General features: G+C 40.6%; 39 protein-coding genes and 1 pseudogene. 17 read left to right on the plus strand and 23 right to left on the minus strand.

What is annotated here, in order from left to right:
* Positions 1 to 367: 367 nt before the first annotated feature.
* Both D0T84_RS09620 and D0T84_RS09625 read right to left on the minus strand, forming a co-directional pair.
* Complete coding sequence (locus D0T84_RS09620) at positions 368 to 2,665, minus strand: alpha-amylase family glycosyl hydrolase (RefSeq protein WP_163307670.1); 2,298 nt, start codon at positions 2,663 to 2,665, stop codon at positions 368 to 370.
* 201 nt (positions 2,666 to 2,866) lie between these two features.
* Positions 2,867 to 3,997, minus strand: coding sequence for a hypothetical protein (locus tag D0T84_RS09625; protein ID WP_163307671.1), 1,131 nt, complete (start codon positions 3,995 to 3,997; stop codon positions 2,867 to 2,869).
* Positions 3,998 to 4,240: 243 nt separating this feature from the next.
* On the opposite strand from D0T84_RS09625, the gene D0T84_RS09630 reads away from it, so the two are divergent.
* Both D0T84_RS09630 and D0T84_RS09635 read left to right on the plus strand, forming a co-directional pair.
* Entirely contained in the window at positions 4,241 to 4,396 is a 156-nt protein-coding gene (locus D0T84_RS09630) for a hypothetical protein (RefSeq protein WP_163307672.1), read from the plus strand.
* Positions 4,397 to 4,586: 190 nt separating this feature from the next.
* On the plus strand, positions 4,587 to 5,675 hold the full coding sequence (locus D0T84_RS09635) for a hypothetical protein (protein ID WP_163307673.1): 1,089 nt from the start codon (positions 4,587 to 4,589) through the stop codon (positions 5,673 to 5,675).
* 374 nt (positions 5,676 to 6,049) lie between these two features.
* Here the strand turns inward: D0T84_RS09635 and D0T84_RS09640 are convergent, their stop codons facing one another.
* The gene (locus D0T84_RS09640) at positions 6,050 to 8,263 is read right to left on the minus strand and encodes a glycoside hydrolase family 3 C-terminal domain-containing protein (protein ID WP_163307674.1); all 2,214 of its coding nucleotides are present in this window, start codon (positions 8,261 to 8,263) and stop codon (positions 6,050 to 6,052) included.
* Positions 8,264 to 8,345: 82 nt separating this feature from the next.
* Complete coding sequence (locus D0T84_RS09645; protein WP_163307675.1) at positions 8,346 to 10,079, minus strand: phosphoenolpyruvate carboxykinase; 1,734 nt, start codon at positions 10,077 to 10,079, stop codon at positions 8,346 to 8,348.
* Between the two features lie 245 nt (positions 10,080 to 10,324).
* Between D0T84_RS09645 and D0T84_RS09650 the strand changes: the two genes are divergently transcribed.
* The 4 genes from D0T84_RS09650 (at position 10,325) to D0T84_RS09665 (ending at position 13,391) form a co-directional block, all read left to right on the plus strand.
* Positions 10,325 to 11,383 carry a class I fructose-bisphosphate aldolase gene (locus tag D0T84_RS09650; RefSeq protein ID WP_163307676.1) on the plus strand — a complete coding sequence of 353 codons (1,059 nt, stop codon included), beginning with the start codon at positions 10,325 to 10,327 and terminating at the stop codon, positions 11,381 to 11,383.
* 370 nt (positions 11,384 to 11,753) lie between these two features.
* Positions 11,754 to 12,038 carry a hypothetical protein gene (locus D0T84_RS09655; protein ID WP_163307677.1) on the plus strand — a complete coding sequence of 95 codons (285 nt, stop codon included), beginning with the start codon at positions 11,754 to 11,756 and terminating at the stop codon, positions 12,036 to 12,038.
* A gap of 27 nt (positions 12,039 to 12,065) precedes the next feature.
* On the plus strand, positions 12,066 to 12,344 hold the full coding sequence (locus D0T84_RS09660; protein WP_163307678.1) for a hypothetical protein: 279 nt from the start codon (positions 12,066 to 12,068) through the stop codon (positions 12,342 to 12,344).
* Between the two features lie 21 nt (positions 12,345 to 12,365).
* Positions 12,366 to 13,391 carry a radical SAM/SPASM domain-containing protein gene (locus D0T84_RS09665; RefSeq protein ID WP_163307679.1) on the plus strand — a complete coding sequence of 342 codons (1,026 nt, stop codon included), beginning with the start codon at positions 12,366 to 12,368 and terminating at the stop codon, positions 13,389 to 13,391.
* 431 nt (positions 13,392 to 13,822) lie between these two features.
* Here D0T84_RS09665 and D0T84_RS09670 read toward each other — a convergent pair whose 3' ends face one another.
* The 7 genes from D0T84_RS09670 to D0T84_RS09700 all read right to left on the minus strand — a co-directional run bounded on the left by D0T84_RS09670 (position 13,823) and on the right by D0T84_RS09700 (position 22,363).
* A complete protein-coding gene (locus D0T84_RS09670) occupies positions 13,823 to 15,454 on the minus strand; it encodes a flotillin family protein (protein WP_255495295.1) in 1,632 nt (543 codons plus the stop codon).
* Between the two features lie 42 nt (positions 15,455 to 15,496).
* A complete protein-coding gene (locus D0T84_RS09675) occupies positions 15,497 to 16,069 on the minus strand; it encodes an NfeD family protein (protein WP_163307680.1) in 573 nt (190 codons plus the stop codon).
* A gap of 444 nt (positions 16,070 to 16,513) precedes the next feature.
* Positions 16,514 to 17,842, minus strand: a complete 1,329-nt coding sequence (locus tag D0T84_RS09680) for a TolC family protein (protein ID WP_163307681.1) — start codon at positions 17,840 to 17,842, stop codon at positions 16,514 to 16,516.
* A gap of 20 nt (positions 17,843 to 17,862) precedes the next feature.
* Entirely contained in the window at positions 17,863 to 18,987 is a 1,125-nt protein-coding gene (locus tag D0T84_RS09685) for an efflux RND transporter periplasmic adaptor subunit (RefSeq protein WP_163307682.1), read from the minus strand.
* Between the two features lie 48 nt (positions 18,988 to 19,035).
* Positions 19,036 to 20,292, minus strand: coding sequence for an ABC transporter permease (locus D0T84_RS09690; protein ID WP_163307683.1), 1,257 nt, complete (start codon positions 20,290 to 20,292; stop codon positions 19,036 to 19,038).
* A 120-nt stretch (positions 20,293 to 20,412) separates the two neighbouring features.
* Positions 20,413 to 21,666 carry an ABC transporter permease gene (locus tag D0T84_RS09695; RefSeq protein WP_163307684.1) on the minus strand — a complete coding sequence of 418 codons (1,254 nt, stop codon included), beginning with the start codon at positions 21,664 to 21,666 and terminating at the stop codon, positions 20,413 to 20,415.
* A gap of 1 nt (position 21,667) precedes the next feature.
* Positions 21,668 to 22,363, minus strand: a complete 696-nt coding sequence (locus D0T84_RS09700; RefSeq protein WP_163307685.1) for an ABC transporter ATP-binding protein — start codon at positions 22,361 to 22,363, stop codon at positions 21,668 to 21,670.
* A gap of 486 nt (positions 22,364 to 22,849) precedes the next feature.
* Between D0T84_RS09700 and D0T84_RS09705 the strand changes: the two genes are divergently transcribed.
* The 5 genes from D0T84_RS09705 (at position 22,850) to D0T84_RS09725 (ending at position 27,404) form a co-directional block, all read left to right on the plus strand.
* A complete protein-coding gene (locus D0T84_RS09705; RefSeq protein WP_163307686.1) occupies positions 22,850 to 23,041 on the plus strand; it encodes a hypothetical protein in 192 nt (63 codons plus the stop codon).
* A gap of 194 nt (positions 23,042 to 23,235) precedes the next feature.
* Positions 23,236 to 24,165 carry a type IX secretion system membrane protein PorP/SprF gene (locus tag D0T84_RS09710; protein ID WP_163307687.1) on the plus strand — a complete coding sequence of 310 codons (930 nt, stop codon included), beginning with the start codon at positions 23,236 to 23,238 and terminating at the stop codon, positions 24,163 to 24,165.
* An 84-nt stretch (positions 24,166 to 24,249) separates the two neighbouring features.
* Positions 24,250 to 25,671 carry an SUMF1/EgtB/PvdO family nonheme iron enzyme gene (locus tag D0T84_RS09715; RefSeq protein WP_163307688.1) on the plus strand — a complete coding sequence of 474 codons (1,422 nt, stop codon included), beginning with the start codon at positions 24,250 to 24,252 and terminating at the stop codon, positions 25,669 to 25,671.
* A 7-nt stretch (positions 25,672 to 25,678) separates the two neighbouring features.
* The gene (gene gldN / locus D0T84_RS09720) at positions 25,679 to 26,731 is read left to right on the plus strand and encodes a gliding motility protein GldN (RefSeq protein ID WP_163307689.1); all 1,053 of its coding nucleotides are present in this window, start codon (positions 25,679 to 25,681) and stop codon (positions 26,729 to 26,731) included.
* 316 nt (positions 26,732 to 27,047) lie between these two features.
* Positions 27,048 to 27,404: a hypothetical protein gene (locus D0T84_RS09725; RefSeq protein WP_163307690.1), complete on the plus strand. Its 357-nt coding sequence runs from the start codon at positions 27,048 to 27,050 to the stop codon at positions 27,402 to 27,404.
* A 52-nt stretch (positions 27,405 to 27,456) separates the two neighbouring features.
* On the opposite strand, the gene D0T84_RS09730 is transcribed toward D0T84_RS09725, so the two are convergent.
* From D0T84_RS09730 to D0T84_RS09775, 10 genes and pseudogenes are all read right to left on the minus strand, one after another.
* The gene (locus D0T84_RS09730) at positions 27,457 to 28,539 is read right to left on the minus strand and encodes a hypothetical protein (RefSeq protein WP_163307691.1); all 1,083 of its coding nucleotides are present in this window, start codon (positions 28,537 to 28,539) and stop codon (positions 27,457 to 27,459) included.
* A gap of 15 nt (positions 28,540 to 28,554) precedes the next feature.
* Positions 28,555 to 29,448 carry a DUF4835 family protein gene (locus D0T84_RS09735; RefSeq protein WP_163307692.1) on the minus strand — a complete coding sequence of 298 codons (894 nt, stop codon included), beginning with the start codon at positions 29,446 to 29,448 and terminating at the stop codon, positions 28,555 to 28,557.
* A gap of 1 nt (position 29,449) precedes the next feature.
* Positions 29,450 to 31,432 carry an OmpA family protein gene (locus tag D0T84_RS09740; RefSeq protein ID WP_163307693.1) on the minus strand — a complete coding sequence of 661 codons (1,983 nt, stop codon included), beginning with the start codon at positions 31,430 to 31,432 and terminating at the stop codon, positions 29,450 to 29,452.
* A 963-nt stretch (positions 31,433 to 32,395) separates the two neighbouring features.
* Positions 32,396 to 33,424 carry a recombinase RecA gene (gene recA / locus D0T84_RS09745; RefSeq protein ID WP_163307694.1) on the minus strand — a complete coding sequence of 343 codons (1,029 nt, stop codon included), beginning with the start codon at positions 33,422 to 33,424 and terminating at the stop codon, positions 32,396 to 32,398.
* A 64-nt stretch (positions 33,425 to 33,488) separates the two neighbouring features.
* Positions 33,489 to 33,950, minus strand: coding sequence for a thioredoxin-dependent thiol peroxidase (gene bcp / locus D0T84_RS09750; protein WP_163307695.1), 462 nt, complete (start codon positions 33,948 to 33,950; stop codon positions 33,489 to 33,491).
* Positions 33,951 to 34,190: 240 nt separating this feature from the next.
* Positions 34,191 to 34,718, minus strand: a complete 528-nt coding sequence (locus D0T84_RS09755) for a hypothetical protein (protein WP_255495296.1) — start codon at positions 34,716 to 34,718, stop codon at positions 34,191 to 34,193.
* Positions 34,719 to 34,803: 85 nt separating this feature from the next.
* A complete protein-coding gene (locus D0T84_RS09760; protein WP_163307696.1) occupies positions 34,804 to 35,379 on the minus strand; it encodes a TIGR00730 family Rossman fold protein in 576 nt (191 codons plus the stop codon).
* Positions 35,380 to 36,511: 1,132 nt separating this feature from the next.
* On the minus strand, positions 36,512 to 36,976 hold the full coding sequence (locus D0T84_RS09765) for a hypothetical protein (RefSeq protein ID WP_163307697.1): 465 nt from the start codon (positions 36,974 to 36,976) through the stop codon (positions 36,512 to 36,514).
* Positions 36,977 to 37,312: 336 nt separating this feature from the next.
* On the minus strand, positions 37,313 to 38,542 hold the full coding sequence (gene mobV, locus D0T84_RS09770; protein WP_163307698.1) for a MobV family relaxase: 1,230 nt from the start codon (positions 38,540 to 38,542) through the stop codon (positions 37,313 to 37,315).
* Between the two features lie 324 nt (positions 38,543 to 38,866).
* Positions 38,867 to 39,067, minus strand: a pseudogene (locus tag D0T84_RS09775) (tyrosine-type recombinase/integrase); the annotation flags it as partial.
* 267 nt (positions 39,068 to 39,334) lie between these two features.
* On the opposite strand from D0T84_RS09775, the gene D0T84_RS09780 reads away from it, so the two are divergent.
* Both D0T84_RS09780 and D0T84_RS09785 read left to right on the plus strand, forming a co-directional pair.
* Positions 39,335 to 40,564: a site-specific integrase gene (locus D0T84_RS09780; protein ID WP_163307700.1), complete on the plus strand. Its 1,230-nt coding sequence runs from the start codon at positions 39,335 to 39,337 to the stop codon at positions 40,562 to 40,564.
* Between the two features lie 21 nt (positions 40,565 to 40,585).
* Positions 40,586 to 41,773, plus strand: coding sequence for a site-specific integrase (locus tag D0T84_RS09785; protein ID WP_163307701.1), 1,188 nt, complete (start codon positions 40,586 to 40,588; stop codon positions 41,771 to 41,773).
* Between the two features lie 75 nt (positions 41,774 to 41,848).
* Here the strand turns inward: D0T84_RS09785 and D0T84_RS09790 are convergent, their stop codons facing one another.
* A complete protein-coding gene (locus tag D0T84_RS09790; protein ID WP_008999475.1) occupies positions 41,849 to 42,145 on the minus strand; it encodes a helix-turn-helix domain-containing protein in 297 nt (98 codons plus the stop codon).
* A gap of 2 nt (positions 42,146 to 42,147) precedes the next feature.
* Positions 42,148 to 42,426: a helix-turn-helix domain-containing protein gene (locus D0T84_RS09795; RefSeq protein ID WP_163307702.1), complete on the minus strand. Its 279-nt coding sequence runs from the start codon at positions 42,424 to 42,426 to the stop codon at positions 42,148 to 42,150.
* 488 nt (positions 42,427 to 42,914) lie between these two features.
* Here D0T84_RS09795 and D0T84_RS09800 point away from each other — a divergent pair, with 488 nt between their 5' ends.
* From D0T84_RS09800 to D0T84_RS09815, 4 genes are read left to right on the plus strand one after another with little or no spacing between them, the layout of a single operon-like run.
* Complete coding sequence (locus D0T84_RS09800) at positions 42,915 to 43,154, plus strand: hypothetical protein (protein ID WP_163307703.1); 240 nt, start codon at positions 42,915 to 42,917, stop codon at positions 43,152 to 43,154.
* A 12-nt stretch (positions 43,155 to 43,166) separates the two neighbouring features.
* Positions 43,167 to 43,379 (plus strand): hypothetical protein, encoded by a 213-nt coding sequence (locus D0T84_RS09805; protein WP_163209459.1) that lies wholly within the window; start codon positions 43,167 to 43,169, stop codon positions 43,377 to 43,379.
* Position 43,380: 1 nt separating this feature from the next.
* Positions 43,381 to 43,599 carry a DUF3873 family protein gene (locus D0T84_RS09810; protein WP_163307704.1) on the plus strand — a complete coding sequence of 73 codons (219 nt, stop codon included), beginning with the start codon at positions 43,381 to 43,383 and terminating at the stop codon, positions 43,597 to 43,599.
* A gap of 20 nt (positions 43,600 to 43,619) precedes the next feature.
* Positions 43,620 to 45,419, plus strand: a complete 1,800-nt coding sequence (locus D0T84_RS09815) for a ParB/RepB/Spo0J family partition protein (RefSeq protein WP_163307705.1) — start codon at positions 43,620 to 43,622, stop codon at positions 45,417 to 45,419.
* Positions 45,420 to 45,473 lie beyond the last annotated feature (54 nt).

Consider the following 45,473-nt stretch of genomic DNA (forward strand, 5'->3'; position numbering starts at 1 on the left):
ATAAACTGATGGCTCCTTAATTTATCGTTAAATCTCTCCGTAAAGGTAAAAACTATATAAATCTTGTAAAAGATGAGGCAGACCGAAGGCTTACAATGTTTAAATTTTATACGAATATTTTATTATGCCTTTTTCTTCGTTCATTTTTAGTCTGTTTTAGTCTGTTTTTCCTTTCTCTCAACTCAACCAACGGTCACAGGAGCGAAGCGTATGTAAAAAAACATCTCTAAAAATTTGAACGAATAAAATTTAAACAGTTACTAAATCTCAAAATAAAAATAACCTTTGGCTGTATGCAGCCAAAGGTTATTCAGTAAAATAGCTATACTCAAAATTGTGTGTAGCCCGAAAGTTTGCTTTACGGTGTTTATTTACTCATGTATAGCCGGTATTCTCCCGGTTGTAGTTTTATGCTTTGTGTGGTAGCCGAAAGGCTAAGTTTATCTCCTGAGAAATAATCCTCCCAATTACCGGTTTTTCCGAAATTTACTGTCGCTGTAGCTTCCACTACATCAAGGTTGGCGATAGCACATACATATCCGCCCGCACCTTTCAGCAATATTTGCTTATATTGATTTTTTGTATCAATAGTGTAATCACTGGCAGAGAAAGCAGTATTTGAATTACGGAGCTTGTTCATCTTAGCAAATACATCATATAGATTCTTTCTGGCAGGTACATCATAATATTCCCAATGCGGAGGTTTCTTACCTAAACGGTCGTTGTTCAGTTCCTCATCATAGCCGAGTTCTCCAAACTGCCATATCATTTTAGGCCCCGGAAACGACATTAGTATGACTGCTGCCGCTTCGGTACGTTTAAGCCCGGTTGTCAAATCTTTTACGTCATAACCTCCGCTGGTTTTACCATAAGCCTTGTTTTTGAACATAATACGTTCTTCATCATGGCTTTCCATATAGGCTACCAGATTTGGTTTCTTCCAGCCTCTTTCAAGGTACGAACCCCACGATACATCTCCTTTTGGCCCGTATTCTCCGGCTTCGGCACCCCATCCCATTGTAGCCTCATTGAAGTTATAGTTCAGGTTTCCCCATAGTTTGATGCCTAGTTCAGCTAGTTTTGTTTCTTCATCGTTATCCGAAAGATGTTCGCAGATGAGTATGACATCCGATTTTCTTTTTTTCATTTCGTTATATATGCGCTCCAGGTTTTTAATACGGTCTGCATCGTATGGGCTTCCCCAGCTATTATTGCCTGTAGCAGGATATGGAGTATTTGAGAAGCCTTTGGTAAAGTCGAAACGGAAACCGTCAACCTTATATTCTTTCATCCAGTATGAACAAACGCTGTCTACAAACGCTTTTGTATATTCACTTTCGTGATTGAAGTCGCATCCCCACTGAGCATCGGGATTAGCGAAATTTGATCTTTGATTATACCACGGATTATCAGCTGTCGGGTTTCCGTTTGCATCCTTATACATTCTTACCATCGGGCTTTGTCCGTAGCTGTGGTTCAGCACCATATCCATTATTACGGCAATGCCATTAGAGTGGCATACGTCAATAAATGATTTGTAGTCGTTGGATGTCCCGTATGCTTTATCTGCTGCAAAATAGAAAGAAGGATTATATCCCCAGCTGTTATTGCCTTCAAATTCGTTGAATGGCATCAGTTCTATCGCATTTACTCCCAGGGTTTTCAGATAGTCTATTTTTTCTTCTACGGCTTTTATGCTTCCCTGCTTGGTAAAGTCACGGATAAGTATTTCATAGATAACCATATTATCAGGATTGTCTATAGAGAAGTTCGATACTTTCCATGAATATGAAGCTGGTGCCGTATTCACAACCATTGCTATCTCAGTTGTTTTTCCGGTAGGATATTTTATCAGGTTCGGATAAATGGCATCGGGAATAGCATTGTCATTTGAAGGATCGGATATCTTGCTGGCATAAGGGTCGGCAATTTTGATTGTATTGTCGATAAGATATTGGCATACATATTCTTTACCTTTTTCCAATCCCCCTATCTTTATCCAAAAACGGTCTCCGTCTTTTTTCATTTTATAAGTGTCAGAAACTGTCCACTCATTGAAATCCCCGATAAGGTGTACTCTTTCTTTCTTCGGAGCGAATAATACGAATGCCAGTGAATCGTCACTCAATATGGTAATACCGTCTCTCAGGTTGGCTGGTAATGTCGTTGATTCCGGTTGTTTTGTTGCAGTAGGTACAGTATCCGTGATAACATATATGTAGCTATCGCCCGCTTTGGACGGAGTAGTAGATGTCAGGGCTATGCCATTTACTAAAACCTGATTGTTGCTCTTAGTCACAAATAAAGCATCGTTGCCGATACTCTCCAGTTTTAAAGTATCAGTTGTAAATGCTGTTAAATCATAAGTACCTTTTATTATATGACGTTTCAATACCTGCGTGGTATAACCGTCTGTAGTAGCCTTTTTTCCGGAGGTGCTGTTCTTTGCCGCTAATACCGTCAGTTTTTCTTCCGAAATATTCAATGTAGGAGTTATACTCTTGAATGCGCTGGTAAAATCCTCGATACCGGATATATTTCCCAACTTATCAGTTATTTTCTCTATTTCCGTTTCTTCTGCTGGAGTATTCGGCTTATCATCATCACTACAAGCTATAAATACACAACATAGTAGCAACGGGAGAAATAGTCGTAAAAATTTCATGGTATAATTAAATATTAGATTGATTATAAACATATTTCAGTAACAAAGCTATGTTATTTGATCGAACCATTATTAATCTATCATAGGTTTACTTACGAAAAAAGATTGCAAACGTTTGCATGTTAATTTTTAAGCAATTATGGGCTTCTGTATAAAAAAAGCCTTCCATTTGCGGAAGGCTTTGAAAGGATAGTCCGTTTTTTATATGTTATACAGGCTGAAACAGCCATAGTCTGTCCTTACAGCTAATTGATTATCTATAAATTTGGCTTCCGCCGTTTTTACGCAATGTTCGATAGGGAAGCTATACAACATTTTTTTATTTACATAATCGAATACATAGGCGTTAGTTAAGTGGAATTGAACCAGAACCGATTCATCCTCATTGAAGCAGAAAGAGAATATCGTAGGTGAATATTCAGGTACGGATAGTCCCGGATACGCCAGTTCTGTACCTTTCTCCACCTCGAAGAAGTACAGACACCATTTTCCATACTGCTCTCTTATTACCAACGTACTGTCGTTATCTACAAATTGTATCTGGTCAACCATTCTGAATTCGCCTTTAATAGTCCTTATCAGCTTGCCTGTATTGACGTCTATCAGTTCTATTTCGCCTTCTTTGTTGTGGAATGCGAGTATCTTTCCGTTTTTTGACAGTCCGGCGCAAAAGGCGATCGAGCCTTTTATTATTTCCACATTGAAATCTTTTTCAAATACAACATCATTAGCGTTATTCCGGGCATACATTTTGGGATGTGAGCCATAAGCTATATTGTTGTCGCTTACCGAGATGAAACTGGCTGTATGCTTAAACGAAGAGATTAACTGGATAAATTCTTTATTACTAAGACTATATTTGTAGATATAATGGTCAACGTCCATTAATAGGGTGTTGTCATTCGGGCAATAACGGATATCCCACGGTAAAACCTTTGGCAGATCTATTGTTTCTTTCAGGTTGCCTTGTTTGTCTATGAGCAGGAGAAAATCTTTCTGGTCACTTGCCGTGTTGTACGCTCCATGCTTGTAAACGAATATGCCCTCCGGAGTATTCTCGAAAGAAAGACAACCAGTATACCCCAGTCCAGCCAAGCAGTGTAGGGTAGGGGTTCCCTGCTTTTCTGTCTCGTTTCTTTCTATGTAATTTTTCTTTAGCAGTTCCCATCTTTTTTTCTCATATTGCTTGTCTGCTTCATCTTGTGTAGGGTATTCTTTTTCTGTTGTTCTCGATTTCCCTTTATTTATATTTTCAGTTGTTATTTTTTTACCAGACAGTGTTATTATGCAGGATTTGTCACTCCCGATCTCGAATAAGTTAGCGGTTTTCATTGTATATGGATATTTAGTTTTTTAATAATGCAATGAATAATAGGTATGTGAGTTTGATATTATAAATATAGCTAGAATCTCTCAAAGATAGGCAAAATCAGGAAGAATAGAGTAAGTATTTGGTAATTAGAATTGTTTGGCGTTGTTTCTCCTATATTCTTCTGGTAGGCTAAATGGAAGAATATAGAGCGGTTAAGCGAAAGATTTGCTACCTAAGTACTGCCTTTTTAATAGACCAGATTAATGATAGGTTTCGGGCTGACGGATTATCCGTCATTCGGGATATATCTGCATTTGGACGAGAGCCTGCAGGATGAGATAGTGAATAAATACAATCTGAAACCGACCAATATGGGTATGGATTTTCCCTTTGGAGACAAGAGAAAATATTTGAATTGATACCGTATTGGAATGTATCTAGGTATTAAGATTATGCTAACTAATAGTTCTGTTCCTCAAATATTTGCTAAATTTACAGGCTAATATAATTATTTTTTACGTATTGTGATTTCAGATAATTATTGCGTGTATTTATGAGTTACTGGCAATCTTAAGAAACGGTATAACTAAAGTTTTAGAATTAGATAATATGAAAAATTTATTTTTAGGCCTATTATCCCTTTTGAGTGTGAACTTGTATTCTCAAGAATACAAAGTATTTCATACAGCTATATGTTATGATTTGTTATCAAGCATTGAAAACTTTGAAACACTTACTGAAAGTTCCATGTATAAAGATTATTTGGCAACAGATTCGATTTTTCTGTCGAATATCGAATTGATAAATAATGCTATTACGGCTTCCAATTTGTGTAACTTATATGCAAGTTTACCAACAAATAAAGATAATATAGATGATTGCATTTCATTCTTTATTTCTTTTACTCCAGACATGATACCGCAAGAATTTCAAGGAAGATATGTAGAAAAGATTTATGCTGTAAAATCAGAAATAATAGCTGTCGTTAATACTCTGAAAGATGCTGGATATGAGGAATATTGGAAACAAAACGTACGACAGAAATTAGAGAAGGCAATTAATAATTATATTTTTGATGAAGGGCTTTTAGAAAACATACATAAAGAAATTAATTCTCTTGCAGGTAGTATGCCATTAAGCAATGATTTTTCTAAAATTTACATATTAGATATAGGTAATGCATTTTCTCTAAACGATGAGACTTTTTGTTGTACCTATTTCTTACTTAATAAAGAGATTGCAAAACAGTATAGAATAGATTTTGTTCAGGTGTATATCCATGAAAATTTACACCGACTTTATTTGTCAAAAGAGTTAATGACTCAATTGGAGTTCTTATATACAACAGACGAATTTTATCGAGTTAACGAATCGAAAGCCACAGAACACAGAGAAGGTAGAAATGAGGCTTTTATTGTTGCTGCGGAAACGTATATCTCTCGAAAATTAGGATTAAAATCAGATGAAGATGTTTTAACGGAATTTACTGAATATTTAGAAGGGAGTTTAGTTCTTTCTCCTATTATATACAACAACTTGCAGGATAAAAAGAAAACAGAATCATATAATGACTTTTTATTGCGTCTCTTAAAAAAAGGAATAATTGAAAGTGGAGACATAGAAAAACAATACAATTCTGCAATGAAGATAATCAAGGATAAAGTGCAAAAAACAGCCACTAACAACGGTTTGCTCTAATGCGGGGTGTGTGACAGTAGAAAGTTCTGTCGGATTTTAAAGGTTCACGTCCGTGCGAACGCACATGAAGTCTCGTACTACAGCAGACCACTGGCCGTTACTCCTGTTCCGGCAATAGTTTACAAAGTATAGGGTTGTTCTTAATCCTTTCCAGTTCATTTTCAACGATCTTTGCAAACAGATAACAGAGTTATTTGAACGCATGAAAAACTAAGTGTATCTAAGCACTTTATACCTACTTATCTACTGCCCACTTCATGTGAGAATCTTCAAAAACTATTGATAGTCAATTTGATATCCTCATACTGCCATAAAAATATAGTGAAAGCCCCTTGTATTTTAAGAGGCTTTCGCTTAGATTAGCAGAATTTGCGTTAATCTACAATATATTCATTTCCTGTGATTTCAAAATCCTTTTCCACTATAGGGAGTTTTTCTGCACTAGTTGGTGTCGGCGAAGTACTTCCTATATATAGTTTCCTTTTACCCTCACTTACTTTTAATGCGCCCGAGTCGTCAGTCAGGGCTAAGTCTCTTGGGGACAGGTTGAATTCCACGGTTTTTGACTCGCTCGCTTTTAAAGAGATTCTTTCAAAGCCTTTCAGGGCATATAATGGTTTCAGGTCTTTTGTGTCTGGGTATGACATGTAAAGCTGAACTACTTCTTCCCCTTCTATTTTTCCCGTATTCGTCACTTTTACACTTACTTTTACAGTAGCATCGGCTTTTACAGCAGACGGCATCTCTACAGGGGCATATTCGAATTTAGTATAGCTTAGCCCGTATCCGAATGGATACAGAACCTGCCCGTCGAAGTAACGGTATGTTCTGTTTTTCATCTCATAAGAGTTGAAAGGCGGTAAGTCACTGTCTTTGGCATAGAACGTAACCGGTAACCTTCCGGCAGGGTTATAATCCCCGAAAAGTACATCTGCTATAGCTGTTCCCGCGTCTTGCCCGCCATACCATGCGTTAAGGATTGCTGGTATGTTCTGCGATTCCCATTCTGTCGCGATAGCGCTACCGGTCATCATTACAAAGACAGTCGGTATATTTTCCGCTACGAGCGCTTTCATCAGTTCAGTCTGTACTTTCGGTAGTTTGATAGACGTTCTGTCTCCTCCCGTAAAACCTTCTACATTTACAGGCATTTCCTCTCCTTCGAGTTCTGGAGATATACCTCCTACAAAGATTACAACATCTACACCTTTAAGCCGTTTAGCCAAAGCCGTGATATCACTTTGCCCGTTTTCCGGAGCCTTTACAAAGTCTATCCCTTTTTCAAATATGACTTCTGTTCCTTTCAGTTTATTTCTGATCGCTTTGTACGGAGTAACTATTTCGGTAGGAAAACCGTTATAGTTTCCAAGTACGGATACCTCATTGTCTGCATTAGGGCCTATGACTGCTACCTTCTTTAGTTTCTTGCTGAGAGGCAATGTGTTGTTTTCATTCTTTAATAATACAATAGATTCCCGTGTCATTTTCAGCGCCAGGTCTTTATGTTTTTGAGACTCAAGGACTGTTGTATTTATCTGAGAATACTTCACATCGTTCGCGGGGTCAAACATACCTAATCTGAACCTTATGGTAAACAGGCGTTTCAATGATACATCTATCTGGCTTTCCGTTATTATTCCGCTCTTGACAGCATCTACCAATGCTTTGTATGCATCATTCCCACAATCTATGTCGGTACCGTTATATACGGCATCGGCTGCGGCATATTTAGCTTCGGGATGTGTTTTATGATGACGGTAAAAATCGTCTATGGCTCCGCAATCGGATGTCACATAGCCTGTAAAATGCCATTTGTCGCGTAAGATCTCCTGCATCAGCAGGTTATTGGCACAACATGGCTGCCCGCTGTAGGCATTGTAGGCGCACATGACTCCGGCTACTTTCGCGTCTTCTACCAAGTCGCGGAAAGCAGGCAGGTATGTGTCCCATAAGTCGTATGTGGTAACAAATGTATTGAATGTATGGCGTGTGTTTTCGGGTCCGCTGTGTACGGCATAATGCTTGGCGCATGCCGCGGCTTTCAGGTATTTAGGATCATCCCCCTGCAATCCGGCCACAAAGGATTTACCTAAAGTTCCTGTCAGGTATGGGTCTTCGCCATAGGTTTCCTGTCCGCGTCCCCAGCGTGGATCCCTGAAAATGTTAATATTAGGTGTCCAATATGTTAATCCGTAATATATCTCACGGTTGCCTTTCGATGTGGCGTCATTATATATGGCCCGCCCTTCATCGGATATGGCTGTTGCCACATCTTTCATCAGGTGTTTATCCCAGGCAGCAGCCATTCCTATAGCCTGAGGAAAGACGGTAACTTTGTAGTCTGTCCGGCCTATTCCATGCAGGCATTCATTCCACCAGTTGTATGACGGTATATTCAATCTTTCTATCGCAGGTGTGTTATTTAACATCTGCGAAACCTTCTCTTCTAATGTTAATTTTGACACTAAGTCGCTGACGCGTTCTTCAATCGGAAGGTTCGTGTTTAGGAAAGGATGATTCTGTCCAAACAGTGAATAACAGGATAATGTGTAGATAAAAATTAGTTGGGCTAGTTTCAGTTTTTTCATGATTAGTATTGATTCTGAATATTATAAAATATACACAAAGCCCCTGGAAATCAATCGAGAGGCTTTGTAAATATATTAAATATTATTCATTAATCAAAGAAAAAAGTTCCTCCGCAGCTTCACGGGGACCATCTTTTGCTTTGCCATCGATAGCGAGGGATGTGTGCATCTCTCCGATTTTTACGCCTGAGTCTTTCATTTCCCTGAAATAGGTACGTACGAGTTTTTCTGTAGCTTCCCGTTCCTGCACCGGACCGAAAGGATTTGCAAAATATGATTTTACAAGGCCTTTCTCCGTTGTAGTCCCTTTGGCTTTACGGGCTCCATCTTCGAAGACGGTGATTGCTTTGTCCAGATCATCATAGATCAGGATTTTCTTGTCAGCTTCGTCGTAGTTATTCGCATACAGGAAATAGTCGATCGGATATCCCCTTGATATGATTTCGTAAGTAGAAATAGGTATTGTAACGCGGGCGTTTACCTTGTCCATGTTGGTATATACGCCCCTGTCGAGCTGCGCGAAGGCATAAGCCGGATCGAGGTCGTCAACGCGGACGAATGCTCCTATTTCTGTTCCGTATGCTTTGATCGTTCCGTCATCCTCCTTTTTTAGGTAGCCCATGTCATCGAAAATGACGCGCATGTGGCGGATGTAATTTTCATTCAGTGTACGGAATGCTTCAAGGCTTTCTGATTTTCCTGCACCACTGTCTCCAACTATGATAATGTTGGATTCTTTGCCATTGCGCAGTACGATGTTTACCATTGCTCCGTGTATAGGTAATCTTTCGTTTTCTATTTGCTTCACGTTGTGCAATGTGAGCAACATCTTTTTCATATAACCAAAATAGTCGATGTCGTCACAATAGTTGGCATACCCGATAAGGATGTCATTTTTCTTATCCTTGTAGTAGAATGTACGTTTTTCTTCGTGTCCGTCAGGATATCCGAATACATAAATCATATCCGGTTTTTTACCGATATATTCGGTTTCCGTAGCAATCTCAAAAAGATTGGATAATCCTACACCATGTACCATAAAGTCCTTATGAAAATAAACAAAGGTAAGCATGCTGCCCACTTTGGCAGGGAATACAAACCAGTCGTCTTCGTTGAGTACTATATTTTCAATTGGGTTTTGCTGGTGTTCCTGGAATATTCCGTCGCGCGTGTTCCTCTTTGTATACGATATATATGGCGGATGGAATACCACAGTGCTGATAAACGGAATTGACGTAAGCCCCTTGTATTCGATAGGGCAGTTCCAGTTGACGTCATTCAGCGTAAGTCCTGCATTGGCTCCGGCTGTAGACTGGCGGAAAATGCGCGACTCACGGCCATTTACTGTAGCCTGTATTCTCCGGCCTGTAGATAGTATCAGGTCGTTGAACATATCGTTAGCCTGAATGAAACGGACGTTTTGTAAGCCTTCGCCCAAACGGTTGTTCCTTACAACGGTATAACGTTCCAGTTTCTTCCAGTAGGCAAAAAGCAGTTCGGTCACTTCAATAAACAAATCTTTATCTTCGAAGAATATAGAATACTTATTATCTACTGCAATAACCTCATCAATATTAAATACAGTCAACAGTTTAAATACCTCAATTATAGCGTCAACAAGATCATCTTCGGAACCAAAATGTTCTACGTAATAATCAAAGATTACCACTTCATCCTTTTTTAGAACTTGTTTTATAAATGATTCGACAACACGTCGGAAACCATAGCTATTGAGGAGCTTTTGCTTTGTATCGCAATATTTAAGTGTGAAATTGATCATTGCTCTTCCCCTGGAAAGCGTAAATTCATGTAGCATAATGTTCTATATGTGGTTTAATTAATATAAAAAGAGAAATTTCCTTATTATGAGACGAGCAAAGATAAAGATTTTATTTAAAAATTTAGTTAATCTGATATGGCAGAATATAGGCTGTATGTTAAATTTTCTTTTAACAATGCTGAATAAAGCAGTGGTTAGATAAACTAAAATCACAGAGTTTTGTTCTATACATATAAGGCGATTCTGATGATTCTTAATCAATATAAAATATAAAAAAAATTATGGCTAGTTCAAAAATTATAAACATCTTAGGTGACCAAAGCGAATATCTTCTTGGCCATGTTAGTAAAACTATTGACAAATCACTTATCCATGCGCCCGAACCGAATGCGATAGATAATGTCTGGATCGATTCGGACCGTAATATCCCTACCCTAAACAGCCTGCAAAGATTGTTAGGTCATGGCCGATTGGCTAATACGGGTTATCTATCTATCCTTCCGGTAGATCAGGATATCGAACATACGGCAGGGGCTTCGTTTGCGCCTAACCCTATTTATTTCGATTCGGAGAATATCGTTAAACTCGCTATAGAATCAGGATGTAGCGCGGTAGCGTCCACATATGGCGTGTTAGGTTCTGTTGCCCGTAAATACGCGCATAAGATACCATTTGTAGTAAAAATCAATCATAATGAATTGCTGACATATCCCAATACTTACGATCAGGTACTTTTCGGTACTATAAAAGAAGCATGGAATATGGGTGCCGCGGCAGTGGGAGCTACTATTTATTTCGGCTCGGAAGAAAGCCGCCGCCAGATAGTCGATATAGCGAAAGCGTTCGAATATGCGCATGAGTTAGGTATGGCTACCATCCTTTGGTGCTATTTGAGGAACAGTTCCTTTAAGAAAGACGGGGTAGATTATCATAGTGCTGCCGACCTTACATCGCAGGCTAACCATATAGGCGTTACCATCAAGGCGGATATTGTAAAACAAAAGCTGCCTACGAATAATGGCGGGTTCAAAGCGATCAATTTTGCAAAATGGGACGAACGCATGTATAGTGAATTGTCGAGCGACCATCCTATTGATTTATGTCGTTATCAGGTTGCAAATGGTTATATGGGACGTGTAGGGCTTATCAATTCGGGTGGAGAGTCTCACGGAGCATCAGACCTAAAGGACGCCGTTTATACAGCTGTAGTAAACAAGCGTGCGGGAGGTATGGGCTTAATCTGTGGACGTAAAGCGTTTCAACGCTCGATGAAAGAAGGTGTGGAACTGATAAATACAATACAAGATGTATATCTTGACAAGGATATAACTTTAGCGTGAGCTACAGTCTAGTGTTTTTTATTATAGTTGCTGAAGCGGCCCTTGTGCATTTGCACGGGGCTTCTTTATTTTTAGTATCATGCAACTTTTGTAAGGCACCAATCATCTAATATTATAGAGAACTTACTAATAGCCTGTTTAAATTTTAGCGAAAATTTTTATTACAGGTTCTGGTCAATAGTTCTTAGCAATTTTTTTATGCTCTTTTTAGCGTATTTCACCCTTTTTACTCTTGGTTTAGCCCGCTAATTAGCTCCGCTGACCGTTGGTTCTGCTAGTAAAAATGATAAAATCCATCTAAAAACAGCTATAAAAAAGATTTGCTATAAAATTTAAACAGACTCTTATATTATTAAACCGAAACAAAGCTATGAAAGTAAAATCCTATCGTTTTTTATACCGTATTTTTTCTTTTTTGTCAGATAAGACAAACGGTGCGTCTCTCTTTGTGAAATATAAGCTTATTTTAGGAGCATTATTGGTTGGAATGGCCGTAGTGTCGTGTGGTACAGATGAGGATGAGCCGGAAGTGACCTGTTATCTTGTTTACAACCCGGAGGAAGAAGCTAAATTGAATTTGGGCGAAACGGAAAAAAGTAATATATTCGTTGTGGAAGAAGATACTTTTGACGAAAATATTATTGAAGAAGAATAAGAAACTGTTGCTTAACAAATAAATACGATGAAAATAAAATCCTACAACTTTTTATATCGTATATTTTCCTTTATGTCGGATAAGACGAATGGCACATCGTTCTTTGTGAAATATAAATTGATACTGGGTGCGTTGCTTGTCGGGCTTGGTACAGCCTCATGCGGCGATGGGGAAGACGAACCTGAAATTATGTGTTACGATCCGGCTTCTCTGGAAGTGCCTCAGGAGGGTTCTCAAAAAACGGATTGGAATCAGGATACTGGAAGTGTACAAACCGATAAGACCTTTCCGGTAGACGGGGAGTAATGATGATTTACATATAGATATATGAGCACGAAACTACAACTATCCCATATCGCTTTCGAATTGACCGATAAATGTAACTTGGGATGCCGTTATTGTTATAATATATGGAAAATACCGGGTGTGGAACGGAAAGGTTTCAACTCTTATAAAAAAGCGACCGAGGCTTTAACGCTTCTTTTTTCACAAGCGGATATACGGAATGTTACCCTCACTGGGGGAGAGCCTTTCATGGCCGAACGTTTCAGGGAAATAGCCCTTTTTTGCAGGATGGAGGGGAAGTCGGTAACGGTAATTAGTAACGGTTTTTTAGGAACAACGTCTGATTACAAGAGCATGATAGCAATGGGTATAACGCTTTTCGAATTTCCTGTTCATTCCGCCGACGCCGCTATCCATGATAATATTACTCAGGTAAAAGGGAGTTGGGAAAAATCTCAGGCATCGATACAGGCTGTCCGCAAACTGGGAGGGTATCCCGTACCTGTGATTGTCCTTACCAGGTTTAATGTAGATGTTCTCGAAGATACATTGGAATTTATTCATAAACTCGGATTGAAACGTATTATGCTCAACCGTTACAATATAGGCGGAGATGGCACTGCTAATCCGGCTGCCGTATCTGCAAATCATGTGCAGCTACGCAATGCTTTCCGTATTGCAAATGAAAAGTCTGGAGAATTGAATCTGGTTATTTCATCAAATGTATGTTCTCCCGATTGTTTGTTAGATCCTTCCGATTATCCTGCCATCATGTTTGGACATTGTTCCCCCGATGTATTGCGAAGACCTGTTACTCTGGATATAAATGGTAGTGTTCGCTTATGCAACCATTCGCCTGTGGTTGCCGGTAATATTTTTAAAGAAGATTTAAGGGATATATTATTTTCTCGGTATGCCGAATCGTGGAATTCAGAGATTCCCGAATTTTGTTCCGACTGTGAGAAATGGAATAGATGCCGGGGTGGGTGCCGTGCCGCATCGGAACAATGTGGTCTGGGACTGGGGCATGTTGACCCTGTATTGACCGAATCAACATTATTGGGCTAATCTGTTATTTGCGATTGACCTCGCTTTGCCATGCCGGTTTTTCGGTTGGTTAACAACGATGTATATTCTTCTCTTTACTGGTACTTATTTTGATGTTACTGATACTGCGTATGGGGCTTCCTATACGAATCAAGATATTGATAATAGAAAATGTCGGAGAGAAAGAGTATATGGGCAGAAATAATAAAAGCCACTTTGTAGTGGCTTTTATCATCAGATTTAGAGTCTGTTTAAATTTTATAGCAAATCTTTTTTATAGCTATTTTTAGATGTATTTTATCATTTTTACTAGCAGGTTTAGCGGGCTAAACCAAGAGTAAAAAGGGGGAAATACGCTAAAAAGAGCATAAAAAAATTGCTAAGAACTATTGACCTGAACCTGTAATAAAAATTTTCGCTAAAATTTAAACAGACTCTTAATCTGTAGTTTATCATTTGCTATCTTTCTTATTATCTTTCGTTTTAGCGGCAGTATCCTTTTCTGTAGGTTTTACTACAGGTTCTTCCTTTATTTCTTCTTTGGGAGATTCTTCTACAGGCGCTAAAGGTATGGTAACTCCTGCTTTTTCTGCATCTCCTTTCAGGTATGAAGGCAGGCTCATTCCGGCCATATTAAACAAATCGTTTAATGGAGGAACAGATTTCATAAGACCTGAAACAAAGTTAGCCGTTGTGGTATTGCCATTTGCATTATTGCTACCCGGAGAATCCCAAACCGTAATTTTATCAATCTTAAGATTTTTGATAGCTTCAACCTGAGTCTTAACCAATTCGGGTAATTTTTCGATAAGCAACAACTGATAAGCGGCAACAGGATCGCCACCGGCGGCATTGACAACACCTTTGTAACCTTCGGCTTGTTTTGACAATATCTCAAATAAACCACGGGCTTCGGCATCCATCTTCGCAAATATTGCGTCCGCTTCTCCTCGTGCCTGCTCTCTCAGCTGTTCTGCAACAGCCTGTGCTTCAATAATAACTTTCTGTTTTTCTATTTCAGCCGGAACTACAACGTTGGCTATTTGTGTAGAACGTTCTCTTTCCGAACGTGCCATTTCCGCTTTTTGTTCCGCTACGTATGCTTCTTCCAGCGCTTTTGCCTGTTGAACTTTTTCGGCGGCAACAGCCAGGCGGGCGGCTTCTGCTTCTTTTTCGCGGCGCAAGGCGTCCGAACCGGCGATTTCAATCTTAGCGGTATTTTCTCCTTTTACAGCTATAGCGTTTGCTTCGGCCGTCTTTACACGGGTATCTCTGTCTGCTTCCGCTTTACCGATAGATTCATCCCTTACAGCTCCGGCAATGCTAACTTCCTTGTCTTTTTGGGCAATTGCTATCTGCACATCCCTGTCTCTGTGTGTTTCAGCTATCTGTACATCACGCATCCTGTCAGCAACAGCTTTTCCGGTTTCCCCTATTTTTTCCTGTTCGGCAACGCTCACTTTAGCTTCATTTATAGCTTTGGCAGCGGCCTCTTTTCCCAGTGCTTCGATATAACCCGATTCATCATTGATGTCGGTAACGTTTACGTTTATCAGTTTCAGGCCTATTTTGCGAAGTTCTGTATCAACATTCTTTGAAATATTGTCAAGAAATTTATCACGGTCTGAATTGATTTCTTCAATCATCATGGTTGCAATAACAAGACGAAGCTGGCCAAATAAAATATCTTTTGCCAATTCCTGTATCTGTGATGTAGTAAGGCCAAGCAACCTTTCAGCCGCGTTATTCATATTTTCCTTTTCGGTGGAAATGGCAATGGTAAAACGGCATGGGACATCCACGCGGATATTTTGCTTACTCAACGCACTGGTCAGATTGGCTTCAATGGATATCGGTTTCAGGTCCAGATACGCATAATCCTGTACCACAGGCCAGATAAAAGCTCCTCCGCCATGAATACATTTAGCCGAAGAACCACCTGTTCTTCCATATACAACTAAAATCTTATCGGAAGGGCAACGCTTAAACCTGGATGTCATAGCCAAAATTAAGACAATCAGAACAACGACTATAACCAAGCCTAATATGGCGAAGCTTCCTCCTCCTAATAATCCGTCAAACATATTTTTTTGAATTATATAATTAAAAAATTAACTTACTTTTTTTTAACTTAATGGCTCTACAACTAATACTCCTGCTTCTATCGCTATTATTTTTACAAGAGAACCTACTTTTAGTTCTTTTGCTGATGGGGTAATGGCGTACAGTTCGCGGGTAGAACCTTGCACACTGACAAATATTTTCCCTTTTCCTTCCTTTGCGGGCGGAATATTCATATATACATCGGCCGTTTTGCCTAATGTATCTTCAATTTTGAATGTATTATCTTCCGACAAGCGTAGCAATGTCCTTAGTACAACAAAAAACAGGGCGATAAAAACTATTCCTACAACAAAGGAAACTACACCCAGTAAAAACTTATTCTCTATTACACCATAAAAAGAGACTCCAGCCCATCCAAAACCTAAAAGGAAATTGATGAGATTGCGCAACGAGAACAATTGGAATGGTGCATCCCCGCCGTCCATGTTACCGTCAAAATCGGCGTCACCCCCAGTGTCGGAATCAGCTCCCACAAAGGTCATTATAGTTTGTATGATAAATATAACACTGGCTCCGATGGCTATATACCAGTAGAATTGTTGGGCGCCATCCATACTTGCAAAAAATTCTTTCATAGCGGGAATCTGATTAATAGTGTTAATTGGTTTGCTCTAATACAAATATAATATTTTTTTTGGTAGATACTACGTGTGTAGGGTGTTATTTAAATGAAAAATATTGTCTGTTTTCAAATTATGAAAATTAAGAACCAGGGTATGCAAAATATTTATTGGATTAAATTAAGAGCCTGTTTAAATTTTATACGAATATTTTATTATATCTTTTTCTTCGTTCATTTTTAGTCTGTTTTCGGCTGTTTTTTCCTTTCTCTCAACTCAACCAGCGGTCACAGGAGCGAAGCGCATGTAAATAAACATCTCTAAAACATCTCTAAAAATTTGAACGAATAAAATTTAAACAGTTTCTGAAATATTACCAACAGTAGACCGACATAAAAAAATTCCGTAGAATTTAAATACTCCACGGAATCTTACTCTACTTGGTTCTACTAAACTTAATTACTCTATATCAATAGGTTTCCCTTGATAAAAGTCGAGAATTTTGCTTTTAAACAAAAAATCATACTTCGCCCGTATTTGTTCAGATTTGCTTGTTAATAGTTTGGTTTTGGCTTCGTTGAATTCAAAAACGGTTGATTTTCCTATTTCATACCTTTCCTGTGCATATTTGAAAGATTCTTCTGCTGCGTCATAGGCTTTGATTGTTGAATTATATTCCGATTGTGCCGCAGACGCGCTTTGGTATGCCTGTTGTATCTCTTTATACAGAGCCAGTTTTACATTGTCGAGTTCCAGTTCCTGTCTTTCGATATCCAGACGGGCTTTGCGTACCTTATTGCGTACCTGAAAACGGTTGAAGATGGGAATGGCCAAAGAGAAACTGATATATTCCGACCCGCGATCTTTTAGCTGTTTCCCGAAACTAATATTATCTACACCCGAAACCCGTTGGTATGCTGTACTATAACCTAGTCTGAGATCGAGAGTCGGCCAATAATCGGCCTGTGCAACTTTCAGAAGTTTTTGACTGCTACCCAGTTTGTATTCGGCTTCTTTTACATGGGGTTTAACTCCTAGAGCCATTGCATATACCTGACTTGGGGGTACGATGCTCGAAATATTATCAGCAATTACATTACCAAGGTTTGGCTCTTCTATATCGAAATTATTGTAATCAGTGAGGTTTAGAGCCTGTGACAGATTAAGTAATGACAGAATATGCTCATTATCGGCTGTTGTTACATTCAGTTCATCTTTTGCCAACTGGGCTTTTATATCGTATAATTGCGACGCAGGCACTTTTCCCGATTCAACCAGTATCTGAGTACGTTCCACCTGCATTGAGCTAAGCCCAACCTGCTCTTTCTGCGCTCTTAATATCTCCCTGTTGAACAGTACGTTCAGGTATAATGAAACCACGTTCAGTTCGAGGTTCTCTTTCGCTTTTTTTAAGCCTTCAGTTGCCGCCTGTAAACTGAGTTCATCCGCTTTCGTCTGGTTCGGAATCCTGAATCCTGTAAAAAGAGGAGTGGTTGAAGATACCCCAAAGGATGTAGCCGAAGAGTTGACCGATTGGGAAGTATTATCACTCAAAGTTGACCGCCCGAAGCTAAAGTTTTGTCCAATATCTGCGTTCAGGTTTGGCAGACGGCTATTCTTCGTAGTACTGAGGTTTATTTCTGCACTTTTTACGTCCAAGGATGTTTTCCTCAAATCGATATTGTTTTCCACAGCATAGTCTACACACTGTCGCAATGTCCATTTTGTCTGAGCATGAGAATACAAACCAATGAACAACAGGCTGCATAATATAATAGTTTTCTTCATAATAGATACATTATCAAATTTTATTGACCCGGTGCGCTCTTAGGTTTATCGGTAATTTCATTACCCCTGATTCTGTCTCCCTGATTCAGTCCTTCTTTTACTTCCACTTTTATTCCGTCAGACAGGCCTATTTTGATATTCTTTTTGTCGAATATCTGTTTTTGGTCTATGGTGTCTTTCAGAATATAGATGTAAGCCGAATCGTTACTGAATGTAATCGAACTTTCAGGTATGGTCAGTACCTTCTCTACTTTTGCCAATACAATTTCCGCATTAGCGCTGTATCCGGCACGTACGACCACAGTATCGGGGATACGTGCTGCAGCCTTGATCTCGAAAAGGATAGCCCCGTTTTCTTCAACACCTTTCGGCGCAATATATTCAAGCGTAGCGTCAAACTTCTTGTTTTCGATGGCTCCGACAGACAGTTTCATCGGCATTCCGGTATGTACGCGCCCAACTTCGGTTTCGTCTATTTTCCCTATAAATATCATATCATTCATATCGGCAACAGTGGCAATGGTGGTACCATCGTTGAATGTATTGGCCTGTATCACGGAGTTACCTTTCTTGACAGGTACATCCAATATCATACCTGTAATGGTAGAACGTATCTGTGTATTGCTATATTGAGCCGTTTTCTTGGATATACCACTTTTTACAATATCCAGATTATCTTTCGATTTTTCCAATTCTTCGAGAGCTTTTTTGTAATCAGCTTCCGACTTGTCCATTTCTTCCTTGGCTATTACTCCTTTTTGGTAAAGCTGTATCTGGCGTTCGTGTTCCGCTTTAATCTGAGTAAGGTTGATCTGCGCAACATTTACCTGCGATTCGGCCGTATTAAGCTGTGCTACATCCGGAACTACTTTTACAGTCGCTATAATATCCCCGGTTTTTACAAAGTCGCCGGCTTCTTTCAGCACTTCGGATACAATACCGGATATCTGTGGCTTGATAAGGATTTCGTCGCGAGGCGATACTTTTCCCGTGGCAACGGTAGTGTTTTCGATATTCCCTGATTCCACGGTAGTGATTTCATATACAACATCTTTGGGCTTCGATTTTTGATACAGGAAGACAAATGTGCCAATGACAATGACTCCTATAAGTACAAATAATGCAATTCTAAGAACTTTTTTCATATCCTATTTAGTTTAATTTTCTATTATATCTATGTTTATACTGCTACCTTATTCTTCCCTGATAGCATCTATAGCCTTTATACGCAGTGCCCTCATTGCTGGCATAAACCCTGCACAGATACCCGATACAATAAGGATAACCATTGCTATGAGCGCCGTATCGAATGACACAAAAGGAGGTATCATAAATGTATCTTCACTCATATTCCCTGTCATGGCCGAATGTATTCCTTCCAATATCAGTACCCCGACTAGGAAACCCATAAATCCGGCAATGGCTGTCAATACGAAACTTTCGCTCAGGATTTGTTTCACTATAGTCAGAGGTTTTGCTCCGATGGCACGACGCACCCCGATTTCGCGTGTCCGTTCGCGTACTGTTACCAGCATGATATTACTGATGCCAATAATGCCGGACATCAAAGCCCCCAAGCCTACTATCCATATAAGGGAATCTATACCCAGAAAAAGGTTGTTGAATATCTGAAATTCTTTTTCAATATTGAAGCTATCCACAGCTTTTTCATCGGTGGGAGATATGTCGTGTGCCATCTTTATTATGGCTGTGACTTCTTCCTGCACCACAGATGCCGGATATCCCGGTTTGGCTGTACACGCCATAAAATAAACCTTGTCACCTTGATTAAATGCCTGCCTCATAGTGGTGAACGGAATAAAGACCGTATTTTCCACATCGCCGCCTATAGAGATACCCGATTTGGGGCGGATTACACCGATTACCTGAAAATATATCCCGTTTACCCGGATATATTGTCCTTCAGGGTTTTCATTCGGTTGGAATAAGGTTTCATATACTTCACGTCCTATTACGCATACTTTACGCATTCCGGAAATATCCAATTCGTTAAAGATACGCCCTCTCAGTATATGTTGTTGTTCTATTTTGAAGTGGTCGGGATAAATACCTCTTGTTCCGTAAGAACCGGATTTTTGTCCACGTACAACATTTTTGTCGCCACTGTTTCCAAATAGTACAGGGGATATATATTCTACCGACTGGGCTTTTTGCCTGATTAGGGTTATATCTTTCTGGTTCATAGACCAAAACCGGCCTTTGCGGAAACCTTTGTATGGCTCGCTTGTTACATCTGTCCAGAAGAAGCAGGAATTGGAAGCGAAACCGCTTACATTTTTCATAATACCTCCCTGAAAGCCATTGCCGATACCGATAAGGATAATCAACATAAAGATACCCCAGAAAACTCCAAACCCTGTAAGAAAGCTACGGAGTTTGTTCCGGGTTATCGTTGCCCATATTTCTTGCCAATTGTCTAAATCAAACATATTTTCTTAGTGAAATTTAAAGATTTAAGAATTTAAAATTTAAAGATTTTGAAAAACGAATAATCAAATACTTCAACTAAAATTTTTAAACCATTGAATTTTTAAATTCTTAAATATTATTTATTCGGCTCTCATGGCCTCGATAGGACTAATTCTTGTTGCTTTCAGAGCAGGTATAAGTCCTGCCACGGTTCCGGCTATTATGAGGGCTACTGTAGACCATATAACGATAGGGAGATCGACTGTAGGATCTTTAAACACCGATGGTCCGTCAGACGGCATGTTTGCCATAGCGGCACTGATAGCCTCCGTGATGCCGATGCCGATGACCATGCCTATATATCCGGCAGCCGTTGTTATCATAATAGCCTCTAATATTATCAGTTTCAGTACCGAGAAAGGTGATGCTCCAATTGCTTTGCGGATACCGATCTCTCGTGTTCGTTCTTTCACAGTAATCAGCATAATATTGCCTACACCTACTATACCTGCCATCAGGGAAGCTGCTCCGACAATGATAATAAAGAATGTTATCGCAGAGAATATGCCTTGTGCTTCCAGCATATCTTCGGCAGTATTTCGTATATACAGTGCCGATCGGTCGGCCGGATCGAAGCTATGCAGTTTACCCATTTTCTGCCGTATGCTCTCTACAAATTTTTCGTTAGCTTGCTTTGTATTCAAGCCTAATACGGTAAAGTCCATTCTGCGGAAGCCATATCCTTTGTTATAAAGCATCTGGGCTGTAGAGAAAGGTATGTATGCGGGCGGGTTATTGTTGTAGATATCATCGTTATTGTATACTCCTATTACTTGATATGCAATATTATTGTCTGCAATAACATATTTATCTATCGGATCTTCATCCTTGAACAACACCTTTTTCATATCAGGGCTGAGAACAATAACCTTACGGCGGTGGTCAATATCCATTTTATTGAGGAAACGTCCATTGCCATTAGATACTTTGATATTGTTTATAATAGCTGCATCCTGTGAGACACCTTCAAGACTCCACGAACCGTATTCTTTATTATACGATACTGTTGCCCTCTGGCTCAGCCTGACCGAAACATATTCTACTTCCGGTATTTTATTCCGTATAAGGTCATAGTCTTTGTGGTCAAATTTTATCTGCCTGTTGGACGGTAATCCGCCGTATGCCATTGAAGTCCATCCCGGCCATAGAGTAACTGAATTTTGCGCCCTGCGGGCAAAGTTAGAAGTAACACCGTTTTTGAGTCCGTTACCGGCGGCGAGCAAAATTATCAGCATAAATATACCCCATGCCACGGCAAAGCTGGTAAGGAAAGTCCGCAGTTTGTTTTTATTGATGGTGGAAAATATTTCGCGAAGTGAGTCAAAATCAAACATATCACATTACGATTACAGGGTTTTCATTAACTTCGATAGAACCAATAATACCATCTTTAATATGGATAACACGGTCGGTAGCATCGGCCACAGCCTGTTCGTGTGTTACAATGAGCATTGTGATTCCGTCATCGGTATTTATCTGGCGAAGCAGTTGCATCACATCCCTCGAAGTCTTACTGTCTAATGCTCCGGTAGGCTCATCGGCTAATATAATCTGGGGCTGTGCTATCAGGGCGCGGGCGATGGCTACACGCTGTTTTTGTCCTCCCGACAGCTCGTTAGGCATGTGATTGGCATGACTGGAAAGTCCCATTTTTTCGAGATATTCCATTGCTATAGTATTCCTTTTCTTTCGTGAGACACCTTGGTAATATAAGGGGAGAGCTACGTTTTCCAACGCGTTCTTAAAAGTTATCAGGTTGAAGGACTGGAAAATAAATCCTATTTTTTTATTCCTTAATTCAGCCGCTTTCGTTTCGCTTAAATTCTTGATCAGGGTATTGTCCAGATAATATTCGCCTGTATCGTACGTATCCAGAATTCCTAAAATATTAAGTAGTGTAGATTTACCTGAACCTGAAGCTCCCATAATGGATACTAATTCTCCTCTTTCTACCTCCATATTGATACCTTTCAATACATGTAGTGGAGATATCCCCCAATAAGTTTTGTTTAAATCCTTTATCCTAATCACGCCTGTTTTTGTTAGATAGGTTAATAGTCAGTTCTTCGCGCAAATTTAGTTTTATAAATTATACAAAAACTGATTTGTCCAAAAGTTTTTTTATATATATGTCGCAAATAAGAGAAAAAAGTTACAGCTTTTCGATATTTTAACATTATAAAATACTAATTGTTGTTTTTAGCCATGAAGTCGTTTCTACATTTAACCGCAGAATCGTACGAAGTACAATAATATTATTTGATTCACAGTCTATTATGTATTTTTGATAAATTATAAACAAATATATTTTAAAAGATAATTATTAACGCTAATCAAGAGAAAATACAGTAGATTGTTGTCCTGTAGGAACTTAATATCCTGACCATAAAGCAGAAGATTGATTTATAATGCGAATCAAGGGTTGAAGTATACTATTATTCATGCCAATCAGGATTTGAGAAATGGCTTGAAAAGCCAAATCTTCATAACCGCGGGTCATCGACCTGCGGAAAAAGGATGAGCAATACCAGCTGTCTGAAAGACAGGACATACTTGTGTCCTGCCGCTTCGGGCAGGGGGAGTGTAATTGCCCTTTGCTCCGTAAGCTACGCTGCACTTGCATACGGTTATGAAGATTCTGCCTTTCAGGCAGGAGTTGAGATGCTTTCAACCCCTGATTCGTATTATTTAGTAATAAACGTATTATAAAAACAGGATATTAAAGTTGATGGTGTTACTTTTTTTGGCGGATGTTACTTTTCTATAGGATGGGGTTTGTATTTTACAAGCTGTATCGTATAATTTTGAAACAATTCTGCCTGAATATACAATTTGCAGGGGATTTAACCGTTACTTTAAATAAAATGTACTTACTTTGCACTCATTATCACTGTCTTTTGTGAATGAAGCTTAACTATATAACATTATTCCTCCTGTTCTTTATCTTTGGTTCCGGCATTGTGCATGCGCAGTGGGATTCTCAGGTTAGCCAGTATTGGAACATGAAGAACTTCTATAACCCATCGTTTGTCGGTGAGAGGAACGTTATCGAAGCCTCATTGCTGCACCGCCGCCAGTGGGTGGGCATAAGCAATGCTCCTGTTACATCACTGATGTCGCTGAATATGCCTGTCAGTTTTCTGGGGAAGGAGCATGGAGTGGGCGCTATCATGATTAATGACAAGCTGGGCGCGTTTAACAATACGTCTACAATGCTGCAATATACTTATAAGTTTAACTTTAAGAAAGGCAGGTACCTGAATGTTGGATTGCAGGGGGGGATGATGAATATAGAGTTTGACGCTTCGGATATCAAGGTGTTTGATGATACGATAAGCCTGCCGGCTTCGATAGGAGAGAAAAAGGTAGATATGGGGCTGGGTATATCCTGGGTGACTCCCAATTATTATATAGGCGCATCTGTATCCCACCTGTTAGAGCCGAAATTTGATATAGATGATGAGTATTCCACGTCTATTTCGCGTATCTATTATCTGGTTGGAGGATACAATATTAAACTGAAAAATCCGTTAATAGAATTGCAACCATCCGTTCTCTTTAAATCTGATGCAGTGGCTTATCAACTAGACGTTACAGCAAAAATTGAATATAAAAAGATGTTCAATGGTGGAATATCTTGGAGAAAAGACGATGGTTTTGTATTTTTGTTGGGCGTAAAAATTAAAAACATAGATGCGGGCTATTCATACGACCTTTCTACATCAGAGATAGCAAAGGTTAGTAATGGAAGCCATGAACTGTTTATACGCTATAGCCTTCCTCTCGAAAAAAGAAAAGAGAGGCATTCCGGAAAGAGTATCAGGATATTATAAAGATTAACGAAATACAAGTTTACAAACTAACAAGTAAAATAAACCTAAAAAGCTGACTGACAGAATCAGTGCATAAAAGTAAATATGAAACATTTGTTTTTTGCAATTATAACTTCACTCGTATTGTTTACCTCCTGTGGTAAATCGGTAGGATCGGGTATTGGCGGTGAAGTGACCGGCGAAAAAGGATCATCATGGGCAGAGCCTTCGCCTTACGGTATGGTGTTGGTTTCGAGAGGTTCTATAGAAATGGGGCCCGCCGAGAATGATTCCTTGTGGGATATAAAGGCCAATCCAAAAGGAGTATCCGTAGATAATTTCTGGATGGACGAGACTGAAGTTACTAATTCGAAGTACCGCCAGTTTGTATACTGGGTACGTGACTCCATTATCCGTGAACGTCTGGCGGATCCTGCTTATGGTGGCGATGAGACATTCAAAATAACGGAAGACAGGTATGGAGACCCCGTAAAACCTCATCTCGATTGGAAAAAGGCTATTCCGAAACGCCCGTTGGAAGAAGAGGAGCTGGCTATAAACAGTGTAACCTTCATTCATCCGATAACCGGCGTAAGAGGGCTCGATCCCCGTCAGATGAATTTCAGGTACGAGTGGTTTGATTATACAGAGGCAGCAAAGCGCAGAAACCGGCTGATCCCGCAGGAAAGGATTCTGAATACGGATATAACTGTAGACCCTAATCAGGTGGTAATGATTTCGAAAGATACAGCTTATATTAATGACGAGGGATTACCGGTAAACGAAACAATCGTTCGTCCGCTGAGTTCCCTGTTCGACTTTGTACATACCAAGATTGTGAATATATACCCTGACACTACAGTCTGGGTAAACGACTTCAACAACGCGTATAACGAGCCTTATATGCGTATGTATTTTTCCCATACAGGCTATAATGATTACCCAGTGGTGGGCGTCACATGGGAACAGGCAACTGCATTTTGTGACTGGCGAACTACGTTCTACCGGATGGGACAACCCAAGAATGGCCGCCCGATAGAGAATTTCCGTTTGCCAACGGAAGGAGAGTGGGAATTTGCAGCGCGTAATGGTAAGACCGAAAACAAATATCCGTGGGATATGGATGGTACTCTGGACGAGAAGGCCTGCTTTATGGCAAACTTTAAACCGGGAGAGGGGAACTATACGAAAGATGGTAATTTGATCCCTGCCCGTGTAGCGTCTTATGTGCCAAACCGCTTTGGGATATACGACCTTGCTGGTAATGTGTCGGAATGGACTTCTACAGCTTATACAGAATCCGGAACGGCAATGATGAATGATATGAACCCTCAATACAAATATGACGCGGCCAAAGAAGACCCTTACTCAATCAAAAAGAAGGTAGTGAAGGGTGGTTCATGGAAAGATATAGGCCGGAATATAAGAGGAGATATGAGAGAGGGCGAGTTTCAAAATCAGCCCCGCTCATACATCGGCTTCAGATGTGTGAGAACTCAGGTAGGTTTTGCAAAATCTAAGAAGTAAGAATGAGATGAAGAAGATATATCAAATAATAGTTGTTTTGGTTTGTAGCCTTTGTTTTACTTTCACTATGTATGCACAGGGTCAACCGGAATCTTTGCGTGACAGGCTCGCCAGAAAACAGCAACAGGAAAATCCCCAGCAGGATAACGGGCCGAAAGTACCTCAGCTATCTGTACGCGCTGAGATGATGAACGAAACACAGACACAGGATTTGACCAACGCGACATGGATAAGGGAAGTGTATCGGTTCCTGGATTTGACGAAAGGCAAAAATGCGGCTTTGTTCTACCCGGTACAACCTATTGGCAATCAGATGAATTTCTATATGATGATATTCAAACTGATGGGCAATGGCAGTCTTGTGGCTTATGACTGGAACAATGGCACGGATCTTTTTGTAGATAAGCTGAAAGTCAACTTTGGAGATGTACTCGAAAGGCTTGAGATACCGTTTCAGAAGAATGGTGCTGTGTATACTTATGACGAATTTAGTATTCCCAGCAATGAGGCTTTGGGTTATTATATAAAGGAAGCTTGGTATTTTGACCAGTCCAACTCTGTTTTAGGGGTAAAGACTGTTGCTATATGCCCGGTACTGTTCCGTCAGCAATATATCGATGGTATTGATTTTGGCGCTTCTATGGATCAGGGATTAAGGGAACCGCAGTTTTGGATACCTTACGAAAACATCCGTCCGTATGCTGCCCGTATGCCTATTATGGCTTCCGACAAGAATAATGTGATGAATAAGACCATCGACGACTACTTCCGTATGAGGTTGTACGAAGGCGACATATATAAGACTACCAATATGGAAAATAAGCTCCTGAATCAGATGTATGCTACGCCCGAAGCTTTGAAAGAAGCACAAGACAGGATAGAGGGGGAGCTACACGAATTTGATAAGGAATTATGGGTGCTGAATGATTCGATCAATGCCATTCAGTCGGGAAACGGCAAAAGCAAAAATACTGGTACAAAGAAGAATAAAGCACCTAAAGCAGGTAAAGCACCTAAAGGTTCATCAGCAGTGACTTATTCGGCCAGAGACAGAAGATAGAAATAGCAGGATTTATATATAAGGCAGGTTATCCTCTGATAAAGGATAACCTGTTTCTTTTTATTGCTAGGCGGAGATGACAAAACAGGCAGGTATATATGCCGTATATGACATATTGATTATTTCGATATAAAATTAACATTAATATGTTTTGTCTATCCAAGTTTATCATTTATCTTTGTAGTGTGATTTAGGTTATTAATAATTTATAAGATAAATAAACAGAGAATACCATGATACTTTAATGGGGATTCTCTGTCTTTTTTTGTCTTATAGGTAAGTAAAGTAAAGATTGTTTATTTAAAAAAAATTGGTTATGAAAAGGTTATTAATTTTATTCGTTGCTGTACTAGGTTTAAGTATCAGCTCATTCGCACAAAACGATTATGATGTATTATGGGTGTTGAATAATAATTCTACATTCAATGCGGTTACAAGTTATGTACAGGCTAGTCCGGGTCAAAAAGATTTAATGAAAGATATATTCTATGATTCGGCTGAAAGACTGAAACAAGCTATGATCGATAACGATAAAGAAGCCGCGGAAAAAGCGCTATATTTTAATCTGGCTAATGTGAAATCTGTTTTGTCTGGAAAACAATACAAGAAGTATCTGGCTATATTGAATGCTACAATCAATAATCAGCAGGATAAATTTATGGCACAAAAGTAAGGAAACATAAAGTATTGTATATATAGAGGGTTGTTCGAATGAGCAGCCCTTTCTATTTCCGTTTGTTTTTTATATATCTGTCCAACAGTATTATCAGCATTATATAAAGAGGGATAAGAAGCAGGCAGAGTATAGCAAAGGAGTATGCCAGATAGAACCCTGAATGGGAAAACGAAGCGTATGATCCTAATATACCATTTATAATGGCTAGGGATAACATAGACATGGCGGCACAGACGACCGGTACAAGAACACTTCCTATAAGAGCTACCTGTGAGAAACGTCTATCGGGATATTTATACCTGTATTTTATTACCAGCCATATATGCAATGCAATAACCAATAAGATCAGCAGTATGAACAGGATAACAAATGCCAGACTGGTACCCACTCCAATAATACCTTTAGCGAACAGATTTACTTTGGGTGTATATGTGATTGTAAGCTCATCCGAAGGAATCTCTGTAAAATACAGATGAGTAATAGGCTCGGTTAGCATCTTACCGTGATCCGGTAAATTAGTCTCAAAAGAACCAGCCAAACCTGTCTTGTCAATTTCTATATATAACCCACTAAACGATCTCCAGTAACGGGCCGGAGCAAGGTTGTATTTCAATGTGAATTCTTTGACAGACTCGCTTAGATATATGTTAGCCTGAGCTGTATATTCTACCTTTATAATGTGTTCTCCCTCAGTAAGGTCGACTTCGAAATATTTTAGCCCGATCAGATCGGGGGAATTTTCTTTAGAATATAAAAGATGATTGTCGAGGGAGTCTATCCACTGTAACGCGTTTGGATTCTCATAGGAAGACGGAATCTCAGATATGGTAAGCTCCTCTTCGTCTAACCAAGCCCGAAACGCACCATTGTTGCTCTCTTTCCCTGTCATAGTGTCGAAGATAAGCGGGATCTGTTTTCCTGCCCTATCTGATTTTATACGGTATGCGACAGTAAATTTAGCTGTATAGAAGTCTATCAGTTTGATTTGTAGCGACTCATGCAGTATGTCTATATCCTTGCCCGAATAGGCATCGCTAGTCAGGTCACCATCTCTCCATGGCGAACTCATATTCGCATATATAGATATGCAAAGCACGATTAGAAGAGATAAAGAGAAGATTCGTTTGGTCATGGTCGTATATTCCGTTTATTTCAGGTTGTTAATGGTGCTTCCTTTTGTCGGAAATATCTGGTTAAGCTGTTTCTTTATCGACTGTTTTTCTTCGGCAGTCGCTTGCGAACATACACTTACTATTTCACTCAGCTTGGTCTCACTGATGATAGATAATAAGGGAGACGAAGGTCGGGCTTCATATAGCTTCTGTAAGTCCGGCAGTGCTTCTATGATACGTATTCTTCCCCGCGACGGGTTTGCTGCCATCTCATCCAGCCCGTTGCGGTGGTAATTATACCAGAAAGAATGAAAAGTCTTTGAACTTTCGTCGGTTAATGCCACGGCAAGGTCGTAACGGTTGTCATTTTTTCCCGAAAAAGGTTCCCATCCTTTTGTATTCAGCGACTGTGCCATATTGGCTATCTCCATAGCTTTGGCAAAATAGGGCGCGCCGCCATTGGGTGAAAATGAATCGAAATCCAGTCCTATTACAACATAGGCATAAAAGGAGATAACCGCTACCAGATTACTGTTTAGCGATAAACTGTTGACATCCAGTGATTCTCCTTGCAGGTAGTTAAATTCAAACTTCGTATCCCTGAAATTCAACAGGGTGGTAATATAACTGGAATTGTAGACCGGGCGCCTTGACGTAATCTGAATTTCAGCCGTAAAACTGTTTTCTGTCGGCATTTCATTTATCGCGATACTAATCGTACAGTCGATACGTTCATTCCTGTTAAAGGTAGCATTTGTCCATTGAGTACTCAGCATCTGATTGATGGAGTTCTCCATGGTCGAAAACATGCTTTGGTTAGCAGCCGGTATCTTCCTTGTGTTTATCGTCAGCTTTGCGTTCAACTCCTGAGCCTGTATGGCCATCGGAAATATTGTCATAGATAATATGAATATAATCAACCTTATCATATTATTCAAGATTATATGTAACACTTAATACTTTAAACTCCGTACGGCGGTTTACCTGGTCTGCCATTTCCTGCTGCTCTGGTGTCAGGCCTTCTATAAACTCCTCAGTCAGTACTTCCCCCTCATTCAGGAAGTCATATCTCTTGATTACCGCCTTTGTCACTTTCTTTGGTTCACTTTTCCCTTTACCCACAGCGGTCAGCCGTTCTTTCGCTATGCCCCCTGCTATCAGGTAATTGACAACGGATTCTGCCCGGCGCTGCGATAGCCTGATGTTATACTCATCCGAACCTTTCCTGTCGGTATGTGCCGATAATTCTATCGTTACATTCGGATTATCATTCAGCAGGGTTATCAATCCATCCAGTTCCTCCTTCGACTCAGGACGCAGTGTCGCTTTGTCGAAGTCATAGAATATATTCTCCAGCACTACAGGCTTATTTATCGGTGTCAGTATAAAGTCGACCAGATAAGTCGAGTCTCTCTCCGTTACTATTGTTTTAAGCGCCATCCTTGTGTTCAGATGGTCTTTGGCGCTTGCAAGGAATACATAGTCCACTCCTTGTTTTACATCCATCCTATATGTTCCGTCATTCTTTCCGGGGAGCCTCATGTTTGTCCCGTCCCGTCCGACTACACGTATTGTAGCATTCGTGATAAATTCATCATCTGTATCCACGATATAGCCTTCGGCTACGGTAGTGATTACAGGATAAACAAATGAATATATATGGTCGAAGCCCTTTCCATCTCCACGGTTGGAACTGAAAAAACCGCTCTCTTTCTCTCCTTCGAAAGTGATGCCGAAATCATCCCCCTGAGAGTTTATAGGAGACTTCATATTCTCTATCTTCCAACCCTTTGTCGTCCTGTCATAGTCTGCCTTGTATATGTCCAGCCCGCCCATGCCGACATGCCCGTCGGAAGCGAAATAGAGCGTAGAATCATTCCGTATATAGGGGAACATTTCGTCACCCGCCGTATTTATATCGGGTCCCAGATTTTCTACATACTCCACAAGGTCGCCCACCATGCTTGCCCGCCATATATCTTTTCCCCCATAGCCTCCGGGCATATCGGACACAAAGTACAGGAAGTCGCCCGATGGCGTTATCGAAGGGTGCGCGTACACGCTTGTAGAATCCCTTTTGTTAATCTCTATCTTTGTTCCGTTACCCCACGAACCTGACGATCTGTTAGATACATAAATGGCAGGGTAAGAGGTGTTTACCGAATCCAACTTGGTCTGTGTGAAATACATGGCTGTACCCGAAGACGAAAAAGAGGTAGTTCCCTCATCCGAAGATGTATTGATGCTGGATTCCACATGTTCAGGCTTCATCCAGTTTCCCGCCTCATCTTTTCGCGACATGAATATATCATTCAGCTTAAAGCCTGTAATATTGCTTATGGTATCGCCTATTACGTCATCCCTGTTGGATGTGAAGTACAGCTGGTCATAATCGGGAGGGAGCAGCATCGGGCTGAATTCTCCACGCCTTGAGTTGAACAGTTCAGCCCTTTTTACAGTATGCAGGGTCGGATTGGCTTTCCATTCGGGGGCAACTTTCGATCCTTCTAAGCCATTAAGAGCAAACTGATTATCAGGAAATGATTTCAGAAAATCAGTATAATACTTTATAGCCTGCTTGTAATCTCCTGTTTTTTGTAACGATCTGGCATATTGCAGGCTAAGGGTGCTGTCGTTTACCTTATAGCGGACAGCGTTGGCGTATGCCGCATTTGCTCTTAACGGGTTGTTTATCAACCGGTAACTTTCTGCCATACGCAGAGCGATTTCACCTCTTAGTTCTCTTTTCTGAGCAGGGGTTTTACGGTAAATTTTACGGTACATGTCCGCCGCGACAAAGTATTCCCCTTGTGCGAATTTCTTGTCGGCATCTTCCAGCTTTATTTGCTTGCAAGACCATGCGGACAGTAGCAGCGTCAGTATTGCCAGTGTATAGGATATATATCTTTTCAAGCTTTTTTCGTGTTATTGTAATAAGTTACAGTCTACAAATATAACTTATTTCTGCTTAGAATATTGCTTCTGCGAGCCGGAAACATTACATACCTGAAGGCTCTTATTTCCGATGCTTTTATTCTCTGCACTGTCGTATAAGGAAAAAGTAACATCCGCCAAAAAAGTGACATCCTGAATTTCAACCTCCTGTTTTTATAATACGCTAATTATTATGCAATAACGTTTCCTTATTTAATGAAAAAGTGACAAAAGTGACACCTTTTTCAATACTTTTCACCTGTTACCTTTTTTCCTCCGATTATATCAAAGAACGCTTTACATAAGACAATTTTCTACGAAAAAACAACAGGCTGTACTACAAAAAAGTGACAGCCACCTCCAATAAACAACCTGCCCCGAAGGGACTGAACATGGATAACCACGGGTAAAGCCTGTGGCAGGGACAGAGCGAAAAACAGGTCTCCGTAGGAGGCAAATAGCAAAAATCAATCCCGTTGGCCTCCTACGGAGACAGTCTCTTACTTTCAGCTTTTGTCACGGGCTTTACCTAGTCATGTTCGGAAGATTTTTAACATAATAAAAATCTTGTCTGTAAGGGCTGAAAGCCCGTTTTAATTCAGCCCAAGGTGAAGCCTTGGGTTCGAATTAATTCTGAGAATTTTGCGGGCTGAAAGCCCAAGTTAATTTAGCCTGCGCTTTCAGCGCACTGTAGTGGAGATTTCCGCTTTTACCCAAGGCTTCACCTTGGGCTGAATTAACCAGCCACTTCGTGGCGAAAAAATCTTCCGAACATGACTAGGCTTTACCCGATATAAACTTTATGATAATCCAACCCCTTTATTCGCATAATTCATAATTAAACTCCCGTCTCTATAATAAGATAATTTCTACCGAAAAGCTGAAAAAGAAAGAGCTCCGGAAACAATTCCGAAGCTCTTTTTTCTATTGGATATGTCTACATTAGTGTTTATCTTTCAATGCGGCAAAGATTAATCCGGCCAATTCGTCAGCCAGTTCAGGATTATCTTTTATTACCTCTTTTGTGGCTTCACGGCCTTGTGCCAACTTCGTCTCGTTGTAGCTGTACCACGATCCGCTTTTCTTGATGATGCCAAGGTCTGCTCCCAGATCGACTATTTCGCCCCAACGGGAAATACCTTCGCCGTACATAATGTCGAACTCAGCCTTGCGAAATGGAGGAGCTACTTTGTTTTTCGCTACTTTTACACGGGTCTGGCTGCCTTTTACTTCGTCCCCGTCTTTCAATTGGCCGATGCGGCGTATATCGAGACGTACCGATGCGTAATATTTAAGGGCGTTACCTCCTGTTGTTGTTTCGGGCGAACCGAACATTACGCCGATTTTGTCACGCAACTGGTTGATAAATATACATATCGTATTAGTCTTGTTTATCGCTGCAGTCAGCTTGCGCAGAGCCTGCGACATCAGGCGGGCTTGTAGCCCCATTTTTGAATCTCCCATTTCGCCTTCAAGCTCAGCTTTAGGAGTAAGTGCTGCTACCGAGTCGATAACAATTATATCAATTGCGGATGAGCGGATTAACTGTTCTGTAATTTCAAGGGCTTGTTCGCCGCTGTCAGGTTGAGAGATATACAGGTTTTCGATGTCAACACCCAGTTTTTCAGCATAGAAACGGTCAAAAGCATGTTCAGCATCGATGAATGCTGCAATACCGCCTGCCTTTTGAGCTTCTGCTATGGCATGTATAGCCAGTGTTGTTTTACCTGACGATTCGGGGCCATATATTTCTATTACCCTACCGCGGGGATATCCTCCTACACCCAGAGCAGCGTTCAATGCTACCGAACCTGTTGATATAACGGCTATCTCATCTACTTTGTCGTCGCCCATTTTCATTATAGAGCCTTTTCCATAGCTCTTCTCTATCTTCTCCATCGCAGCGTGCAGAGCCTTAAGTTTCTCTGTGTTTGGCGCTGCAGCTGCTTTCTTTTCTTTTTCTTCTGCCATTATTATCCTTTAATATTATAAAATGTAATTCATTTTTTATCCAAGAAGCTGTTTTAAATTAAATTCAAATAGCTTCCAATATTTGTTGAGCGTGCTCTTTCGTTTTTATTTCTTTTGGGGTAATAATCTTCTCTATTACTCCCGATTCATTGATAAGGAACGTGGTACGGAATGTACCCATATATTTGCGTCCGGCAAGCGTTTTTTCGCCCCATACGCCAAACTCCTCTACTAGTTTTTTGTCAGTATCGGCAATCAAAGGAAACGGCAATTGTTGTTTTTCTATAAACTTCTGATGCGATTTCTCATTGTCTACACTTACGCCCAGTATCTGGTAGCCGGCTTTTTTAAGTTGTGAAAAATTATCCCTGAAACTGCAAGCCTCGGCTGTACATCCCGGAGTACTATCCTTCGGGTAGAAATAAAGGACAAGTTTACTCCCTTTATAATCGGAGGCTTTTACTTCTCCGCCATTCTGGTTGATGCCTAATGTTTCGGGTATTTTATCTCCTACTTTCAGTGCCATATTTCGTATTCTTTATTAGGTCTATAACGTTTCTAGTGTGCTACTTTTATCCCATAGGGATAATATATTGGCAGAAAATCTATTTCACAAAATCCAACGGGCGTGCCATCAGGTACGCAATGTAGGATACAATCACATTTCGTCCGCTACGGGACGATTTTCAGCGAGCTATATTTTTTTCTACCAATAGTCTGTCCTTAACAGGACATCGATATAACCCATGCAAACGTAATACTTTATTTATTTTATATAAAACGTTTTTTCGTATTCATTCTTTTTCTCTCTTACTATATTTCTTAAATCGATAGCCTCGTTCGATATATCAGTAAATTTTATAGATGCCTTATTATAATCAAGGTCGTTTGTATTGGGGTCGTCTCCCAGTTTACCTAAGTGTTCGAGAGCCATCACTTTCTCTTTTACTGAATTGATGTATGCCAACACTGCCGACTGATATGCCTCGCCTCCTTTATAGACGCGCGCCTCTTTCACTGTATTCAGGTATTCATCAATTACCTTTATTGTTTCCATCCGTCCTTTAGTCAGGTCTCGGGCCGATTTTTTGTCCCATACGCTTTGCACTTCCTTTTCATACTGGGCATACGCCGCATCAGAGTAATTCACGGCATCCAGTAATAAGTAATTGTAATGCGTTTTAGAGTCTCCTTTGTTAGTACTTTTGACAACACGCTTCGTTACTGTCTGGGCGTTGGCTACTGCTATAGAGCCCAACATTGCTACTGCAATAAATAAATACTTTTTCATCATTTAGTTCCGTTTAGCTTGTCTTGTTTGTCTTGCTTGTCTTATTTGTCTTATTTGTCTTATTTGTCTTTGATAAGTATCCGAAGGCCTATTTCACTTCGAACCACTTGTCATTACTGGGTGGAATATATTTTTCCATTTTATCCAGCAGGTTGTCTATGTTACCATCTATTAACAACAGGTTTTGATAATCTTCTTTCAGAAACCCGTTTTTAATCATCGTTTCCGACATGGTAATCAGGGGGTCATAATATCCATTTGTATTTAGTATGGCTATTGGCTTCTTATGCAGAGCCAGTTGTGCCCATGTAAGCATTTCAAAGAGTTCGTCCATAGTACCGTATCCGCCGGGCAGGGCTATAACCCCGTCGCATAGCTCATTCATCAGGGCTTTCCTTTCGTGCATTGTCTCTACAATGTGTATCTTTGTCAGATGAGTATGTTCCAACTCTTTACTTTTCAAGAATTCGGGTATTACACCGATCACCTCTCCTCCTTCGCTGAGCGCTCCATTGGCTACCTGTCCCATCAGTCCTACATGGGCGCCGCCATATACAATGCTGTAACCTCTCTGTGCTATTGTTTTTCCTAAAGATGCTGCTTGCTCAGCAAATATTTTATCCGACCCGGATGATGAACCGCAAAATATCGATATATATTTCATTTCCAAATAAACAGTTACATGAATGTATGGGCATTTGCCATACATTTGTTAAAGAACGCCTGGTGAGATTTAAATATCCTGAAGCTAATATTTAAATCATTAATCATTAAATCTTATTCAGTATCCTTCTAAAAACAAAGATAACAATATTCTCAAATATATTTTACAAATATATTTAGAATCTCGCAAAGATAGGCAAAATTAGGAAGAACAGAGTAAGTGTTTGGTAATTAGAATTATTCGGCGTTGTTTCGCTATATTCTTCTGGTAGGCTAAATGGAAGAATATAGAGCAGTTAAGCGAAAGATTTGCTACCTAAGTACTGCCTTTTTAATTGACCAGATTAGGAAGAAAAACAACCTGAATAAAGATAATCACCTCAAAGAACGCTTGTTTTTCTTAAAACGTCTTTCAAAAATAACCCTTTTTTCGCACTAACGGTGAAAATATGGGTTTTGAATACAAAATTGGAGTTTGCTTCCTGTTGGCTCTATATTTTATATCACTGAAAATAACTCTGTTACGAGTAATTTTACACTTAAATAACAGAGTCATGAAACAAGAAGTAAAGGTGTCTTTCTACATTAACACAAACAAATCAAATGCAATCAATTTACTAACAGGATGTTAGTTTGTTTTTGGAGAGGCTGGGGTAACGATTTGGCAACCGTTCTTATTTCAGCGTTCTGCGATGCAATGCTATCAAATAACTCGGCTGTAAAGGTAAGGAATTTCTTTGGTATTTCAAGTATATATTTTTCCTTTTTATCTGATAAACACCCCTCTTATGGAAAGGACGAATAAGGCAACACTTTTGCGGGAAATACTACCCGAAGCGTAGCGTAGGGCTGGAGATTTTCCGTAAAACCCGCAGGGCTTGGTGTTGACGTTTCGTTCTTGGAATATACCTTTGTGTTCAGATAAATAAGGATTAGTTTCAGAAGCATACGTTAATAATGTGTCGTCTCCATTCGACTTCACTGTGTTTCGTTCAGGACAGGCTCTGCAGGAATTTTTGTTTTGGACGGATAGCTTACTTTTTGAGTGTGGTTTGCAAGTTTGGAAACTTGCTTTTAGCACGACACAGTCTGGAGACTATGCCGAACGGGGTAAAACCAGTATGTTTGTTCATTTATTCCGATATTGTTTCAACTTCTACAGGTGTTAATATCAAATCATTGCTGCCTATTTTGTATTTTAGTTTGCAAATATGAGTGTATTTTGCAGGAACATATTCTTGACTTCCTCTCATCGGAACTGGACGAAATTCAAGACACTCATAACTAATAAACATGTTGTCTCCTTTTATTTTCCATTCTCCTGTCATTAAAAAAGAGGCTGTTGATTTTCCTGTTACCACGTCGGGAACAACTTGTGTCCATTTAAAGTGGCAAGCATTATTTGAGAAAAACCGTATTGTAAACACTTTTTCACTTATAGAGGCTTCGTGAATTGGTTTAATTTCGACAGAATCTATTAATAGTTTCGAGAGGAGATTACAAAACTCATAGTCTTTATTAAGCGGGGTATCTATCCCGTTGAATAAATCCATATTTTCGCTCTTAAAAGCCCAATAATTATTTTCTATTGCTTCCATGGTTTTGCGATTTTGACTTTTCTTCATTGTAGAGCAACTACAACTGAGTAATAAAATTGATAAAATCAGATATTTCATTGTAATATTATTTGTATAATCTCATTCTTCTCACTTATTGCATTTAACATCGTAACAGGTGTACCCCAATCGCACTGCTGTTCGGAGATAGGATAGACTTTGCGGTTATCCTATCTCCAACTCGCCCTAAAAATACTAATTATCTGTCAAATAGACGCTATATTCCTTTAAAACTGTGGAATACAGCCGATTTACTCGCATTAAATGTTGTAGCCCCCGCATTAAGTGCGGAGGACTTCAACACTTAGTGTTGGAAACTTACTGCTTTAGGCCTTTGCTTTTGCCCTCTTTGGGCTTAATAGAGGGTCTTTTATAGTAGTTCGTAGCCCGTTTGAGTTCTTGGGATTTCTGCTTAAACCAGTCGATGATATTCTGCCCATTGAGATTAAGGCGGAGCTTGCTGGGGTCGTCAGGCTCTTTCTCTATCTTCAGTTGAATGTCTTTCGCCTCGAAATGTTGTTTATGCTCCGGAGAGTAGAATTTTATTGAATTACCCGAGAGGGTCTGACCGAATAATAGCGCACGGATGGAGTCGAAAACCAGCCCGATTTGCTCACATAGTCCCACAATCCGCATCTGTTCTTCCATCATCGGGAAATATTTGTTTATGGCATTCAGTTCATCCTGTGCCTTGTATGGTTCGTAATCCTGCTTTAGCTGTTCTATGCGGGTTTCAAGGTCGGCTATTTCTGTTTCTTTCTTTCGGGTATAGTCGTGCATATTGAGAAACTTCTCCCTCGCTTCATCTTTGCGGTCGTACAGGTCGCGGACACTATCATATACTTCTTGCTTTTGGTCTTGGAGATATTCAATATCCTCTTTCAGTTCTTCGTTCTGTGCATGTAAATCCCGATAGTATTGAGGTGTGGAGATATGCCTTGCATCCGAGCCTTTGATGCCCCTCACTAATTCGTATTTCTGCATCTTCTCGGCGTATGTATCCTGAAACAGTTTCAGGTTATCGCGCGTCATCACATCATCGGCACAAAGGCGGACGGTATCTTTCGCTTTCTTGCGGTATTTCTTCTTGCCGTTGTTCTTCTCGGCTTCCGCCTTTCTTCTTTCACCCTGAACGATAGGAACTACCGTTGCGTGGATATGCGGTGTCTTTTCGTCCAGATGCAATACGGCTGATACTACATTCTTTTTTCCGAACGTATCTTGCAGCCATTCGATATTATCTTTACACCACTCATCAAGTTTCCCTGCCGATTGTAGGCGGAGCATATCTTCATGTGTTCCCGACAACATAACCTGCAACGCTCTTACCTGGTTGTCCCTTATCTTACGGGTTATTCCTGCGTTTCCAATGCGGTGCTGTATTGCCTGTGTGCGGGTCTCTACTCCGTCGGGATATTCAATCAGCCTTTCGTTTAGACAAGTGCGGGTCTGGTCGGCATTGGCAGGATTGACCGTCCGCTCGATATGTGCCGAAGTCCGTGCATCGTTTCCTTTCGGCTTCTGTATATGTAATACGACAAATCCCATATTCTTTAGCTTTAATTTTTGATTCTGATTTTGTGAAAGTCGGCTTGCCGACTGCGGTCGTTAAGACCGCTAACGGGGTGTCCAGAGGGGCGAAGCCCATCGGCTTATTGGGGCATTTTTAGCTTTACGGAGTAATGCGTTAAAAAAATGCCCTAATAAGCTACGGCTTTTCTTTAAAAGCCCATTGAGGTCGCTGCGGTTAAACTCCGACAGCAGCATTGATACTTCATTTGGTGGCTGCACCCGCTACACTAAGTATAGCGGGTGCAGTGTGCCGACTGATTGCTATCGCCCTGCTGCTCTTTCTTTTTTCACCGTAGATATTCATGAGGATTGCGATTTCACGGCTAACCCCGCTTCCAATTTCTTACCGAATACCGATATATCATGCTCCAGTTTCTCGGTGGTAATCTTGGCGTAAATCTGTGTGGTGGTAATCTTCGTATGCCCCAGTATTTTGCTTACGCTCTCTATCGGCATACCCTTGACCAGCGCAAGCGTTCCGAACGTGTGCCGGCTTGAATGTATAAAAAGCAGTGAATTATACTAAAGCAGATTGAAGCAGTTCGGCAGGTAACATATTTGAAATGAACATGTTTGCATTATTCTAAAGCTATTTGAAATGTTTATCCCGAAGCAGATTTGCGCTACATTTCAGTTACCAAATCGTTAGCCTGTCTGTTTCCAAGAGAAAACAGGTAATTGGAATTATTCTTTTGCGCTGATATGCTGCATTTTACATGATTAAGAGCGCTTATAAAACGGGTAACTTTACCCACAAAATATAAGCGTATGAAAGATGAAAAATTTAAGGTATTACTCTACCTCAAAAAGAGTGTTCTTGACAAGTCAAGAAAGACCCCGATTATGGGAAGAATAACTGTTGGCGATACCGTTGCACAGTTCAGTAGCAAACTCTCCTGCACTCTCTCGCTTTGGAATCCGCGAGCCAGCCGTTTGAACGGAAAAAGCCAAGAAGCAGTCGAAATTAACGAGAAGATAGATAAGTTACTGCTTAGTATCAACGAGGCTTACAGCATTCTAACCGAACGAAATATACCGTTCGATGCCACAGATGTAAAGAACCAGTTTCAAGGTGGTATAGCTACGCAGATGACACTATTCCGGCTCTTCGACCGCCATATTGAAGAAGTAAGGGCGCGTGTCGGAATAGATGTTTCCCACCGCACAATTCCCAATTATCTCTACACCCGGAGAAGATTAGGTGAGTTTGTCAGCAAAAACTACAATGTCAAAGACCTTGCATTCAGCCAGCTAAACGAACAGTTTATCCGGGAATTTCAAGATTATCTCATTCTCGAAAGAAATTTAGGTGTAGAAACTGTACGCCACTATTTGGCGATATTAAAGAAAATTTGCCGGATCGCCTTTAAAGAGGGGCATTCAGATAGGCATTACTTTGTAAACTATCCTTTGCTAAAGCAAAAAGTTAATCCACCTCGCACCCTAAGTCGTGAAGAATTTGAAAAGATACGGGATTTGCAGTTTGAAGAACACCGATGGTCGCATATTACCACCCGTGATATGTTCCTTTTTGCGTGCTATACCGGGACTGCCTACGTTGATGTAATAGCCATAACCAACGACAACCTATCTAAAGACGATGCGGGTGATTTATGGCTCAAATACCAACGTGGTAAGAACGGCAAGCTGTGCCGGGTGAAGCTGCTTCCCGAAGCCATCGGGTTAATCGAAAAGTATAAGAATCCATCAAGAGAAACCTTATTCCCTAAAATGGAATATAACGCCCTGAAATGGAATCTCCAAAGCATACGTCAGCTAATCGGAATGACGGGTGCATTGACCTATCATATGGGGCGGCACTCGTTTTCCAGCCTGATTACGCTTGAAGGCGGTGTTCCCATAGAAACCGTTTCCAAAATGCTCGGTCATAGTGATATAAAGACCACTCAAATTTATGCCCGTGTTACCCCGAAAAAACTCTTTGAGGATATGGATAAATACATCGAGGCAACCAAAGATTTAAAATTAGTTCTATAACAATCAATAAATATTACAATTATGCGATCTACATTTAAAATATTATTCTACATAAACCGGGGTAAAGTAAAAAAAGACGGCACAACCGCCATATTTTGCCGTATTACTGTTGATGGCGAACAGACCGTAATCACAACAGGTATTTTTTGTAACCCTAACGATTGGAAAAGTAAAAAGGGAGAAGTCAAAGACGAAAAAGCTAACCATCAACTGAAAGCATTTCGTCAGCGCATTGAACAGGCTTATGAAAACACGCTAAAAAAATATGGTGTTGTCAGTGTGGACTTACTTAAAAATGCGATTCTCGAAATACATACTGTCCCCACTATGCTATTATTGGCGGGCGAGGCGGAACGTGAACGGCTAAGGGTACGTTCATTGGAAATAAACTCTACCTCTACTTACCGCCAGTCTAAGATTTCTCAAAATAACTTACGGGAATATCTTCTTTCCTTGAAAATGAAAGATATTGCCTTTACTGATATTACCGAAGAGTTCGGCGAAGGCTATAAACTGTTTCTAAAAGGCAAAGAATATAAGTCGGGACATATCAACCATTGCTTTACATGGCTGAACCGATTGATCTACATTGCCGTTGACCAAGAAATTCTTCGGTTCAATCCGATTGCTGATGTGAAGTATGAAAAGAAAGAGCCGCCCAAATTACAGCACATAAGCAGAAATGAATTGAAGCTGATTATGGAAAAGCCGATGCCTAATACGTTTCAGGAGTTGATTCGCCGAGCCTTTATCTTTTCTGCGTTTACGGCACTTGCTTATGTCGATTTGAAAGGACTGTACCCCCGCCATATCGGACGAACGGCAGAAGGCAAACCCTTTATCAGAATCCATCGGAAAAAGACACAGGTTGAAGCCTACGTCCCTTTACATCCGGTCGCCGAACAAATCCTGTCGCTCTATAATACGGAAGACGATACGAAGCCTGTATTCCCATTGCCTAACCGCGACCAGATATGGTATTGCATTACTGAAATCGGCTTCCTTGCAGGTGTCAAGGACAATATGAGCTATCATCAAAGCCGCCACACATTCGGAACACTCTTACTTTCAGAGGGTATTCCCATTGAAAGTATCAGCAAAATGATGGGGCATACCAATATCTCCACTACGCAAGTTTATGCTAAGGTTACAGACCAGAAAATTTCCGAAGACATGGATAAGCTGATGGAACGAAGAAAAGCAATGTAGCAAATTACTTAAAAGGGCTACCGGGAATTACTCTGGTAGCCCTTTTGAATTAAATCCGGCGTTTTTTTGATTGGGTTATTCCCATGCCTCACGATAGTTCTGCTCCAACAACTTTTGAATATCCGATTCCCGGTATAAGGTTTTACCACCTAATTGAAGGTAAGGGATTTTGCCTTTGGTTCGGTATTCCTGTAATGCCCTCCGACTGATTTTCAACCTTTCCGACACCTGCGCAACGGTCAAAAATCGTTCTCCGTTCAAAGACGGCTCATACCCTGTCATTACGGTTTCGATCCTGTCTAACAATCTATCGAGCGAACAGAATAAAGATTTTATCCGCTCATTATCTTTTGTTACAAGCTCTGTACTCATATCTACTCCGATTTCAGATTGTTGATAAACCGCTCCACATCTTCGGGCTTATAGTACATCTTTCGATTAAACTTCGTATAAGCCAGTTTCCTTTTATCTCGCAAATACTGTAATGTATTGGGATTGACATTCAGAATAAGACAAACATCCTGATTATCCAGCCAACCGTCAAGCTCTTTGCTTTTGTTTCTTTCAACCAGTTTTTCGGCCTTCTGGACAAACGTTTCAAAACGCACCATCATAGCCTCGAAAGTGCGGGCTTCTATATTTATTATCTCCATAATATTTTACCTTTTTCGTTAATACTATGATTACGGGAAAACAAAGGTAAGTCATTAAAACACACCACATATCAATCCTTTGCGGGCTGGTAGCTTTCGTCTGTACTTGTCTATACCTAAAGTGCAGACTGATTCCGGCGGCGGTCAAAATATGCCGCTTTTTTGTACTCCCTGTTCAGACTATCCGGGAGTAAAAGGGGATTTTTTCTACTGCCCGTATCTTATAACTTCTTCCTCTTTTAGCGGAATGCCGACTTAGCCGATGAAGTGTTCGATTTCATGCGCGAAAGTATTTCCGTGTTCTTCACGCCGAAGCAAGTTCGAGCCGCAGGGCGGTTTCGTGAAAAATCTTCCTCTTTCCGTTCCGGCGAGCGTATTTATTCCCAAAAAACTTGCAGCGGCTAAACACTACCTTTCTCTGCCCCTGAAACTCGATCACTCATAACCGGCTCCGATACGGCATAGCGTTCTAAAAAAAAGTCAGAATTATGATACGAACAGCAGAAAAAAACAGGAAACAACGATTCTCAAACCTTCCAATCAGCATAGGTTGGGTTTTGAAAATAGCTTTTGCGATGGCGGGTTTTGCCCTCTGGGGGTGGTCGTTCGTGGCGGTTGTCGCAGGGATTTATTTAGCGTGGGCAATCATTAAAGGCGTTTTATCCTGTCTTATTTCCCTTGCCGTTATCGTGGGCTTTATCCTCCTTTTGATAGTATTAATTTTCTAAAACATAAAAGATATGAAACCAAAGTATTTCAATTCGTTAGGCTCGTTAAACGAGTACGCAAACAATTATCCGAATAACAGTTTTTCATTTGAGCATAACCCCCGAAAATGCGGATGCGACAGTGTTAGATGCAGTTTCGATGTAACCGACAAAGAGGATAACGACATTTTGGAAATCCTTGTTATATGCCCCATTTGCGCCAATAACCCTAAAAACAGACAATAATATGACACAGCCTAAAATGAACCTGCACGGAGTATCAGTATGCCCCGCAGGAGAAGAAAATTACGAACGTTACAAGGATTTTCGCGGGAAATGGCTTTTCCAGTACGATTACCGGGATACGGACGGAGAACTTTTTAGCGTAGTAATGCCGACCCTTACCGAGTGCCGAGAAAGGCGGGATAAGTGGTTAGCCGACAAAATCAAAAAACAAAATCAATAATCATTTTAATAATTACAATCATGACAGCAATTAAGAACAACGGCACAGCCGTAGCAGAGAAAGCAAACGAAGTAGTAACCGCAGGAGTGGTTAGCAAACCCGCAGACGGACAGCGCAAAGCCGTAAACATCGCATCGGATTTGATAGAGCCGAGCAATTACAACGCTCGAAAAACCTTTGATGCCGATGCGCTCAAAGAGTTGGCGCAAAGTATCTCCGTTCATGGACTGATACAGCCCATTACGGTACGGCACAAGGGAGAAAAGGGCGAACATTACGAAATCATTTGCGGGGAACGCCGTTTTAGGGCGTGCCGTATGCTCAAACTTGCCGAAATCCCCTGTATTGTTCGGGAGGTAACAGACGAACAGGCGTATGACCTTTCAATCTCCGAGAACTTACAGCGTGAGGATGTGCCACCAATGGAGGCGGCAGAGGCTTACAAACGCCTTATAGACACAAAGCGTTACAATATTGCAAGCCTCGCTGTAGCATATGGCAAGAGCGAAAAGCATATCTATCAAACGCTGAAACTTTGCGACCTTGTTAAAGGTATTGCCAACCTCGTAAAAGAGGGCAAGCTGACCGCATCGGCAGGGATAGTTATCAGCAAGTACGACAAGAAGATACAGGAGGATATTTTGAATGACCGTTTAGGAAAGGACGGCGCAGGCGAATGGTGCAATATCTCCGCTAATGCGTTGGAGGGCAAGATACGGAACTGCTATACAAATAACCTTGATAATTACAGTTTCGATAAATCCAAGTGCCTTAAATGTATTCACAATTCAAGTAATTTCGACCTGTTCGCCGAGAATGGCGGTTGTGGCAAGTGTACCAACAAAAAATGTTTGTCGGACAAGCAAACGGCATACCTTGTAGAACAGGCGCAAGCCGTAGCCCTTGCTGACCCGAAACTCGTTTTTGTCGGCGAACAGTACAGCCATGACAACGAGGCAACCCAAATAATCAAAAAGGGCGGTTATGAGTTTAAGAATGTGCAAACGTATAACCTTAATTCATACCCCACAGCCCCGACCGAACCGCAAGCCTCCGAATATAAAAAGCCCGAAGATTACGACAAGGCACAGGAGAAATACGGCAAGGAGCAGGAAAAGTACACCAAGCAGACGGCGCACCTTGAAGAACTGAAAGAGCAGGGCAAAATCCGTGTGTATGCTAAAATCGGCGATAGTAACGTAAGAATGTACTACAAAGAGGTTGCCACCAAAGGCACCAAGACCAACGAGCAGTTAATCTCCGACCTTACCGCCAAGAAAAAGCGTAACAACGAACTGGCGGACGAAAAGACCGCCGAGGGCTTAAAGGAACTTTTGCGCACGGAACAGCTACCACAGTCGGCATTTACCGCCGATGAAGAAACAACAATGTATTTCTTTATGCTGTCTAAGTTGCGCCGTCATAACTACAAAGCCGTAGGACTGAAAGAAAACGACTATTACGGCTATCTGACGGACGAGAAGAAACTCAAAATCGCATCTTCGCTGACCGAAGAACAGAAAACCGTTGTACGCCGTGATTATCTGTATAGCCACCTAACGGACGGCACAAGAACCGTAGGCGATGAAAAAGGCGGTATGTTATTGGCGTTCTCAAAACAACATCTACCCGAAAAGACGGAGGAAATTGTAAGCACTCATAAAGAGGATTACGGCAAGAAAAACGCCCGATTGGATGAGCGTATCGCAGGGCTGAAAAAGGCTGAAAAGAAAGCGAAAGCCGATGCCAAAGCAAAAAAGACAGAACAGACCGCCAAGATGCATAATCCGGAGCATCCCCACCCAGTAATCCGGTTCTAAATCCATTAGAAATCGGTTCTAAAAATCTGCCATTCCGGCAGATATCCACCCAAA

The sequence above is a fragment of the Dysgonomonas sp. 521 genome, from assembly GCF_010501055.1.
Lineage (GTDB): Bacteria > Bacteroidota > Bacteroidia > Bacteroidales > Dysgonomonadaceae > Dysgonomonas.

Excerpts from the sequence above, each read along its gene's own strand:
- D0T84_RS09655 (WP_163307677.1), top strand. The coding sequence starts at position 11,754 with ATGAAAGTAAAATCCTATCGTTTTTTATACCGTATTTTTTCTTTTTTG.
- D0T84_RS09675 (WP_163307680.1), bottom strand. The coding sequence starts at position 16,069 with ATGAAAGAATTTTTTGCAAGTATGGATGGCGCCCAACAATTCTACTGG.
- gldN (WP_163307689.1), top strand. The coding sequence starts at position 25,679 with ATGAAGAAGATATATCAAATAATAGTTGTTTTGGTTTGTAGCCTTTGT.
- D0T84_RS09635 (WP_163307673.1), top strand. The coding sequence starts at position 4,587 with ATGAAAAATTTATTTTTAGGCCTATTATCCCTTTTGAGTGTGAACTTG.
- D0T84_RS09790 (WP_008999475.1), bottom strand. The coding sequence starts at position 42,145 with ATGAGTACAGAGCTTGTAACAAAAGATAATGAGCGGATAAAATCTTTA.
- D0T84_RS09670 (WP_255495295.1), bottom strand. The coding sequence starts at position 15,454 with ATGTTTGACGGATTATTAGGAGGAGGAAGCTTCGCCATATTAGGCTTG.
- D0T84_RS09785 (WP_163307701.1), top strand. The coding sequence starts at position 40,586 with ATGCGATCTACATTTAAAATATTATTCTACATAAACCGGGGTAAAGTA.
- D0T84_RS09660 (WP_163307678.1), top strand. The coding sequence starts at position 12,066 with ATGAAAATAAAATCCTACAACTTTTTATATCGTATATTTTCCTTTATG.
- D0T84_RS09735 (WP_163307692.1), bottom strand. The coding sequence starts at position 29,448 with ATGATAAGGTTGATTATATTCATATTATCTATGACAATATTTCCGATG.
- D0T84_RS09620 (WP_163307670.1), bottom strand. The coding sequence starts at position 2,665 with ATGAAATTTTTACGACTATTTCTCCCGTTGCTACTATGTTGTGTATTT.
- D0T84_RS09705 (WP_163307686.1), top strand. The coding sequence starts at position 22,850 with ATGAGCAATACCAGCTGTCTGAAAGACAGGACATACTTGTGTCCTGCC.
- recA (WP_163307694.1), bottom strand. The coding sequence starts at position 33,424 with ATGGCAGAAGAAAAAGAAAAGAAAGCAGCTGCAGCGCCAAACACAGAG.
- D0T84_RS09795 (WP_163307702.1), bottom strand. The coding sequence starts at position 42,426 with ATGGAGATAATAAATATAGAAGCCCGCACTTTCGAGGCTATGATGGTG.
- D0T84_RS09815 (WP_163307705.1), top strand. The coding sequence starts at position 43,620 with ATGACAGCAATTAAGAACAACGGCACAGCCGTAGCAGAGAAAGCAAAC.
- D0T84_RS09730 (WP_163307691.1), bottom strand. The coding sequence starts at position 28,539 with ATGACCAAACGAATCTTCTCTTTATCTCTTCTAATCGTGCTTTGCATA.
- mobV (WP_163307698.1), bottom strand. The coding sequence starts at position 38,542 with ATGGGATTTGTCGTATTACATATACAGAAGCCGAAAGGAAACGATGCA.
- bcp (WP_163307695.1), bottom strand. The coding sequence starts at position 33,950 with ATGGCACTGAAAGTAGGAGATAAAATACCCGAAACATTAGGCATCAAC.
- D0T84_RS09800 (WP_163307703.1), top strand. The coding sequence starts at position 42,915 with ATGATACGAACAGCAGAAAAAAACAGGAAACAACGATTCTCAAACCTT.
- D0T84_RS09765 (WP_163307697.1), bottom strand. The coding sequence starts at position 36,976 with ATGGAAGCAATAGAAAATAATTATTGGGCTTTTAAGAGCGAAAATATG.
- D0T84_RS09650 (WP_163307676.1), top strand. The coding sequence starts at position 10,325 with ATGGCTAGTTCAAAAATTATAAACATCTTAGGTGACCAAAGCGAATAT.
- D0T84_RS09780 (WP_163307700.1), top strand. The coding sequence starts at position 39,335 with ATGAAAGATGAAAAATTTAAGGTATTACTCTACCTCAAAAAGAGTGTT.
- D0T84_RS09630 (WP_163307672.1), top strand. The coding sequence starts at position 4,241 with ATGATAGGTTTCGGGCTGACGGATTATCCGTCATTCGGGATATATCTG.
- D0T84_RS09685 (WP_163307682.1), bottom strand. The coding sequence starts at position 18,987 with ATGAAAAAAGTTCTTAGAATTGCATTATTTGTACTTATAGGAGTCATT.
- D0T84_RS09665 (WP_163307679.1), top strand. The coding sequence starts at position 12,366 with ATGAGCACGAAACTACAACTATCCCATATCGCTTTCGAATTGACCGAT.
- D0T84_RS09760 (WP_163307696.1), bottom strand. The coding sequence starts at position 35,379 with ATGAAATATATATCGATATTTTGCGGTTCATCATCCGGGTCGGATAAA.
- D0T84_RS09725 (WP_163307690.1), top strand. The coding sequence starts at position 27,048 with ATGAAAAGGTTATTAATTTTATTCGTTGCTGTACTAGGTTTAAGTATC.
- D0T84_RS09715 (WP_163307688.1), top strand. The coding sequence starts at position 24,250 with ATGAAACATTTGTTTTTTGCAATTATAACTTCACTCGTATTGTTTACC.
- D0T84_RS09690 (WP_163307683.1), bottom strand. The coding sequence starts at position 20,292 with ATGTTTGATTTAGACAATTGGCAAGAAATATGGGCAACGATAACCCGG.
- D0T84_RS09695 (WP_163307684.1), bottom strand. The coding sequence starts at position 21,666 with ATGTTTGATTTTGACTCACTTCGCGAAATATTTTCCACCATCAATAAA.
- D0T84_RS09805 (WP_163209459.1), top strand. The coding sequence starts at position 43,167 with ATGAAACCAAAGTATTTCAATTCGTTAGGCTCGTTAAACGAGTACGCA.
- D0T84_RS09645 (WP_163307675.1), bottom strand. The coding sequence starts at position 10,079 with ATGCTACATGAATTTACGCTTTCCAGGGGAAGAGCAATGATCAATTTC.
- D0T84_RS09625 (WP_163307671.1), bottom strand. The coding sequence starts at position 3,997 with ATGAAAACCGCTAACTTATTCGAGATCGGGAGTGACAAATCCTGCATA.
- D0T84_RS09710 (WP_163307687.1), top strand. The coding sequence starts at position 23,236 with ATGAAGCTTAACTATATAACATTATTCCTCCTGTTCTTTATCTTTGGT.
- D0T84_RS09810 (WP_163307704.1), top strand. The coding sequence starts at position 43,381 with ATGACACAGCCTAAAATGAACCTGCACGGAGTATCAGTATGCCCCGCA.
- D0T84_RS09640 (WP_163307674.1), bottom strand. The coding sequence starts at position 8,263 with ATGAAAAAACTGAAACTAGCCCAACTAATTTTTATCTACACATTATCC.
- D0T84_RS09755 (WP_255495296.1), bottom strand. The coding sequence starts at position 34,718 with ATGATGAAAAAGTATTTATTTATTGCAGTAGCAATGTTGGGCTCTATA.
- D0T84_RS09680 (WP_163307681.1), bottom strand. The coding sequence starts at position 17,842 with ATGAAGAAAACTATTATATTATGCAGCCTGTTGTTCATTGGTTTGTAT.